Source organism: Agrobacterium sp. GW821-FHT02D03, from assembly GCF_059421725.1.
The window spans coordinates 170,604-227,250 of record NZ_JBWKVN010000003.1 but is presented as its reverse complement, the minus strand read 5'-3'; the positions used below and the strand labels follow the sequence as shown (position 1 = coordinate 227,250).

Here is a 56,647-nt window from a genome sequence, read left to right as displayed (position 1 = left end):
CCGGAAGAGCAGGACCGTAATCGTCGCAGGGGGCACGTCAGGGATCGGACTCTCGATCGTCCAACGACTTCTTGGTCTTGGCTACAGGGTAGCCGCATTCGGACATACGGAGAGCGCGTCGCGAGTGGCGCGCTCCACTTTGGCCGAAGCGCTTGCCTCAGGCAGGGCGCTGATCGAGAAAGTGGATGTCAAATCCCAACGGGAGATCAACCAGTTCTGCCAGAAGGTCAACACCGTCTGGGGAAGTGCCGATACGATGGTCTACTGTGTCGGCATCTCCCCCAAAGACGCGAATGGTAATGCAATGAGGTTCGGAGACGTACAAGTCGGCGAATGGGATGAGGTCATTGCCACGAACTTGACTGGAGCGTTCTTGTGCACGCGAGCGACGATTGGGCCGATGGCAATTAAAGGCTTCGGTCGGATCGTTCTGATCGGCTCGCTTGCAGCTCGCACCAGACCTCAAGTCGCTGGTGTCGCTTATACTGTTTCAAAAGCTGGACTGGGCGGACTTGCGAGGGCTTTAGTCAGCGAATTTGCGAGCAAAGGCGTTACCGTAAACGTGATTGCTCCTGGCCGAATTATAACTCCGATGTCCGGGTCGCCAGAAAGCCCTGTGAATATCGAGGCAATGAAACGCATCCCTGCAGGTCGATTGGGGGTGGCGGACGATGTTTCCGCCGCAGTTGCTTTTCTAGTTTCGGAAGAGGCAAACTTCATTAACGGGGCAATTTTGGACGTCAACGGCGGCGAGTTCGTACCAACCTGAGGCCTTTTGGGAGCAGCGATAGTGCGTCCTATCATCGTTCACACCACCGACCCTGAACTTTACCTCATACTCCGATACGTGCTTCAGCAGGCAGAGCATACGGTGGAAATTGCCTCAAGCATCGACGGGATAGTCTCCAAGGCTAAGACGATGGCAGGTAAGGGCGCAGCCATACTGGCACTTCCCGCATGTACTCTCATGGCTGCAGCAAATCGGCTTCAAGTTGACCGAACTCATTTGGACCTGGTCGCTTTCCCGTTTGCCGAAGAGCGATTGGCTCACAATGCAAATGAACTCTTCGACTTTGTCATCAACCGCCCTTTCGAACCGCAAGAACTTCTGGATTTTTTGCGCAGTGACCGAATTGAACGTGGCGGCTCACGCGGCTCAGACATAATTCGCTTTGCAGATGTCCAGATAGATGTTGCGGCAAGACGGGTGAAACGCGGCAATTATCAGATTGAGCTTACACCGCTTCATTTCAGGCTTCTACAGCATCTCGCCAAAAATACCGAGCGTGTCGTCAGCCGTGACGATCTTATTGATGCCTGCTGGCCCGCGGGGGCGAACGTCGAGCCGCGGACTGTAGATATTCATATTGGTCGGATAAGGCACAAGCTGTGCTCATGTGGGAGCGACTTGATCAGGACCATTCGTGGAGAGGGCTACGTCCTCAAATAATGCCATTGATCGCAAGTTGTTCAGTACGTTAGCCTTCATCAAATAAGTTTGCTACTGCCGCGCGTGTGCTCGACGCCGTCATCGAGTGGATAGTCATTTCACGCAGTTCGCCGACGCTCTTCACGTCTTGATGCGCAATTGGCGCTGCTGCGGTGACGCCAAACTCCACCAGTTTGAGTTTTGTAGCGAACCGCAGCGACAGGTCGCATCGTCATATCGACGTCGATCAAGAACCCAGGAATTTGCCACACCAACCTAGTTTAACGTCGTGAGCTTCTTAAACACGGCGGTCCAGAACCTGAATTCTTCTGCGTCACCGTCAAGTCGCGCATCCAGAGCGCAGAACGCAACAGCTGTGGCTGCCTGTTCACCGAATAGGCCGCGAACGAAGTCAGCCGCTGAATTGAGACGCGCGTCGTTGACTTGATTGTAGGCACGGCGCGAATGTCCCGCCGTGTAGCTCGAATATGTCATTGTGCCTCCTACGCCCAGACGCAGGAATTAGGATGAAGCCGGGCGTTTTGGCTCATAAATGAGATACAGGCATTCGCTGTATTTTCGCCCCTTGGCTTCCTTGCAGCGTGACTTCGAATATTAGCTGAGTAACACAACACACACGTCGCGTTTTTGATGTCACAAATTTTTGACGGTTTCAACCGAATATAAATTTTTCAGATGATTTCTGACAGTTATAATAGGTCATCGAATATCATAAGCGATATTTTCGAAGATTTTGTGACATCAAAATTGATGTGCAGGATAAAGCTTGCGAGGATATCAATGGCCGAGAACGCGACTGAGTGGTCGAGGATAGCAGTCTACACGAACAATCCAGACTATTTCACCATCCTGAAACATATTCTCAACGGCGCAGGCTTCAGCGCTCTTTTGTGCAATCGAGAAGATCTGGAAGAAAAATTGTCAGTCTGCGGAGTTGCGGGCATCGTCTTGGACGCAGAAGTCGACGATGCTGTCAGCGTTTGTCGGTTGATAAAGTCCAAGGAAGCCACCAGAGCTCTCCCGCTTCTCGCTGCAATCCCTAATGGGAATACGGAGCTCTACATGTCGCTGATGAGAGAGGGCGCGGACCAGTGCCTCGTCCGACCCTTCTGGCCGCCACATCTCATCGCCTTTCTAAGAAGCATAAATTTCGCTCCCGGAAGCAAACACGATCGACCGTCGGCCGTTGAAGCATCTCAACTTTGGCCAATCGAGGTTGATCATGGCCGTAAACAGGCAATTGTGAACGGCAAGTCACTGCATCTCGGTCCAATCGAATTCAAACTCCTGTCACGCCTATTGAGCGATCCAGGGAGAGTGTTCAGTAGAAAAGACCTGATAGAAAACGCTTGGCCACCCGAGGTGTATGTGCAGTTACGCACCGTAGATGTGCACGTCGGTCGTCTCAGACGACAACTTCATACTGCCCTAGGTAGAAATGTGATCCGGACCGCCAGGACCAACGGCTATGCCATCGAGTTCGACATGCCAGAAGGGGGGCGGACATCAACCGAAATATGAAATCGGGTGTCGCAAAGCTTTCATTTAACATTTCGATGCCGTTCGTTGAACGACATCGATTTTAGCTCAAGCTCCTCAGCATGTTGAAAATGCGGAGGAGCGAACCGATGACCACTGATAGACAGAAGTCTTATCACCCCACACGCAACACCCGAGATCTCATCGATCACGCGCAAAGCTATTTCTCAGCAGCGCATAATCAGGGCCTGATGGCAGTCTACGCCATCCCCGGTGAAGGGCGTACGGTGGACATCATCGACGACGGCCAGTCCGTGCGAAAGGTGACCGATTTCGTAAGGTGCTCGTACCTCGGCCTGGACAACCATCCAACGCTTATCGAAGGTGCTATCGAGGCCATGCGAAGATATGGCGCCCTTCACTGGTCTTGTGCGCGAACCCGACTTAATTTCGCGATTCTTGCTGACCTGGAAGAACGGCTCTCCAGTCTTTTTCAAGCGCGCGTTGTCACCTACACCACTGTGCTTGCGGCCAACATGGGAGCTTTACCAATCATCGCGTCGGGACATCTCACATCGGGGAAAAAGCCCCTCATGGTGTTCGACCGTCACGCCCACGCAACGCTGGCGTTTCACAAAGGAACTCTTGCGCTCGAAACACGAGTGGAGACCATTTCTCACAACGACATGAACGCTCTTGAAGACTTGTGTCGTGTAAACGAAACGGTGGCTTATATCTGTGACGGAGTTTATTCGATGGGCGGTAGCGCTCCGATTGCTGACCTGAGGACTCTCCAAGATCGATACGGCCTGTTCCTCTATATTGACGATGCTCACGGAGTTTCAATTTGGGGCAAAAGAGGTGAAGGTTTTGCACGATCGCAGTTGGCAGGACAACTGCACGAACGAACAATCATAGCGGCGTCTCTCGGCAAAGGTTTCGGCGCTTCAGGAGGGCTTCTGATGCTCTCGACAGCTCGGCAGGAAGAGCTGTTCCGACGATACTCAATAGCGCATGCTTTTTCAGCCTCGCTCAATGTCGCAGCGATTGGCGCTGCAAATGCCTCCGCTCTACTTCACCAAACGGATGAGTTGGCCCATCGACAAGCGGTCCTCCAAGCCAATCTCGCCATATTCGACGACTTGGTGCAAACGGAGCAAAGGGGTGCATTGCTCCCTATCAGGACGATCCATCTGGGGTCAGAAGATCGGGCCGTCTCCGTCGTGCGGCAAATGCTGGACAATGGATTTTACACCTCGGCAATATTCTTTCCGACAGTCGCCAAGGGAAGGGCAGGGGTTCGAGTGTGCCTTACCGCGTCCCATGACGAAATGGACGTTCGACGGCTCTGCGAAGCTATCTCTAAGTGCTGACCCACGGATCCAGCATGTATCATGAGAACAAGACTTCACCGTCTGCGCGGAGCCATGGCATGAATGCGTGGTTCACGAAGCTTCTCGATCTGACCGCGCTGCCAGGTAACGCAGACCAGATATGTGAAAGGCTGCATCAACTGACCCAGGAAGGGGGCTTTGCGTATTTCTGTTATCTCAAGCTTACGTGCGAAATAATCGACTACCAAACGAATTTGCCTCTTGAGTGGCAAGAGACATTCCTGAGGCAGCGACGAATACTCCAATCCCCGGAGATCATAAATGCAAGGCGGCGACGCGTGATCTATTCATGGTCGGAACAGGGGAAACAGAAAAATCCCACTGAGACGACAAAAACAATGCGGAGGCTTTCGAGAAAACTGGGTATCCGGAGTGGCGTGACCGTTCCGATTGCGACCGGTTTTGGCCACCAAGCGCTGTTTTCGCTTTATTCGCCATCCGAGGTGCCAGCAGACATCTCTGGTACCGACCCGGTTCTAGCAGCGACAGCAGTAGCGCAACTTCATGTCCGCCTGAAACACACGCGGACGCAAACAACGACTGCAAGCCTAAATCCAAAAGAAACAAGGTGCCTGCGTTGGATCGCCGAAGGCAAGAGTATTTCTGTCGTAGCTGATCTGGAAGGCCTTTCCTATGGAGGCGTGCGGTTCGTCATTCAAAACGCGAAAGAGGCACTGGGAGCCGTATCCCTCGCTCAAGCAACAGCGGCAGCAAAAGAGCGACAACTGATTTGAAGGATTGGCAGTAAGTGTGGCAGACGCGTTATGGTCGAACAAAACTGCAAATTCCAGCACCTCCCCGGTAGTATGTACGCCGGCAGGACACGGCGCTACCGTATCGCCGATCCAGCACCATCAAAATCCTACGTCCTTGGGGAAGGATAGCGGACACCATTTCGTACCTGACGGCGAAGTCGTCGCCTTCTCCGTTTCGCTATCAACCACGCCATGGCTTTCGTCAGCTACCGGGTGATGGCGGCAATGGTTTGCAGACGTGTGCTTAGATTTACCTACCCGTTACCGAGTTGATCTACTGTGACTCCGAGGGCATCTGCCAACGCCAGCTTGCCGTGGTCCGGCATTAACCTAAGGCCCGACCGGATAGCCTCCTGCCACGCTTCTCCACGCCCCCACGCCTCGTGGTACGCGTCAGCTAGCAAATAGCTTTGCCGCGTCTCGGCAAGCGCCTCGGACAGTAAAGAAGCCTGTACGAGGTCCTTGTCCCTCTTGGCACGCCCAAGGACGTCTGTGCGCCTCCTAGACGCCACGATCAACTTGTGCACGGCATACCGCTCGGGAGAAGGGATATTTACGCTCACGCCCTCCCGGTGGAGCAAGACGGTCCGCACGGGCTCGTAAATCAGGAAGTCCAAGAACCGCAAGTTTTCGGCAGAGGCGCCTCCAAGTGCAGGCATAGGGGATGGCTTGCCCGTGTAGTCATCCGATCCACGGTTCGTCGTCAGGAACTCGACCCGGTAGTTTACCGAATTCGAAAACGAAACGATTTTTGCCTTGTCGGCCTGGTGGGGGACTGCCCGGAACGTGCTGTCTATCGATCTCAAGAGGTCGAGGATCGGAGGCAGACTGTCCTTGACTTCGGCCGAGATGGCGAAGTCCTGCGCGAAGTCAGCGTCACCTGTTTGCATAGAGGTACTAGGGAGTCGAACACCAAGAAGGCCGGCATAGCAGCTGAAAGCCACGGAACCGACGACGAGCGCTCTTAAACGGAATAACCCCGCATCGGCAAGGACTTTGGTCACCTCACCTGCGAACCGATCCGGCGCTGACAACCCGCCGCTGCGCAGGAGCATAGTGACGAGCTTGCGCCGCTCCCGGATATCGTCTTTCACTTCCTTGTGGGCTTGCACCCGTTTAGTGATGTCTGCATCATCCTGTGGGCCGACATATGTCCGCTTGTCCTTGCCTTCAGGGGTAGGAAGATCAAAATACCAGTAATTGCGGCCCTTGACCGGAACGGAGACAAACCGACCTTCAAGGGGGAAGTCTGCCCTAAACTGAGCATCGAAGGTTCGCTGCGCGAGTTCAGCGAATGCCGTTCTGTAAACGAGGTCAATCTGTTTCATTATCGATCCAGTTATAATGAATTTGCAAAAACATTATAACTAGGTGCGGGGTTGTCAATGCTTCGCTCTTTATCCTCTTCTCGTACATGAAAAGCCACTCTGAGGTCCTGTGAAAATCCATCTTGCCGTACCCGCACCACGACGAGGGTGAAATCAGCGATACTGTCCATGCTCATCGCAGGGATACGCACGTCTATTCTTTTCCTCTTCGGCTGAACATTCTAACAATGTTGTCGATGCGGTTATCTTCCGTGTTGGTAGCTCTCGAGCCGTACTGTCGATCCCGATAGATGAGCAAGAAGCTTGCTACTAGGAAAGCTCTGAGACGGAGTTCCTGCTAACCCATTGAATCAGTTCCATAATAAATGTTATGCGATATAACTTTGTAGCGCCCATTTAGTAATGCGACAGTTGGGCCGGATAGAAATGCGACACTATCCTCGCAAAGCGGAATGGGCGCCGCGCGGAATAGTTCCTCGCCAGTGTCATGTTTCGCGATTTCCGCGCAACAATGCCCATATCGCAACATATTCGAGAGTTGGATACGGTTGGGAACTCACTCACCCCTTAAACCGCCTGGCGTAGCGCCGCCGTCGCGGGCTCTCGCCGAGCAGATATGGAATTAGCTCCAAAAACCAAAATCGATCTCTGTGGCTAACGTCACCGTAAAGTTTTTGAATCAGGACGAAGTCTCCGGACTAATCACGGCGAACGTCGGCGGCCAAGAAAGCCTTCGGCTATTTCGGCAGTGTCACACCGGCGACCTTCTCAGCGAGAGCTCCTCCGCCTTACTAGAAACGCCGTTAAGCATGTCATACGCTCCGGGGCAAATTGCCCTCTAGGTTGCCCAAATGGCACACGATTGGCGGCTAGGGCTGTATCTGACCTCACTTGACGTTCCCGCCGGCCTTTTGAAGCCCAAAACGCCGCCGTTATGCGGCAATCCACAAACTTCATGCTTCACAACGCCAAAACTAATGATATTAGGAAATACACAAACAGTATTAGTTTTAGAGGTTATGGTGGCGAGAGCCGGTTTGAACAAAGACAAGATCATCGCCGCGGCGGGTCGGCTTGCAGATGACGAGGGCTTCGAAAGCCTCACACTAGCGGCCGTTGCCCGAATCTTCGACGTCCGGCTACCTAGTCTCTACGGACATGTGGCAAATCTACACGAGCTCAAAAAGGGTGTTGGCCTTTTAGCGCTCGACTCTCTGGCCGAGAGGACAGAAGAGGCGGTAGCGGGCCGCGCGGGCAAGGATGCCCTGGTTGCTCTCGTCAACACACATCGCGACTTTGCGCGACAGCACCCAGGGCTGTTCCAGGCCTCGCGCTATCCACTCGATGCGCAAAGCGCGGCCCTCAGCGGCGGGGCGCGCCTGGCCCGGGTCAATCACGCGATGCTGCGCGGATACTCGTTGAGGGATGAGGATCGCGTGCACGCCACCCGGTTGATCGGTTCGTTCGTCCTGGGCTTTTCCCTTCTAGAGTTGGCCGGAAGCTTCAGTCACAGCGACCCTGAGCCCGAACTCTCATGGAAGCGCGACGTCGAAGGCCTCGATGGCCTGCTCCAAAGCTGGGCGGGCCAAAGAAACATAGCTGAAAGCATTTGAAAGATGACAAACTCGCAACTCACCACGTCGGTGCCAATAGAACCTTCCCTTCTGCGCGGCTTCGTTCAGCTTGAACACACCGAGTTCGGACTGCTCCCTCACCGGCTTCCCGCCCGGGCCCGTGCGCAATGCTCAGACTCCACGCTGGCGATGGTAGAAGCCGAGCCGTCGGGCGTCCGGCTGGTTTTTGACACCGCAGCGACCGCCATCGAGCTCGACGTCATGACCTTGCGGCGACAGATTGTGGGCGTGCCGCCTCGCCCGGTGGGCATCTATGACCTGTGTGTTGATGGTCACCTTTACTGCCAGCAATCCGTCAGGGACGCGGCCATCCTGCGCTTTGATATGGCTTCTGGAACCACGGTTCGGGAACCGGCGGGTGCTCAGACCCTACGGTTCGACGATTTGCCAAGCACAGAAAAACGCGTCGAAATCTGGCTGCCCTATAACGAAGTCACCGAGCTCGGGGCGCTTAGAGCAAATGCTCCTATCGTCCCGTCAACAAGCCCGGAAAAGCCCGTCTGGGTTCACCACGGCAGCTCGATCAGCCATGGATCGAACGCTGCTTCGCCCACCGGGATATGGCCGGCGATCGCCGCGTCCGCCGCAGGCTTCGATCTGATGAATATGGGGTTTGGCGGCAATGCCCTTCTCGATCCCTTCACGGCCCGAGCCATACGAGACCGACCGGCGGACATCATCAGCCTCAAGATTGGCATCAACCTTGTCAACGCTGACCTGATGCGTGTTCGTGCCTTCGTCCCTGCAGTGCACGGCTTTCTCGATACCATCAGGGACGGACACCCCGAAACGCCGCTCCTGGTTGTGTCTCCGATTTATTGTCCTATTCATGAGATGACGCCAGGGCCAGGAACGTTTGACCTCGACGCCCTGGCCAAGGGCGAGACGACGTTTGTCGCCCTCGGCAAGCCGGAGGAAACGCGCGCCGGCAAGCTCAATCTGAGCATTGTGCGCGAACATCTCAAAGCGATCGTCGAGCAACGGGTTCGCGATGACGCCAATATGTACTATTTCGATGGGCTGCAGCTATACGGGGCGTTGGACCATGAGCGTCTGCCGCTGCCGGATCGACTGCACCCCGACGCTGAGACGCACCGCCTTATCGCGGCCCGATTTGCGCCGGTCCTCCAACAAATAACGCCACGAGCGAAAAAACAGGCCTGAGCACCATGTGATCGCCAAACTGGCCGGAAGTCTGTTCATCCAGGTTACCAATCGATTCGCCGCGACGAACAAGAAAGATGCTCATCAGCCATTCCGCAGTGAAGGCTTGAACGGCACTGTTACCATGATGTTAAGCTCAACGCCCATCAAAAGAAGCCCGGATTTACGCGGTGACTGTCCAGCCGACACTGTCTGGAAGAGGACGCGCTTATGCGGCCTTGGGGAGGGAGAGATCGAACGAGTGGACAGCAGATGGACCATCTCTTCGACAGTGAAAGCGAGACCGTATGCCTGTTCCTCAATGTCCTTCGCAGACGCCGCTGGCGGATAAAAATCGGAACGAGTTGTGGACAGCCACCTGATGTAAGCGATGCCGCCCTCGTCCCTGATGACAGGCAGGCCAGAAACTGACACGGATTTGGTATCGTTTCACTTTCGAGGATATTTCCATGACTACCACCAATGAAATTGCCGACAAGATCGCCGCCGACAACGGCCTGACAAAGGTTCAGGGCAAGGCAATCGTCGAAGCCGTTTTTCACGCTATTGCCGACGCAGCAAGCGCCGGCGCGGAAACCTCGATCCCTGGCTTTGGAAAGTTCAAAGTGAAAGCATCGCCTGAGCGCGAAGGGCGCAATCCTGCAACTGGCGAAGCCATGAAGATCGCGGCTTCCAACAAGCTGACCTTCGCGCCTGCCAAGGCGCTCAAGGATGCACTGAACAAGTGACCCCTGACCTGGAGAGCCGCGCAATGGCGGGCGGGGCATTCCAGATCAGTCTAGGTTTGATCAGGACGAGATGAGGGAGAGGCTTACCTCCCCCTCGACCTCGATCGGCGTTGGGTAGATCGGGACCGGGAGGCTCGGGTTGTCGAGTGCATTGAGCGCCAGCACGTGGCGCCCGGTTTCTCATCATTGGCGCGGCTTCAACCGAGCCAACTGCCACGGCGACTAGAGCTGCTTCTCTCTAACCGTCGCAAGCGTTGCGGCCTCACCCTTAAGTGCGAGGCAAGCTCTCGGCCAAGCGCCCTTGTCCGTGCCAAGCGCTGTCTGAAGCCAGGCGAGCGTAAGACGTCGTGTCAATTCCAGCACGTCTGGTGCTTCAGTCTCTGTTTCCTTTGCGTCGAGAGCTGCAATGCCGCCAAGACCATGCCCGACCCCGTGCATCATCAGCATTGCCTTAGCGCCGGGTGCATCGTGGAATGCATCTGCATGCCACTCAGGACCGCGGATGGTAAAATGCGGATTGTCCATATCACCGCAAACGACGAGGCTAAGTGTCGTCAGGGTCGAGAAATTGACGTCGAAGAACGGAAACCGGGCAGCACTCTCAGGCGTCATGTCCTTGCCGCCGCGTCCTGGCGTCGTGAGGAGAACGCCAGCCGAGATGCGTGGATCGGAAAAATCCTCCCCATCCACCTGTACGCCGAGCAGGAGCCCAACAGTGTGGCCGCCAAAGGAATGACCCACCGCGCCAATGCGTGCATGATCCATCCGCCCAGCTACTGCCGGCGCCTGTCTCTCGATTTCCGGCAGTTGGTCCAGGATCGCCTTCATCTCCTCGACACGCTCGCGCCAGAAGAACGGCGCGCCCGGTTCATCTGACGGCAGGCCGCCGACCCGCGAACTCGCATGCGTCGGCTGGATGACGACGAACCCTCTTTCCGCCCAGAACTGGACTAGGGGAGCATAGCCGTCCTTTGACGGGATATAGTTGGAAGGGCCGTAACCATGCGACAGCAGCACGATCGGCAGCTTGTCGCCGCTTGCGGGCGCGGTCAGACGCAGTTCCAACGGCTGGCGGCCCGACATCGAAAGACGGATCGGCGTGTAGGCCACGGTGAGAGTGGCATCAGGCGTCGGAATATGCTTTGCGAGATTGATCAGATTGTTCATGGGTCCAGACCTTCAAAGGTAGATTTCGATTGGCGATGATCAGGCGAGCAAATGACCCGCTTCGCGAAATGAGGTTTCCGCGTCGGCCCCGGCGGGGATCTTCATCGGCGCGTCGATCTCTGTGACAGACCGCCAGACGGCCTCTGCAACCGCCTCCGCAGTGGTGACTTGCGCGCCCGAACGCAGCTTCGTCATGTAGTCGTCGACGAAGGCGGTATATGGCTCGGGAATTTCCATGCCCATGCGCGAGACTGCATTCTTGCCAAAGCCGGTTGTCGGCGCCGAACCAGGCAAAACAAGTTTGGCGCGGATTCCGAACAGAGCCGCTTCGAGCGCGAGGCTCTCCGTAAATGCGTTGAGGGCCGCCTTGCTGGCGCTGTAGACCGAAAGTGCTGGCAGCGGCCTGATCGTGACGGCAGAGCTGACGTTGACGATGATGCCTGAGCGACGGGACCGCATCTGCGGAAGGACAGCTTTTGTCATCGCCATTGCGCCGAAGACGTTTGTCTCGAACAGTTCGCGAACCTTAGACATCTCCGAGCCTTCGAGCACATTGAGCATGCCGACGCCTGCATTATTGACAAGAGCATCGATTATGCCTGCGGCTTCCACCGCCTCGGCAATGCTGTCTGCGCTGGTAACATCCAGCGGCAGGATTTCGAGCCTGCCGTCCGAAGGAAGAAGGTTGTTTCGCGGCGTGCGCATAGTGGCGACGACGTCCCACCCGGCGTTCAAGAATTTCTGTGCGATGGCGAGGCCGAAACCGGACGAGCAACCGGTGATGAGGATCTTTGGCATGTTCCGTCTCCTGACATTTAACTGGCCTGAAGATGGACCCGATAATCCGGACTTGCTATATGCGTATATCCGATATTGTTTAGCAGAAATCCGAAAAGATGACCGATCCAGTCTCCGAAGTCGTTTCCCTACTGAAAGCAAGACCCTCCATCTCAAAGCTTGTGACGGGTGGCGGTCAGTGGCTTGTTGAGCGCACCGAGCTTGGAAGCCCGTTCTACTGCGCCGTGGTCGAAGGACGTTGCCTGATGACGATTGCCGGTCGTGAGCCGATGGTGCTCACTGCGGGCGACTTCGTCCTGGTCCCAAAGATCTTCTCGTTTACGATGAGCAGCACGGAGCCGCCGCCACGCGGCGCGCTTCCCCAGCGAATGGAAACCAGCCCCGGTGTTTTTCGCCTCGGCGACCCGGAAGCGCCGGCGGAAATCAAGGCACTGGTCGGGCATTGCACGTTCGGCTCGGATGACAAGGCTCTTCTCGTATCGCTGCTGCCGGAAGTCATCCATGTTCATGGGGAAGAACGACTGATGGCCCTGGTCCGCATGATCAATGACGAGACGAGGGCCGACCGTGCTGCGCGCGAAATGGTGCTTCATCGGCTGCTGGATGTTCTGTTCATTGACGCATTGCGGTCAGTTGCAAGCGCCAAAGCACCGCCGGGTCTCCTGCGCGGCATGGCCGACCCACTGCTGGCGCCGACCTTGCGCCGAATCCACGCAGATCCGGGTCGCAGCATGACGGTGGAGACGCTTGCCCAGGAGGCTGCGATGTCTCGTTCAACCTTCTTCGATCGTTTCCGCAAGGAGGTAGGCGTCGCGCCGATGGAGTATGCGACCGGATGGCGTATGGCGCTCGCGAAAGAATATCTCCGCGAAGATGTTGCCATCGCCGACATCGCCCAGCGCGTCGGCTATGGATCGACAAGCGCCTTCAGCGTTGCCTTCAATCGGCATGTGGGAATGCCGCCTGGGGCGTATTCACGCGCAGTTGCTGCTGCGGCCTAACGCGTCCGACCCTTACCCACCGATATAGGCGGCCAGCTCTTCAGGTGTTCCCTTGGGAAAAGCCTGCATCAGGAAATCGAGGAAGGCAGAGACCCGCGCGCTCAAGAGAAGCCGCGACGGATAAAGCGCCCAGAGCGCGACCTCGGATCCTTTGATGTCGCCCCGGCGAGAAGCGTCACGCCTTCAAAGTTATTCCTCGACATAGGCTGCTAGCTCATCGGCCGTCCCCAGAGGAAAGGCTTGCTTGAGATAGTCAAGGAATGCAGACACTCTCGCGCTGAGGAGACGACGTGATGGGTAGAGCGCCCACAGCACCGTTTCCGGCCCTTCGACATCTCCCCAACGAACCAACCGCCCCTCAGCGAGATCGTGGCTTACCAAAGACAGGGGAAGGCGCGCCGCGCCGACGCCCATGCGCACCGCATCGCGGACCATGGTCATAGAGGAAAGGCTGAGCACGGGATCGATTTGAAGACTGAGCTGCCCTGTCGGTGTGTTCATTGTCCATGACCTCGTTTGACCCGGCGTGCCGCGTATGACGACTGGCACAGTGGCTCTGCTGTCGTATGCGAGCTGTGGTGCCGCCACGACCACCAACCCGTCACGCAGGAAGGCGCGGCCCAACAGGCTCTCGTCTGGATCGGGGTTCACCCTGATAACGAGGTCGTATCCCTCCTCCACCATATCGACAGGGCGATCTTCGGTCGTCACCTCCATGCGCACCTCTGGATACTTGAGGGAGAAGCCGGCAGCCAGCTTGCCCATGGCAGTTTGGGAGAACAGCAATGGCGCGCTGATCCGCAACCTGCCACGCGGCCTGTCTCCGCCAGACGCTATAGCGGCAGCAGTCTCGTCCAGTTCGATCAGCAGAGCACCCGCCCGCTCTTGAAGCGCCCGCCCCTCCTCCGTCAGCTTGAGCATCCGTGAGCCGCGTTCGAACAGCCGTAGGCCAAGGCTCGCTTCCAGTTCAGCGACCCGGCGCGAAAGCGTTGCCTTCGGCCGACCGGAAGCGCGGGCAGCGCGGCCGAAGCCGCCATGGCGGGCAACGGTGACAAAATCAACAAGGGCAGCCAAATCCATGAGTGTTCCACCAGTGAGACGATGTGTCTATTTTTAGCGTCTATTGGGTTGAATGTGAACCAGCCATAGTCGAGGTGTCTTCGAAACCGAAGTCGTTCACAGTAAACTAAGGAGAACCCCAATGACCATTCTTGTAACCGGTGCCACTGGCCGTGTCGGCCGCCATGTCGTTGACCAGCTCATCGCACGCAATGCGGATGTCCGTGTCCTCGTGCGTGATCCCGCCAAGGCCAATTTTGCCTCGAACGTCGATGTTGTGCAGGGAGACATGCTCGATATCGACGCGCTCCGCCGCGCCTTCAATGGAGTCCGCACGCTGTTCCTGCTGAACGCGGTCGCTGGCGATGAATTCACCCAGGCCATCATCGCTTTGAACGTTGCGCGCGAAGCCGGCGTCGAACGTGTCGTCTACCTCTCGGTGTTCGATGCCGACCGAGCAGTGAATGTGCCGCACTTCGCCGTCAAGTTTGGCGCCGAACGCATGCTGGAGGCGATGGGCTTTAGCGCCACGATCCTGAGGCCGGCATACTTCATCGACAACGAAGTCATGATCAAAGACGTCATCTTCAATTACGCTGTCTACCCGATGCCGATCGGGAGCAAGGGTGTTGCCATGGTCGACACCAGAGATATTGCAGAAGTTGCTGCGTCCGAGCTCCTTCGTCGCGACCGCGCCGCGGAAAAACTGCCGAGCGAGACGATCAATCTGGTCGGCCCGGAGACGCTGACTGGCTTGGAACTCGCAGCCATCTGGTCTGATGTTCTGGACCGCCCTGTCGTCTATGGCGGCGATGATCCATCCGGCTTCGAACAAAACCTCGCTAGTATCATGCCTAAGTGGATGGCCTATGAAATGCGCCTGATGGCTGAGCATTACGTCAGCCACGGCATGGTTCCGAACGCTGGCGATGTCGAGCGGCTGACGCAAATCCTGGGCCGCCCGCTGCACAGCTATCGCGAGTTTGCCTCGCAGCTTGCCGCATCTGCCTGAACCGCGCGCCCCTCGATAACAACCGCGACCGCTTCAGTAGAGCCCCAGTGGGAACTGATCTTGTCCCGCGCGTACATATGGGCGGGTCTCGAAATCAAGGCGCGTGATGCGCGCCTTTTCTGCCGGCGGGCCTATGAGCGGTCTGGCTGGCAGGACATGTCTCCTCGTACATGCAGCACGCGTTAGCACGAACGCCTGTGGTCATCACGACGATGCACTTGTAAGAACGGACGCTTCGGATATTCTCGAAGACGCTGGATTTCGAGTGCTGGAGGCGGCTACGCTCGATCAAGCTATATCGATCCTGGAGCAGCGTGCGCCAGCGTAAAACTCCTTTTACCGACGTGCAGATGCCGCCGAGCAAGCTCGACGGCTTATCTCGCCCAAAAATGTGCAGGGTCCTGTCCGGAATTTGGGATCGTAGTCGCATCGGGACAGATCGTGCCCAAGGTGGATATCTCCCGGAAGATGCAACCTTCGGGAGAAAGCCATTCAGTGCAGACGTCGTTCACGATCACCTGCACCGACTGCTACCGGACGGAAAGACGCCCGGACCGCCGACCCAGTGGACATCTTCACTAGGCTGACCATTAAACGGCTAGATCACCCTACTGGAAATTTCGGCTCTTGACCTTAAGAGTGTCGATGTGAAGGTCTGGGATATAGATGTCACGAACCTTGTTCGGCTTCGGCCTATCGCGGACATCGCCGCCGCCATGAGAGCCATGCGCGAACTCATCGCCACGACCACTCGGATTCCGAAACTCGGTGTCGCGGTCCGACAGAGATGACAGATCGGCAGAGAGGTCGTAAAGCTGCCGCGCGATCAAGTGAACGACGTCCCCTTCCCGCTGGATTTTCCCGTGGATCGCCATCATGCTTGAGCTCAACACGATCCGACGCTGTTTCTCGAAAAGCGACGGCCACACGACGATGTTCGCTGGTCCGGTCTCATCCTCGATGGTGATGAACATGACGCCCTTCGCGGATCCGGGTTTCTGCCTCACGAGCACTAGCCCAGCAACGCAGAGCCAGCTCTTATCACGGGCATTCATCGCATCTGCACATGTGACGATCCGGCGAGCGGTGAGATCCTGTCGCAGGAATGACAAAGGATGCGCACGAAGAGTCAGGCCGACGTGTTGATAGTCCTCGACCACGTTGTGGCCCTCGGTCATCTGCCTGAGTTCAACTTGCGGCTCCTGCTGCTCGGCGACCGTTTTCATCTCACGCTCTGCCGCCGCCACGAACAGTGGAAGCGGCTCGTCTCGTAATGCTTTGATCGCCCAGAGTGCATCACGCCGCTCGATGTTGAATGCCGGTCTGAAGGCGTCGGCCTCGGCGAGCTGGACAAGCGCTTCCGATGGGACTTCCGATCGACGCCATACGTCGTCGACGCTCTCGAACGGCCGTTCGATCCTTGCTGCGACAATTCTGGCGGCGTCCCGAGCTGCCAGCCCAGCAACCTGGCGCATACCCAGCCGGATGGCGTGTCGGTTGCTGCCGGGGATTTCCTCTAGTGTGCAGTCCCAGCGCGAATGTTGCACGGATATGGGTCGAACCTCGACACCATGCTTCTGGGCGTCGCCGATGATTTGCGCCGGAGCATAGAAGCCCATCGGCTGTGAATTGATGAGCGCCGCGGCGAAGGCATCCGGGTAGTGGCATTTGATGAAACAGCTCGCATAAGCGATGAGCGCGAACGATGCAGCATGGCTTTCCGGGAAGCCATAGCTGCCGAACCCTTCGAGCTGGGAGAAGGTCTTCTCCGCGAATTCGCGACTGTAGCCGTTGTTGACCATTCCATTGATCAGCTTGGTCTGAAACCGCGATACGCCTCCAGTGAACTTGAAAGTCGCCATGCTTTTTCGGAGCTGGTCAGCCTCGCCGGCGGTGAAACCTGCGCAAACCATTGCGACGCGCATCGCGCTCTCCTGAAACAAGGGCACGCCCAACGTTTTGCCAAGTACGGCCTCGAGCTCCGGTGTCGGATACTCCACAGCCTCCTTCCCCTCCCGGCGGCGGAGATACGGATGGACCATGTCGCCCTGTATGGGGCCTGGCCGAACAATGGCGACCTGGACGACGAGATCGTAAAACGTTCTCGGCTTGAGCCTCGGCAGCATCGCCATCTGCGCTCGGCTTTCGACTTGGAATGTGCCGAGCGTATCGGCCTTACGGATCATCGCATATGTCGCCCCGTCCTCCTGCCGAACCTTGGCAAGATCGAGATCTTCGTGCTTGTGCTCCCGGATCAAGTCGAAGGCCTTCTGCATGCACGTCAGCATGCCGAGCGCCAGAACGTCAACCTTCATCATTCGCAAGGCTTCGACGTCGTCCTTGTCCCACTCTATAACCTGGCGATCTTCCATCGCCGCCGGCTCGATTGGAACGAGATCGTCCAGGCGTGAGCGCGTCAGGACGAAGCCGCCGACGTGTTGGCCGAGGTGTCGAGGAGCACCCATGAGATCTCGAGCAAGACGAAGCGTCATCACAAGACGGTAGTCATTGGGATTGAGGTTCAGCTCGCGAACGTTGCGCTCTGTCACCTCCTCCGACCACGACCACAGCCCCGACGAGAGGGCTTTGGTCACGTCCTCCGGCAGTCCCATAGCTTTGCCTACGTCGCGGATCGCTCCCTTGGCGCGGTAGCGCGTAACCGTACAGACAAGCGCCGCGCGATTGCGGCCGTAGGTCTTGTAGATCCACTGGATAATCTCCTCCCGACGTTCGTGTTCGAAATCGACGTCGATGTCTGGCGGTTCGTTGCGCTCCTTGCTGACGAACCGCTCGAACAACAGATCGTTGGTTTCGGGGTCGATGCTCGTGACGCCGAGGATGTAGCAGATCGCAGAGTTTGCGGCGGATCCCCTCCCCTGGCAAAGGATTCCTCGTGAACGAGCAAAGCGAACGATGCTGTAAACAGTGAGGAAATAGGGCGCGTACCCCATCTCCTTGATCAGATCCAACTCGTGTCTAACCGCTCGTAGGACACTCTGTGGCAGTCCCTCCGGGTATCGGTCGGGGATGCACTCGCGGACGCAATGCTCCAGCGACTGCTGCGCGTCCATGCCGTCAATCAGCGCTTCCTCGGGATATTCATACGTCAGTTCCTCCAAGCTGAAAGTGCACTGGCTCACGATCTCCATCGTGCGCTCGAGCGCCTCCGGGTAGCGCGGGAACAGACGCTGCATCTCTTCCGGAGGCTTTATGAAACGGTCGGCATGACGCTCACGGTCGAAGCCGACGTCATCGATCGTGGTGCTCGTGCGGATGCAGGTGACAATATCCTGAAGCTGCCTTCTGGACGGCTTATGGAAGAGAACATCGTTGGTGACGACCGTCTTCACTTTGAACTTTGCCGCCAAAATCGAAAGCTCGTGGAGCCGCATTTGGTCGTTGGGTCGTCGCCGAAGACTGAGCGCCACGTGAGCTCGCCGGCCGAAAATCTCGTTCATCTTCCTGAGTTGGACGGCACAGACATCGTCGGCGAGGTCCGGCACGAGGATGCCGACCATCCCTTCTGCGTAAACGGCAAGGTCATCCAGATGAAGGATGCAGTTGTCCTTCCCGCCTCTGCCCTTCCCCAAAGTGATCAGGCGGGTAAGCCGCGAATATGCCGCTTTGTCCGTTGGATAGACGAGGATCGACATCCCGTCCTGCAGATCGAGCCGACAGCCGACGACCAGCCGCACTCCAGTTTCGCGGGAAGCCTCTAGCGCGCGCACGATTCCGGCGAGACTGTTGCGATCGACGACACCAAGGGCTTCGATGCCGAGCTCCTTTGCCGTCGCGAACAATTCATGCGCCGACGACGCTCCACGAAGGAAGCTGAAATGCGTCGTGACCTGAAGCTCCGCGTACTTCATGCGAAAATCCCGTGCATGAACCACTTATGCGAGCCCGTTTCCGGGTCGATCCCATCTCCGGAGCGAAAAATCCAGAAGCGCTCGCCGTCATCATTCTCTATGACGAAGTAGTCCCGCACGGCTTCCAGTTCCGTGGGCCGCATCCACCATTCGCCGAAAATGCGTTCGGGACCGTCGGCTCGCTTTACGCGGTGACGCTTTCCGCGCCATGTAATGCTGGCGGGCGGATAGTCGGGCATGAGAGCGATCGCCTGGATCTGCTCCGGTTTGTCGAACAACCGCACGGGTCTCCGCCAATGGCTTACCCACCCAACCTCCATGGCGTCCGCAATAGCCGGGACCCGCTGGACACTCCTCTCAGGAACATCGGATGCAACGGGCGCCAAGCGATATACCCGTTGTCCACGGTTCGCGAAGATGTCGATCAGCGGAGTGATGTCGCCGTGCTCCTCCTCGACAAGCGACGATTCCTTCTGCTCCTCCACTAATGGTTCGGCCGCGACGGCGACAAGAACAAGTCTTTCGATACCAAATCCCGGCTCTATCTTCTCGGTCCGGTCCTTGAAGAGTTTCGTCAACCAGCCGACGTCGCGCGCGGGCTTTGCAGTTCCGGCGCGTATTGCCTGAATGGTGTTGTCTACCTTGTGGACGATGAGGTCGGTTCTTCGCGCGCCAAGTCCGCGCTTCTCAAGTTCTGCCACAAGTTGGACCACCAACCTGCCGACGTATTTGTCGATCGTTTCCGCCGCTCCGATCGGCTCCTGGAAAGAACGGGAGACCTCGACAAGATCCGCTGTCCTTATGGGATCGATCGGCTCCGACATCCGACCAAACATCTGGTCCAGTCTCCTACCGACTTCCGGTCCGAAACGAAGCGCCAGCGGCGCCCGCGGCGTGTTCACGAGTTCGCCGATCGAATGGAAGCCAAGAACACGGAGATCCTGGACGATCTTGTCGGAGAGCCTCAAAAGAGAGATCGGGAGTTTCTCGACTGCGCGCACTATTTCACCGCGAGGTACGATCACCGTATCGCGGTTGATGGCCCGAACACACGCGTGGGCCGCTCCCCAGGTATCTGCCACGGCAACCTTCGCCGTCAGTTTTCGGGACAGGAAGGTGTTCACGATGCCAGTCGTCATCGGCACCTCTCCGCCTTGGAGATGATCCGCGCCCTCGGTATCCATGACGAGACCTTCAACGCCGTCGACTGCAACGATCGGCGAATAGTGCGCGAGTGCCCAGAAACCGATACGATTGAGTGCGACAGCATCCGCGACAGGGTCAGCATCAACCAATGTGAGACCCTGGAAGATTGCCTGCGCCTTCGCGGCAGGCATCCCTACACGGACCCCGATCTTCCTTGCGGCGCCATCGGCCGCGGACACCCATCGCTTGGATCCACTCCTGGAAATCACGGCGATCGGCTGCTCATCCGGTATCGAGGGATTGTCCCTCCTGATCCTGTCCGTGGCCAAATCCGGAAAATAGATCGATACGACCCTGCTCATCACACGCTCCGACGCAAAACTCTCTACACTCGCCCGCACGCGACCTGAGCAATTCCAAATACCACCTAGGCCGCCCGATGCCTGGGACCGGGAGCGATTCTGAAGGAAGTACACCCACGCGCCACCGTGTCGTGGCAGCGGTCGGTTGACCGAAATCACTAGCCTCGGTCTGCCTTCGCCACCTCCGGACCACAAGCGCCATGGTGCCTGTACGTTCTGCGACGAGTTGCAGGCGCCTGCTGACGACCATCGGCAGTCTGACCATTTCCCCGACAACTGCGCCAAGACCTCCGAATGAAAGGGCTTCCTCCATGCTGGCCGCGACGTCCTCTTCCTTGTCGCTTTCGACGAAGATTACTCTGCGAGGATGCAGCCCCGCCTGAGCGAGCGCGGGGAAGAAAAGGTCCGGCCTCGTCAGGCACCAGACGATCGGACCCTTCGTGCGTGCGGCAATGCCGGCTGCGAACAGCGCGGCGGCCGCTCCGTCAACAGTTCCTGAACCTCCGCCCGCGAATTCATGCAGCGCGCCATACGCCAGGCCGCCTCCCGGAAGGATTTCGTCGATCTCATCGACGCCGAAAGGTAGGCACCCCGCCTTCTTCACGCCCTCTCCTTGAATAGAAGAGATGCGCTCTCGCAGATCAGTAATCACTTGATCGCGGGCAGCCGACATCGGTTACGAATCCTTCCGAAATCGCGGTGGAACAGGGACGACATCATGTCGCTAGAACTTGATTGTTCCCCTTCTGTTCCGTATCTTGTTCGGCGTCAAGACGCTTGAAAATAAGGAATCTTGGCTCAAGATTAGCAACACTGCAGATTCGTGAAGTCGAATCAAAACCGTAACTAGATTCTACATGGCACCTTTCGTAGAAAATATTTTTTTCGTCATGGAGGGATGTGGATATCCAAAGTCCTCAGAGGTACCGAAGGGAGTTGGTATAGTGGCCAAGACGCCTAAATTCACGCCGACGCCCGACAGCAAGCGCGGCTACACGCTGAAGGACATCCGGCTGCCCAATATCGAAATCGAGTGCATTCGGTGTGAACGCGTTGATAGCTTAGAACGAAAGGCGGTTGTTGCGAAGTTCGGCACGAGCGTGAGCTTCTCCAAGCTCCGCCGGCGCCTGGCCATGGGTTGTGACCGTCTATGCCATCCCGACGGCGACCTTTGCGAGATGAGGTTTCGATGTCTCCAGTCGCTGGATGCAGATGACTAGACGCGCGATCTGTTCCCCGACCATGTACCATCTGCTCGGTTGAAGTTGTATTGAACATGCTCCTCATCGGAGACATCCAGAAGCTCGACTTTGACAAGCGTGACCTTCACCAGGGCGAAAGCCGCCGGTGGGACCGACAGTTGAATTTGTGGGCCGGCGCCCTCCTCACACGCTTGATCGTCTACCCTAAAGCCTGCATCGCGGGGTAAGAACGAGCGTCGGGTACGAGTGCTCAACATATTCCATTGCGCAAGTCGCTCGTTCTCGTCGTGCGAAACACTGGCCAAGCCAGACAACCTGATCTGAGTCCATGTTGCAGGATCGTAGCCCACCAGCGACACATGGTTGTTGGACCGAAGCTGGCTCATCTTGGCAGAACCGGCGTCCGTCACGAAGAACAACTCTCCAGGTCTTCTTGTAAATTGCCGCAGTACGATCGTTCTGACGGACGGCTTTCCATCGTGGGCTACTGTTGCGAATTGGAGCAGGTTGAACGGGGCATGGGATTTTGTACCGCCTTCAAGAGCAGACCAAATATGAAGAAGGACCTGCTCCGGGTCATCGGGGAGACGCTTGTCGTTGGTCAATTTCCGGCTCCAGTAATATGTGCCTGCGCCACGAGATTGTGGCGCACGGATTTGGTTGAGTGTTTTTGAATCTCACCACTGCCATGCTTCAGACAAATCGGCGCGATTTAACGGCTGGATGGACATCATCGAAAGCTATATTCCAAACGACGTCTATTCTCTGCTCCTGACGGCGGCAGCCGCCATACTTGCCGCCTGGTTCGCATTCTTCATACTTCGCAAGCTCATAGGCGCAGCGGTGCTTGCTGCTGTTTTGGTTGGCGGTCTACTGGTGTGGTACGATCCCAGCACGCTTCGGTCTGCTCAACATTTCGCAACCTCCGCTTATGATCAGTGGAGATATAGCGATTCCAACGAGGACGGGTTCCGTCCCTATCGGTAACGAAGGACGCAACACGCGCGTATCTAAGAATGAAAAAATGCGCGCTTGTAATTCGAGGCAGCGCAGATCGATCGAGACCATTTACGACCAGACGAGGCTCATCGCTAAGCTTCTACAGTCTCCGGTCAATCGCATCTAGCACCGCGAGCGATGCACGGCATTTCAAACTTCCCACCCCAAATACCGAGACGTGCGGACTGTGCCTCTGCCTGATCCTTGGCATAACGAGCATTCGAGTACTTCGGCCAATCGATCGCGTGTCCGTTGCGAACCATCCAAGCGCTGATATCTTCACCGTCAGAACGAACGCAGTGCCCCACGATCCTGTCGTAGCTCTTGCCTGTCGCGGTACACGTTGTTGGACGCGATTGCGAAAGGAAGGTGTCGAGAGCCTTGGCACTGACTTGCCCGCAGCGGTAACGTTTGCCGCCGGCATTCTCGCATAGCTGCCGGCTCTCAGGTGCGTCGATGCCCTCGAAGCGGATGCGCACGCCGTTGATCTCAATCGTGTCGCCGTCCACAACGGACGCCCGCCCAGTAATGTTGTCCGCCGACGCAATCGCTGGGATGAGCGTTAGGGTAAGGGCAGAAACTATTGCTTTGATCATCTGTGTACTCGGATGGCGCAAGGGGCGACGAAGTTGCTGGTTGTTCTTGCGCAAGAGCCACAACTGATAATGCTGATTCCACGCATAACCACTTTATAGATTGTCACGCAGGGATACAGGAACGACAAAAGGCAGTTTGTTAGACCAAGAGCAACCGCGCAATCACTTAATGTTGAGGTAAGCATGTGCAATCTCTATCAAGTCCGAACAAACCAGGAAGCCATGCGAGACATTGCCGGCGCGATGAGCGAGAGGCTGAACCTTGAGCCAGAGGTGGAAGTCTACCCGGATCGCCCTGCCCCGGTCATCCGAAACCGTGACGGAGCGCGCGAGCTTGTCGGCCTCACCTGGGGCATGCCCACCCCGCCAAACATTCTCGGCGATCGACCAGACACAGGCGTCACCAACATTCGCAACGTCGCCTCGCCGCACTGGCGCCGATGGTTAAAACCGGAGAGCCGTTGCATCGTGCCGTGGACGCGGTTCTGCGAGTGGGAAGACACCAAGCCTCGAAAGACGAAGCGATGGTTCGCGATCAATAACAGCGAGCCGCTTGCATTCTTCGCCGGCATCTGGACCGATTGGCCTGGCGTGCGCGGGTCGATGAAAAACCCGCGGGACGGCAATCATGAGCTATTCGGCTTTCTAACCTGCGAGCCGAACGACGTCGTCAAACCGATCCATCCCAAGGCAATGCCCGTAGTGTTGACGACGCGAGAGGAAGTGGATGTGTGGATGAATGCGCCATGGGATGAGGCAAAAGCACTTCAACGACCTTTGCCTGATGAACGCTTGGTGCTGCTGCCTCTCGAAGATGTTTCCATTCAGGCCACACTTTTGTAAGGAGGAACATGCAGTCAGCATCCTGTGAGGAAGTGGTGGCATGTCCGCACCAAGGCTTAGCCGCTACGAGAGAGTCTAAATAGAACGGAATGGCATGCTCCCAAAGCAGAAGCTTATCGACCTCGACCAGCCATCGTTGTTTCGCGGGAACGTTCTCAGGCTTCCGGCGAAACATCCGTATGAGGAACGCGTCGACTTCATGCTCTTCGAGACCGGTTTTGACGAAAGACGGTACGGCTTGATGGTCTCGTCTGGGTACAAGGCGGGAATTCCCCTGGTGTACTTGCCGGCTGAAAGCGAAAGCAAGGATAGTGGTGTCAGCCGTGATTGGATTATCTCCAACTGGAAAGCCTGGATATATCCCGACTGTGACGTTTCGCAGGTCGAGTTCATAGAGGCTTACGGAGCGACGTGAGACTTCGCGCGCTCACGCCACAAAACCATCACTATTCATTCAGCCGCCGTTCACGGGACCGAGAGCTAAATCACTCCATCAACGAGGAGTGATTGAAATGCGCAATGTAGTTCTAGGCGCGGCGCTGTTGATAAGCGGACTGATGGGAGCAAGCGCGAATGCAATGCCCCTGGCGCAACCTCTGGCGCCGGACACCACAGACATCCAGACAGTCGATTACGCTTGCGGTCGTGGATATCATCTGTCGCCACGCGGCTTCTGCCGGCCGAACGGCCCGCCGCGCTACGAACGCGAGTGGGGTCGTCGCGGAGATTGGGAAGCGCGCCGCGAGTGGCGGGAACGCCAGGCAAGGCGGGAGTGGCAAGAGCGTCGAGCGTGGGAACGCGAACGTGAGTGGCGACGAGGATATGACTACCGTGATCGCTGGTAACAGGAAGTGGCCGCTAGGATAACGAGCCCTAACCGGCGCCGATCAGGGCCAGCATGCCAAACGCTTCCCTTTTATAATCGACCCCCAACGATGGCTGTGCTCTGAGAAAATAATTGTGGCACAATGCCCTACCTGCCGGTCTTTGATCGGAACGAATATGCAGAGGAGCCGAACTCTAGTGGTTAATGGCGACCGCAAGAAGGCCGCCATTCTATAACAAGGCTCAGTTCACAGGCATGGCGCCGGCAGTGCCGCACTTGGCGAACTTGCCCTTAGCATCCTTGCACTGAACCTTCTTCTTCGTCGTCTCGCATTTAACGAATTTGCCCTTGGCGTCGCGGCACTGCTCTGCGCTCGCTGGCGCGACGGCAAAAGACGTCAGTGCGGCTACAATCAAAACCGACTTCCACATGCTGAAAAACTCCTGGCCTTGATTGGCCAAGAGCTATCGTTACAACAAGTTTTGAAAAGCTCAAGCCGCAAGCTCGCATCCAATAAAGGGCAGCGTTCGACACTTTGCCCGCTTTTCCGAGCGTTGAATTCTATCGCACTTCGGCAAAACATTACGCATAAAGTTGCGAGATCTCTGAGCCTCCGGCAGTGTTTCCTTGAGGTGCGGAGATTGGGGGGTCCTGAATGGCTCTTCTTCCGACTACCTGTAACTGTGTGAAACGGTCGGGACGAAAAATGCCGGCGTCGCTAGCCCCCTCCTACAAAATCGTGCGACCGACGGCAGACGCCTTCGTTCGGCTTCATTCAACCTAACTGCACACTGCACTTCACCATTTGCGCACCTTATGCTCTGCCGCAGTCTTCGAAAACTCCCTCTGTCGAGGCTGATTTTCGAGGGGCATCTTCTGTCCAGCGGCGCAGCAACGGTCGAGAGGAAGAAATTCTCTGATACATATCCAAGCCGGACATATTTCGTTCCCTTTATGTTCGTATTTTTAAACTTGTTACAAATTGGGCAAACGTGCGTAGGCTTCCTCATGATTGATCAGCAAACTTTACAGTTTTTATCAGAAGCATCTGCGGAGGGTGAAGCGGAGTGGCTCGCCGACAACCGTATTCGTCTTAAACTGGCGCGCCAAAACTTAAGTGAATTTGCATCTGCGCTTTTCCTAGGCGCGGTACGGTTAGATCCCCGCATTGCCGAAGCAAACCGCGACGCGCGCAAGTGTCTGGCAACTGCGCAGATTTCAAAGGGCGTCGCTCCGATCACAATCCGGGTGTCCCTATCTAGAAATTCGGCTGCGACCTATTTCATGAGTATTTCTCACGCGTATTCATACGTTGGCGGGGGTGCATTATCGCCGCAGCCCCGCCTTGCTCGCATCCTACGGCAGACCATTTCGAGTCAAACAGGTAAGTGGCGAGGAATCGTTGAAGGCGCTTTATTCCGAACTTATTTTCCGAACGGTCTGAGTGACGGGCGCCATGCAAGTGGCAAACCTTATATGAAAGATCATGACGCGCTCGACTTTTTCAATCTCAAAAACTTCGGGGCGTGCCGTGATGTTTCACCCCAGATGCTCATGTCTCCGGATCTTTTAGAAGAAGCAGTTAAATCCTTTGCTGCAGCCCGCGGCCTTGTCGACTACATAAATCGCGCGACCACAAAGCTTCCAGAGCTGGCATGATGAGACACTCGTCCTAAGCGATTGCGCACCTATCAGATTTATTTTGGACTTCACTAACGGCGCCGACAAAAAGCTGACTTAGGCCGCCTTCAGACCATCCCTCCTGTGCTGAAGGCTCTTGAAGAACGACTACACTCGACTAATAAGGCGCTACCAACGACCGTCAACGCGCTACCAGCAGCGTGTGGGCGCCTAAGGTCTGCTCCGGGGCGTTTCTATCGCGTTGTAACTCCATAGACTTCGGCACTTGAAGCGAGGATCGTTGGCAATCGGATTAAGTTGAATCAATGAGAGTGGAACGAGAAAAGGCTTTCAGGCCCACAGCTTTAAGCGCACACTCCTAAGTGGAATAAAGCAACCGGGTTTCGCGAAGGATGATATAACGATCCGGCTCCGAGCTCTCGAGATCAGAACAGTCTCGGATCCAAACGTCAGGCGGAGCGGCACGATAGAAGTCAGCCATCACCGCTTCCAACTACCCCTATCGCATCGGTAGTGAGGCGGTACTCGGACATTTCGGCTGGCGAAAGATAATAGAGCTGGTTAGGTGGGGTCTCCAGCGCATGGATCCACAAACCGGCGCCGATGCCCATTTCGTCGAGGTGTCGCGCAACTCTTGCAGTGATGGCCTGAGCACTAGACATTGCTTGCTCCGGCGATCCCTGGTCAATGCCGCCATTGAAAACCTGATGAACGCCCACAACGGCATTATTGGCTGCCGATCTCGTAATGCCCCCAGCAAAAACGAGTGGGCAGGACGAGGCACAGAGTGCCTTTTCGCCGACATTGGTCGCAATTGCTTTTTCCCGAATTAATTTGGACATAGCTAGAGCATCATCGACCGACCCTCCCGGTGAGTCCAACGACACGATTTTGATATACTCACCACGAGCCTCGATTTCGCGGGAAAAGCGTTCGGCTGCGCCGGGATCGATTGTTCCTTCAGCATGCAGCACTCCGCCTTTAACAAGACTAAATGTCATTGGCTTGCGGAGCACCTCCTCAGGGGTCAAGGGTTGGACTGGAGGAGCGCCGCGGACCCCTGGCTCACCCTTCGGGGGGAGAAAAATTGGCAGCTCCGGCACCGGTTCAAGACTGGGTCGAGCAGCTTCGGCTTCGGTCATGTCCTTTACGTCAAGCACCACAAATGTTGCCGCCGCCGCAAGAAGCGAGTAGAAGGCGCCGCGCATCAGCATGCCGTCGTCCAAGCTAATCATGGCCTTAAAAGCGGCAACTGGTCTCACGTGGTCGGACCTTTGCGCGGTGACTTGTTAACACCGATACTTGTGATCTTATTGGTGTCTTCACCCTCCTCGCAGTCCCGAGTTTCAGCAGAGGCATCTTCCGTGATCTGCAGCTCTCTTACTGACATTTCTTCGGCCGCAATCGCCTTTTGCATCGCGAGCGCCTGCATTAGTTCTGCTACAGTGACCCTTTCGGCGAACGGCATGGCCGCCTCTTCCCTTCGGATCGCACCATTCACCACAGCGAGGATGAAAACCATGACGCCTGGTAGCAGATCGATGGAAATCGCCCCCGCCCATGCTGGAATGAAGTCGGAAGCGTAACGCAGAACAGCCTCTGCCGACGAGAGCGGCACGAAACGTCTCTCGGCTACTGGTGCGCGCGACAAAATTTCGTCTGCGGCATCGGAAAGCACTTTCGATTGAGCTGCAACCGAAGCGCGGATTGTTTCCATAACCCGGTCTTGACGGTTGATGAGATCCTGTTCGCCACCGTCTGCGATAGGCGCAATGAAACCTAGCGAGAGGTCGTCGGCAGCGCGCCGAATTGAGGGAGCAATCGAGGTTTGCTGTAACGATGTGATGACCCCAGTGAGGGCTACGGCTTCGGACGAAAACTTATCTGCCCGTGGCTCTACGAGACCGGGTGCCGACACAAGCGCGCGCATGGTCTCGAGGCGCTTTTGTCCCTCGTCAAACAGGCTGGTAACCTGTTCCCTCGATGCATTGATGCCGTTTTCCAGTTCATTCAATTGCGAAGACATCTGCGACAGAAGCGAGACGACGCTGCCCGAACCAGTTGTGCCCGTCAGCGCTCCAGACTGTCGTTCAGACGCCGCAAGCTGGGCAAAACGCTCTTTGGCGCGTTGAATGTCCGGCAAGAGACTCTGTGCTGCAAGAGCATTCTGGTGTGCCTGATCAAGATCTCCGGTGTAGTCTTGAACAGTTTCCGCGAGATGCTGTTCGAGAGCAGCTGAGCCTGCAAGTGCTGCAGCATTGAGCCAGCTCGACATAGCCAGAATCATCGCGCAGCCAACCGCCATTACAGCTAACATCGCGGAGCGGCTAGAACGGCTGGTCACGTGCGGGTAAAATCGCGCCATATAGGACCAAAAGGCGTAGATTCCGACCGAGACTGAGGCGGAGTAGATGATCGCTGCAAAAAAGACTGCTGTGGGCGAGCCATCCAAAATACTTCGCACGCCCAGATAGGTATATACGCCGGACGCGAGAGCAAGAACAGCAAGCGCGAAACGAGTCATCGTTTCGACCGCTGCCAGGCTTTCCTGCAAGCGATGCGATGCGCCTAGCGCCATAAATCTGTCTCCGGAGAATCGATTTAGTTCTTAATTCGAACTGCAATGTCGGCGAATTCAAGGCCTGAAACACAATGCTTATATTGCACGATGGCTAGGCGACCTTTTGATACTTGATCTGCAAGTTGCAGAGTAAACATAACGACGCTTCGTACCACCGGATCCATCAGGGATGGAATTACCGATAATCACTATCCTCGATGTTCGCCAGGATGAATTGAGCCTCTGGTCGAAGTCAGGAGTCCGAGCAGCGCTGAGCAGGCTCGGCGATCATAATTGGTAGATGTCATTAACGGCTTCCACGACATTCATTCCGACGTGGTAGTTTTCTTAAAAACAGTAGAGCTCACGAGTTAGTAGGTCGCACCGTGAACACGATTGGCTGCGACGTTGATGCGTAGAACGTAATAATATGCCTATTATTTGCATTTCACACACGAGAGATTTTTCAGTTAAGTCCAAGGCAGAGGAGTGCTGTCGGCAATTACAATAGCTGACGGCTTGGAGGAAATAATGACATCTGTATCCGCGAGCCAGGAAGACTCAAGGATCGCATCATTGAGCTTTCGGACGTAATCGGTGCGACGAGGACAGACTGGTCTGCCTTCAGCGAACGGGGCGGCAAGATCATCTGGCTTCAGGGTAATGACGACCCAAGTGTAAGCCCGTTGGGTAATGCCAAGTTGTTTGAATCCGTCGTTGCCAGGATGGGCGCTGACAAGGTCAAAAATTTCATGCGCTTCTATCTTGTACCCGGTCTGGCTCATGGCGGCGGTCGTTTCTCGCCGACCTGGGATAACCTCGCTGCGCTCGACAATTGGGTTGAACACGGTTTGCCCCCGTCCAATCCAGTCGTTGTTGACGCAACAAAATCTTCGACCAAAGGCCGTAGCAGACCACTGTGCGAATATCCAAGCTGGCCAAAATATAAAGGCGATGGCGACGTCGCGAGCGCTTCAAGCTTCAACTGCGCCAATGACTGACGGTAGCGGCAATCAACACAGCAGAAAATTCTTGGGAGAATTATAATGACAGCAGGTCCCACTCTATCAAGACGTGCCGTTCTCGCAGCATCGACATTCGCCTCTGTCAGCCTTGTGGGAAAGACCGTGTCGGCTGCGGACGCGACACCTTGCATCGCTGACCGGGAACCATGGACGACCGTAGGCGATGTCGCTGCCGCAGGCTGGTTGTCGGCAAAACTCGCGGAGATGGAAGCAAGGCTTTACCCAATGGCCACTACGTCTATGATGGTGGCACAGGGCGGAGAGATCGTTTATCGCTACGGCAATCTGTCCGATGTCAGTTACCTTGCTTCAGCTCGAAAAAGCATATTGTCCATGCTGTTCGGTCGCTATGTCGCGGAAGGAAAAATCGATCTCGATATGACGATTGGCGAAATCGGCGTTGAAGAAGAAGAGGGACTTCTGCCGCTGGAAAAGACCGCCAAGGTTAAAGACCTACTGACATCGAGTTCCGGCGTCTATCATGCAGCAGGTAGCCCGGGCGGGAACGAAAACACACCAGAACGCGGCAAGACGAAACCTGGCTCGGTCTTCCTCTACAACAACTGGGACTTTAATGTCCTTGGTGCCATCTTCGAGGAACGTACGGGAAAAACCATTTTCCAGGCGCTGAAAGAGGATTTAGCGGACCCACTGGGCTTTGAAGATTTCGACATCAACCGTCAGCGGATGATGGGTTACGGAAATCAGTCGCGCTATCTCGCCTACCATCTCTTCTTATCAGCGCGTGACATGGCCCGCCTTGGGCAGCTGATGCTGCAAGGGGGAAAGTGGGGAGGTAGAACTATCGTGCCTGAAAGCTGGATTGCCGAGAGCACCGAAATGCGGTTTACGCCAGAGCAGACCAAGAGCAAGGAAGGTCTAGGATATGGCTACCTGTGGTGGCTACCCACATCCAACGATCCTTTGTTCAAAGGAGCCTTCTTGATGAACGGTAATTTCGGACAATTTGTTCTGTGCCTTCCGGCGATCGACACCGTCGTGGTTCATCGCCGTGCGGTAACCGATGAGTTTGCTATCGCCAGAAATCAGGGAGAGACAACCTATGAGCCGACCAAGGTTTCAGCCGGCGATTTCCTAAGCATTGCAGAAGCAGTCGTTGCTGCGAGAACCTAACAAGTATCCGGCACTGGGAGTGTTCCTGCAAGCGCCCGTTCGACATGCCACATTGATCAGCGGTAAGTGTCGAGAAAGCGGACGGTGCTCCTATGCGGCGTTTACAATTGGGGTCAGTGGACCCGCGCGACAACTCGCGAGCAGAGCCCGTATCAACGTACGTAAGACGCATCGCGGGAAGGGAATATAGAGCGCCTATTGGCATTGCTGTCGGAAGATATCAGCCTCCATTCAAATGGCGGTGGACAAAGCCCAATGATCGGACAATCGTTTCATAGCCGCGACACGACACTGGATATTCTGAGAGATTCGTAACAGCCTTTCAATCTGGTGGTTCGACGTTGCTGCGAGTCATTCGTGTCAATGGGCTCCAGGCTTTATCACGCGCGAGGCTGATGTCGAGAATCCGACGACAGCGCTGGAATTCGAAAAAGATGCAATCCGAGCGTTTCACGTCGTCCGAAATCCGGCCGAACTCCGTCATCTGTCGACGCTATTTGTTCAACTCCCCCACTGAGCCAGCGTATTGAACGATCTCGTTCATATCCTTAACGAAGTCGTCGTTCGAGATATCTTTCGAAATTTCTTTGAGGAACCGATCGGCAATTGCCAAACGCCTGCCAAGGTCGGGATTAAACACCCTGGTGGTCCACCGCCCGCGGCGCACATCTCCCGTCAGCAATTCAACGTGTCGATACTCGTTGGACATAAGCCTGCGCTTGAGCCTTTCTGCTTATGCCGACGTTCCGGTGGAGATGGAGGCAGTTCAGCTATCCTATGGGAAAAGCCATGCGCTCACCCGATGGCCAGCGCAGAAAAATGATTCCTTAAGTATCAATCAAGATCGTCCAAATGGTGCAATCTAACTGGGCCACCGTGTTTACTTGTAGGGACTATTCTGCGCGCCAGGAGCCCTCGAAATGAAAAACATACTCACATGTCTGCGCGATGCCCACGACCATAGCTTGCTTTGGGTTGCCGGGGCAGTCTGCATTATCGGCGTCTACGCGTCCCTGTCTCTCGCGAGGCACGCGAGCCGGCTTGAAGGAAAAGGGCGTAAACTCTGGGCAGTGGTAGCGATCATCGCTGCCGGATGTACGGCTTGGGCCACTCATATGATTGGACTTCTTGCATTCCAGCCCGGGATGCCCTCCGGGTTTGATCCTATTCTAACGTTTACCTCCCTATTATTTACGATCTTCGGTATCGGGTTGGCCATCAGCCTTTCGATAGGGAGCCGCGACCGACGACGTCGTGCGTTTGCAGACGTCATTCTCGGTCTGAGTATCGCGCTCTTACACTATCTTGGACAGGCCGCATATCTGGTTACTGGACACGTCAATTGGGATTACGAGCTAATTGCCTTATCGCTCATTTTCTCCATTCCGATGTTTTCGTTTGCGATCATCGTTTCTGGTGAGAAACGACCTGCACTCCGGCAGGCTGCGGCCCCGCTTTTGCTAGGAGCCATTGCATTGCTCCACTTCTACGGTATGGCTGCGCTGGGGTTGACGTTTGATCCTCGCATTGGACTGCCCCCATCAACGCTCTCTCCTGGCGTAATCGCTCCCATTGTTGCGGCCGTAAGCGTTACCTTGCTGGTTCTCGCGCTTTTAGGACTACGATTTTCTACAGCGGCACGAGCGCAATTGGCTAGGGACAGGACGCGAATGAAGCAGCTAACCGACCTGGCAATGGAGGGATTGGCGATTTGCCAGGGGGGCATGATCTGCTCTGCGAATGCTAGTCTTGCCAAACTTGTTGGATGCACGCAGGAGGCTTTGTCGGGACAGTCGATCGGAGTGATACTTCCCGAAATATCGCTAGAATCGCTATCAGAGCACCAGGAGCAGGATGGCGGTCTGCTCAACCAGCAAGGCATCAAAATTCCTGTCCGTCTTCTATGCAAAACCGTGATGATCGGTAGCTCGAAGCATACCGTGGTCGCCATACGAGACCAAAGGGACCGGCTTCGCACCGAACAGAAGATGAGGACACTCGCCTTCACCGACACGCTAACGGGGCTAGCGAACCGGCTTCAGTTTAATCAGTGGCTGTCGTCTCAATGCGATAGAACCTGTGAAGCTAGCGAACACTTCGCTCTAATCCTGCTGGACCTCGACCGCTTCAAGTTCGTCAATGACACATTCGGCCATGCAATGGGCGACGAATTGCTCAAGCGTGTTGGCAAGCGATTATCAGCCTGCGCCGCGAACGGCGCGATGATCGCCCGCCTCGGAGGTGACGAATTTGCCGTCATTGTTGACGTTGCCGATGCGGAGAATGTGGCCGAGAAGATCGTCGACCTTCTCGAAAGACCGTTCTTGATTAACGGCTCTGTGATCGATATCGCCGCCAGCGTTGGCATAGCCGTCAGCCCGATTGATGGAAATAACCCATCCTTGATCAGTAGAAGTGCTGATCTGGCTCTTTATTCCGCCAAAGGATCGGGGGGCAACACGTACCGTTACTTCGAGCGCGAGATGAGCGATAAAGCTCATGCGCGACAGCAGCTGGAACTCGATCTACGGCGCGCTTTAATAAGAGAGGAATTCGAAGTCTACTATCAGCCACAGGTCGATCCATTAGACGGTCGCTATCAGGGAGCAGAGGCCTTGGTTCGTTGGCATCACCCAGACCGAGGCATGGTGGCCCCGATGGACTTCATACCCCTGGCGGAAGAGATCGGTCTCATCTGTCCGCTAGGTGAATGGGTGCTCCGCGTTGCATGCGAAGAAGCGGTAGGCTGGGCGCCACATTTAACGGTTGCGGTTAACCTCTCCTCGGTGCAGCTTCGCGACAGCGCTCTTTCGGAACGGGTCATGCAGATACTGGAAGAGACGGGGCTGCCAGCCTCAAGGCTGGAACTTGAGATTACTGAGACGGCCTTCATTCAGGACGAAGCGCTCACCTATGAAACACTTCACGCTCTACGTGCGCTCGGCGTGCGTATCTCCATGGATGACTTCGGGACTGGCTATTCTTCGTTGAGCTACCTGCGACGTTTTCCATTCAACAAGATCAAGATCGACAAGTCATTCGTCAGGCAAGTTCCAGAAGACCGGGATTCAGTTGCCATCATCCAGGCAGTTACCTCGCTGGCGGTAAAGCTGGGGATGACCGTCACCGTCGAAGGGGTCGAAACGCCCGAGCAACAAGCGTTTACTGTCACCGAAGGCTGCAATCAAATCCAAGGTTACCTCATCAGCCGCCCCATCGACAGCAACGCGCTTCGTGCCCTCTTCAAAGAGGCCATGCAATCTGCAGCATAGGAATTACCATGCCACTCTACAGGCTACTTTACCGAAGCGAAGCTTCGCTTCAGGTCTCTGAGCAAGATTGTGGTCGCAAGATCGACCAGATAGTTGCGATCTCTGCCAAGCTAAATGAGAATGTTGGGCTATCGGGCGCGCTGGTCACATCCAAAGGTTTGTTTGTCCAGGTGCTCGAAGGTCCCCTCGGACCACTCGAAGCGACCTTCGAGAGGATTTGCCGGGATCTTAGGCACAGACGTGTCATCTTGATGGAGCTGGCGGCTGCAGAGGAGCGCATCTTTCAGGATTGGAGTATGGTGCGCATTCGCGATGTCGAGTCGACTGCTGACGTTTCGTCGCTGTTTGAGCTCGACAAGTCGAACAGACTTTACGCCTCCACCACAAGCGCGCTGGTCTCCTTGATGCGGAACCTATTGGTGTCTCGCCGCATCCCGCCAACCGCAAGAGGAACTGGCGCAAAACTTGCTACACCTTCAAAAGCGTTTGGTTCATCTGATTAACGTCGTTGACAGGGAGCGAAAAGTAAAAGGAGCAATGTCTGGACACAACACCATAGTGCCCACCGGAGCGCAGGGATCTCAAGTGCTAGCGGTCGTTTCCGTAAGCTCGGCACCTTGTAGGGAAAATCAACTCATCCGCGCACGGTTTGATATTGCCTGGTCCAAAACAAGTCCGACAGGGAATTTTATTCTCTAATATTCATCCTTGTTCGCGCATGTGAAATCAGACTGTTGTCCTTCTCTCGATTGTCGTTATGTCCGCTGACCTATTCGAGCCGCTGGCCGCCATCCGCATCGAATAGATGGACGGCGCGTCTGGAGCCTAGAGAGAATTACTAGGCGCTAATGCCACAACGCATTATTGACCAATTGAAAGTCAATATGTGTCCATTTGAAATTCATTTGGCGGCTGATTGAAAATAAAGATCCGAACCTAGTAGCACGAGGTAGCGAGAGTTACGCAGGCGCGTCGGGATAAGGATTGACGGGACATGGGTTCTGAAAGGAGACCGCCTTTTGCGCCGTCGAGCATTCCTACTTAGCTATTCCTCTAAGTTATGACCATAGGAACTACGAGTGATCGGCAGGCGCGTGTCGAAGCGGTTGCAACCCAAGTGCGATCGAATCCTTCGCTTTGACCTGTCATTTGCTCAAAACGAAACGTGGTTTTGTCGATCAGATGTTCTGCCCAGCAACGATTGATCCCGCAAAATCAGCAAAGGCGCGGGCTTTCGCACTTGCTAGCCTGCCAGTCGGGAAGACGGACCAAAGATGGATCGCCGGAAGTTCCCAGTCCTCCAGGACGCGCCGCACGGTGCCGTGCGCCAGTTCAGGCGCAAACATCCAGTCGGAAGCAACGGCTAGGCCCATGTGCGACAAGACGGCGGCTCGAATGCCTTCCGCCGCGCTGAATCGCGCCCTCCCGCCCCCACGTTAGGCGACGACATCGAAAAAGCCGTACGCAGCGTCGCCCAACAACTCGGCTACAGCCGTAAAAAAATGCTGCGGGTTATCGTCAGAGAATGGTTGGAGCAAAACGCCTACCTACCGGTCTTGTATCTAAACGACGAAGGTGAGGATGGCGGCAATCCCTAGAGGCTGATGGCAGCCCGAATGAAGGCCGCCATCCCCCATTTCGGCTCAGTTCACAGGCGTGGCACCGGCGGTGCCGCACTTGGCGAACTTGCCTTTGGCATCCTTGCACTGAACCTTCTTCTTCGTCGTCTCGCATTTGACGAACTTGCCTTTCGCATCGCGGCACTGCTCAGGGTCTGCAGGCGCAGCGGCGAAAGTCGCGAGGGCAGCGACAATCAAAACTGACTTCCACATTCCCGAATCCTCATTGCCGAAATTGGCCGAAGCCATGGTTACAACATGATCAGGAAAGCTCAAACGGTGAGCATGGTGCGATGAAGGATGCGTCTCATAGATACTGCGCTTTTCGGTAGCGCACTTCCAATATGGATCCTGGACGCCTCCCCTTTTTGTCAGCGCCTATTTGAAATGGTCGCGAAGAAAGATCGCGGCATCTCGGGCTTCTTCCGAAGAGATCGTGTGACCGACGCCAGGATAGATTTTTGACGTCACAGGAAACCCCGCCGCTTTGAGTTGGTTCGCCGCAGTGGTCGTCGCAGCGGATGGTATGGTCCTGTCCGCAGAACCGTGCATCATAAAGATTTCCGTTTCGACAGAAGACGAAGTCGGCAGTAACGGCAACAGTCCGGCGAAGGTGACGAGAGATCCTACCTTCCAACGACCCGAAGCAACCGCATCCAGCGCCATGATGGCGCCTTGCGAGACCCCGACGAAGGCCACCCGGTCGAGCGCGTTTTCGAACCCTTCCCGTTTGATGATCTCGGAGACCACGCCGTCGAACGCTCGACGCGCTGCGTCGATCCGCTCAGGGCGCATTATCTGGTCATCGACGGCGAACCACTGACGACCGCCCGACCTATGCGGAAACGGCGCGTCAGGCGCGACGAATGCCGTGTCCGGAAGCGTCGCCTGCCAGGAAATTCCCACCGCTTGCATAACGGCCCCTCGTCCCCGGATCCCGTGGAACAGGATCACCAGATGATCGGCGCGAACCACTCCTTTTTGAGAGGCGGTTTGTTTCTGGGTGCGTTCCGCCTGCACAATTTGCAAAGGCTTCCCAGCAGGGTCGACCGCCTGGGACACGAGTTTGATTCCTCTGTCCGCGGCCAACACTCGATCCGGATTCGCGACGAGGTAGGTCGCGCCGACAAGGATGATGAAAAGAGAGACTAGGGTCGCGAGATGTGACGACGTCATGGGGCTTTCCTGTTGCATTCAATCAACCTGCATTCCGAATGTTCGTTCCGCTTCGCTGCCAGACCGGCACTGACATTCTCGTTATGGTCACGGTGTCCCTCGAAACGGCCGAGCCCCTGGATCGGGAACAACCCAGCATATCTCCCGTTCGAGCGGATGCACCACTGCGCACTCAAGGAGATTTCAATGCAGCGATTTGCAGACAAGTTCGTCGTCGTGACTGGCGCAGGCTCAGGAATAGGTAAGGCGACAGCCGAGCGTTTTCTCGACGAAGGCGCTGTCGTGACACTAGTCGGCCGCACGAGATCGAAGCTCGAAGAGGTCGCCAAGCCTTTCCGTGATGATCAATTTATGATCGCCGAGGCGGACGTGTCGAATGAGGACGAGGTAAAGGAGCTGATTTCTCGCACCGTCGAGAAGTTCGGACGCTTGGACGTTCTCGTCAACAATGCGGGTGTCGTCGCCGAAGGCGACGTCGGCACCCTCACGACAGACGACTGGCGTAGAGTGATGGCAACGGATGTGGATGGCGTCTTCTACGCCAGCCGTGCAGCGATCCCGCATCTGAAGACGTCGCGCGGCTCGATTGTCAACGTCAGCTCGGTGTCCGGCATAGGCGGCGACTGGGGCATGGCCGCCTACAACGCCGCCAAGGGTGCAGTGAACAATCTTACGCGGGCTATGGCTATGGACCACGGGAAAGACGGCGTCAGGGTAAATGCGGTGTGCCCAAGCCTGACACGAACAGGCATGACCGAAGACATGATGGACGACGACAAGCTGATTGCGAAGTTTAACGAACGGTTCGCACTTGAGGGACCCGGCGAGCCCGAAGACGTTGCGGCCGTAATCGCATTCCTCGCAAGCGACGATGCGCGCTTCGTGACGGGGGTCAACCTGCCTGTGGATGGCGGCATGTCTGCGTCGAACGGTCAGCCGCCCCAGTAAGCATCAAGCGGCCCCTCAAGGAGATTGGTGAGGGGTCGCGTCACGTTCTATTCGGTAGATCGTCTTTCTTCCGCCGCCGGCCAGTCATTGGCCGGCTCATCAACGGCTTCATCGTCAGCGGGATCCGGATCGTGCTCATGGGCCACCATGAGTGCGTTGACCTCCACGACGATCATACTGCAGGCGTCCTCGTAACTGACGCCGTTCACCACGAGGCCATCAACCAATTCCTCCAGCCTGGCGCGGACCTCGCGCTTCCAATCGTCGATCATTTCTCTCTCCTTTGTTTTGCTGTCTTCTCAATCAGTTCTATCCAAACCGGCGCGTGATCGCTGGCGTGGTCCCAGCCCCGAACATGCTTATCGACCTGGGCTCTCACGAGTTTGTCGGCGAGATCCGGGCTGAGCAAAAAGTGGTCGATCCGGAGGCCGGCGTCGCGTGCGAATGCATTTCGGAAGTATGCCCAGAACGTATAGATGCGGTCGTCTGGATGGAGGTGCCGCAGTGCATCCGTCCAGCCTTGGTCCACCAGGTCGGCGTAGGCTTTCTTCACCTCCGGCCGAAACAGTGCGTCGTCGATCCAGCGCTCCGGTTTGTAGACGTCGAGGTCGGTTGGCATGACGTTGAAATTGCCCACGAGCGCGACTGGGACACCGAGCTCCAAAAGTTCGGCCGAGTAGGAATGCAGCCGCCGAAACCAATCCAACTTGTACTGAAACTTCGGCCCAGGAACGGGGTTGCCGTTTGGCAAGTAGAGGCAGCAGAAGATAATCCCGTCGATGACGGCCTCAAGGTAGCGGCTTTGGCTGTCATCCTGATCGCCGGGAAGTCCTCGTCTTGTCTCAAGCGGCTCCTGACCTCGCGCGAGAATGGCAACGCCGTTCCACGATTTCTGTCCTTGCCATACCGCGCCGTAGCCAGCGCGCTCCAACTCCTTGCGAGGAAACTTGTTGGAGGGAGCTTTAAGCTCTTGAAGGCAGACGACGTCCGGTCTCGCCTCGTCGAGCCATCGCAGGAGGACGTCAAGGCGGCCGTTGACGCCGTTGACGTTGAACGTGGCGATCTTCATCCAAGTGGTCAGCGTTTGCGGTCGCCCTTGTCGCCCTCGCCCGATTTCGTATCGTGCTTTGCATCATGGCGTGCGTCGGCCGAGAGCGAGCGGGAGACGTCGACGCTCTCCTTGAACTTCCCGTCTTCGTCGCGGCGGACATAACGCTTGTCGGTGCCGGTATCGATCAGTTCGCGCTTGGTCATCACAGACCTCCTTTTTCAACAGGTTGCAGAGGCAAACGCGCTGCGAGCCTGAAAGATGCATTCGAATCAGCACCATAGGAGAGACTCGCATAACGGGCGGGCGCGCCCTGCTAAGTCATTGAAAAACGATTCATTTTGCCCGGAACGATTCGCGTGGCGATTCGGTTTGAATCGCGACGGTTGTGTCAGGAGTACGCGTGCCATGGGTTCCCCGAGAGCAAACTGGAAGGGCTTCATCAAATTCGGAGAGGTGTCGTGCCCCGTTGCGCTTCACACCGCGGCGTCAGCCTCCGAGCGCATCGCTTTCAATACCCTCAACAGGGCGACGGGGAACCGGGTCAGGCGAGAGTTCATCGATGGCGAGACGGGAGAGCCCGTCGAGAAGGACGATCAGGTGAAGGGCTACGAGACGAAGAATGGTCACTACATCGTCCTCGAACCTGAGGAAGTCGCAGCCGCCGTCCCGGATAGCGACAAGACCCTGGCGATCGAATCCTTCATTCCATGCTCCGAGATCGACACCGTTTACTTCGACAAGCCCTACTATCTGACGCCGGACAAGATGGGCACGGAAGCCTACGTCCTGCTTCGCGAGGGCATGAAGAAGGCCAAGGTCGCAGCGATTGCACGTACGGTGCTGTTCCGCCGCCTGCGCACCGTGCTCATTCGTCCTCATGGCAAGGGCCTCATCGCCTCCACTCTCAACTTCGACTATGAGGTCCGGTCGTCGCAGGAAGCGTTCGAGGATCAACCGGACGTTAAAAGCGATCCTGAACTGCTCGAGATCGCCGAACTGATCATCGAGAAGAAGAAGGGCAGCTTCGACGCCAGCACATTTGACGACCGGTACGAGGAAGCTGTGACGGAACTCGTCAAAGCCAAGATCGAAGGACGTTCGCTTCCGAAGAAGAAGGCTGCTCCTGCGGCGAAGGCCGTCGATCTGTTGCAGGCGTTGCGCGAGAGCGCGGGCCTAGGTTCCAAGAGGACCAAATCCAGCCGGACCGCCGCAAACGCCAATGCTGGCACAAACACTGCAAGAACAAAGAAGGCTGCCGGCAAGGCAAAGGCTACTACGGCACCCACCCGCCGCGCAGGTTAAGAGGAGATTGCCATGGCTGTTCGCCCCTATTGGAAAGGCCACCTGAAGCTCTCTCTCGTCAACTGCGCGGTCCAGATGATGCCGGCGACGTCAGAGAGTGAGAAGGTTCGCTTCCACACCCTGAACCGCGCCACCCAGAACCGTGTCGTCAGTCACTACGTGGATTCCGTCACCGGCAAGGACGTAAAGGAGGAGAACGAGGTCAAGGGTTATGCCCGCGGCGAGAACGACTACGTCGTCCTTGAAGAAGACGAACTGGAGAATGTCGCGCTCGACAGCACACGTACGATCGACATCTCGACGTTCACAGAGCGCGACACGATCGAGTGGATTTGGCTCGACACCCCCTACTACCTGTCACCAAGTGAAAAGGTCGCGCAGGAAGCTTTCGCCGTAATCCGAGACGCCATGGCGTCGCAGGACATGGTTGGAATTTCCCGATTGGTGATTTCGCGCCGAGAACGCGCCGTCATGCTGGAGCCTCGTGGCAAGGGTATTGTCCTGTGGACTCTGCGCTATGGGGACGAGGTCCGCGACGAAGATAGCTACTTCGACAGCATCGCGGACGAAAAACCGGACGCCGACATGATGCCTCTCATTCAAAAGCTGATCAAAAAGCAGACGAAGCCATGGGATGCGAAGATGGTCGTCGATCCCGTGCAGGACCGTCTGCTCGACATCATCAAGGCGAAAAAGAAACAGCAGAAGAAGCCCACCAAAAACAAAACGAGGGCGCCCGCTTCACCTTCGAAGCCGAGCAATGTCATCAACATTATGGACGCTCTGAAGAAGTCCGTCGCCGCAGAAACAAGGGCACGATAGAGAGCCGTCAGGCGGACGCCTTGCGAGCTTTGTTCAGCCGCTTGATAGCTTGCTCCAGCGAGCGGTGGCCCTCATTGTAGTCCTCCCATGCCGTGCTTGCCCTGAGCAGGCCCGGCGCTGTCCTGACGGTGAAACGCGTTGGATCGAGGTCAGCCCTCACCTGCGTCCAGTTCAAAGGCATCGACACCGTCGCTCCGGGACGTGCTCGGGGAGACAGCGGCGCGACCGCCGTCGCCATGCGGTCATTGCGCAAGTAGTCGAGGAATATCCGCCCTTCCCGCTGGTTCTTCGCCATCTTGATGAGGTAGAGATCCGGATTATCCCGCGCCATATCCTGGCAGACGTCATGCGCGAAGCCTTTAGCCTCGTCCCAGCTCAGCTTCTTCCCTCGACCTGCGGCGAGTGGCGTCACAACGTGCAGTCCCTTGCCGCCTGTCGTCTTGCAGAAACTGACAAGACCCAGTTCTTCCAGCCGGTCGCGTATCTCACGCGCGGCCTCGACGACTGCTGAAAACGCGACATTCGGACCGGGATCGAGATCGAAGACCAACCTGCCCGGAACTTCGGGCTGATCAGGCAGGCAGTTCCACGGGTGCAGTTCGATCCCCCCGATCTGGGCGATGGCGGCAAGTCCTTCGACGCGATCGATCTGCAGATAGGGTTTCTTGTCTCCGAAGACAGTCACGAGTTCCAGAAGATTGGATGTTCCCGGCATGGCATGGCGCTGGAAGAACTGTTCGCCACCAATGCCATCAGGACAACGAAGGATCGAGCATGGCCGACCTTTGATATGATCGATCATCCAGGCTCCGACAGCTTCATGGTACTGCGCGAGATCAACCTTGGTCACAGGCTGTTTGTCGCCTGCGTCGGGCCAGAGCGCCTTGTCGGGGCTCGAGATCATGACACCCATGACCTCCGCCTTTGCGCCTTTTCGCGAGCGTTTGGCCGGCGGCGTTTCCGTCTCAGGATCAGGAACATCGGCATCCGAGGGTGCTGCGGGCTCTTCGGCTTCGACCTCTGCGGCGGGCTTATCCTCGCGCAAGCCTTTGAACGCACCCTGACGGACCTGACCGTCCGCTGTCCATCCGGCAAACTCTATCTCGGCGACAAGTTCGGGCTTCAGCCAGACGATATCCTCTGTCTTTTCCGGCGCTCCAATTCCTGTGAACGGAGATTTGGAGGTTTCCACCTCCTGAAGTTTCGGCAGAAGTTGCTGGACCGTCTTGGCGCCGTAGCCTGTCCCGACACGACCAACGTAGACGAAGTGCTTGCCGCTGAAGACGCCAACAAGCAGCGAGCGGAATTTCCCATTGGTCTTGGCGTAGCCGCCGATAACAACTTCATGGCCGGCGCGACATTTGGATTTCGCCCAGGTCTTCGTCCGGCCGGAGACGTAATGAGCATCTGCCTGTTTGGAGACGATGCCCTCGAGCGACAGCTTGCAGGCCGACTTCAGGACGGCGTCGCCACCTGTCTCGAAATGCTCGACGAACCGCAAGCGGGGATCGTCGCCTGCATCGGCTATCAGGGTTTCCAAACGGGACTTGCGCTCGGTCAACGGAAGCTCTCTCAAATCCTCGTCGCCCTCGAACAGCAGGTCGAAGGCAAAATAGACGAGGTCGTCCGTCGTCCCTTCTGACAGTGCCGCTTGCAGGGCCGCAAAGTCCGGGGCGCCCTGCTCATCGAGCGCACAGATCTCGCCATCGATAATGCAATCCGGAAGCGCCGACGCCGCCTCTGCAATCGCCGGCCACTTTGAGGTCCAATCGAGTCCCTTGCGGGTCTTCAGCGTGACCTCGCCGCCGACGACGCGCATCTGGACGCGATAGCCGTCAAACTTGATCTCGTGGATCCAGCCTTTGCCAGCAGGAGGACGGGTCAAGCTCTCGCAAAGCTGTGGTGCGACGAAGCTTGGTATCGTTGTTTTACCACTTGAGGGCCTTGCTGCTTTTGGTCGAGCCGCCTTCGCCTTGACCGAAGTTTTCGTGCCAGCCTCGCGCTCCTCGGCGGCGAGACCCTCGGTGCTGTCCCACACCGCGTCTGCCTTGACCGTCTCGCCCTGCGTCATGAAAGGCTTGGGCTTCTTGCCCTTGCCGGCGGCGATTGCCTCCATGGTTCGGCCTGAAGCGACGGAGGTCTGGTTGTCTTCCAGTATGGCTGCGCCATTCTCGTCGACAGCGTAATCGTCGCGGTGCTTGATCAGCAGCCAGTTCGTCCGCTTGCCGCCGTCGCGGTCGTTGCGCATCCGAACCAGCACGAAGCTTCCATGGAGGCGTTCACCTTCCAGCGTAAACTTGAAGTCGCCTTTCGCCAGCGCCTGCTCGGGCGTCTTGTTGCCCTCTGGTTCCCAGTAGCCCCGATCCCACAGCATGACCGTTCCGCCGCCGTACTGACCTTTCGGTATCGTCCCTTCGAAGTCACCGTAATCCAGAGGGTGATCCTCGACCTCGACGGCAAGCCGCTTGTCTCCCGGATCGAGAGATGGGCCTTTTGTCACCGCCCAGGACTTGAAGACGCCATCGAGCTCGATGCGGAGATCGTAGTGCAGGCGGGTAGCATCATGCTTCTGGATGACGAAGCGGCGACGGTTGGATGCCTTGACCTCGATCTCTCCGCTTGGCTCGCGCGTCTGCTCAAAATCACGTTTGGATCGGTACTTGCTCAGATTGTCTGTCAAGGCAACAACTCCATACTCAGCAACGATATCATGGCCTCACCCAGCGCCAGAGTCGTAATCTCTCCCACGCTTCACTTTGGCTGAGCGTAGAACCCTCTGGTGCGGCGTTAGTTTCCAGAAAAATGCCTTCGCACGGTTCGCCAAAACCACCGAAGGCAAAAAACCACAGAGATCCAAACGCAGACGCGGCTAAAACGGCCTACTGCTTGGCAACAACCATCTTCACATGCGACAGATGCGTCTCCAGGCTTGGCAATGTTTCCTTCGCAAAGCCAACGACGGTCTGGTCGTCGCCGGAGCCCGCATAGGTCCGAAACAGTGCGATCGCCTCGAGATGCGCTTGTACCTGCATATCAAGGTAGAGCGTATCGAAATCCTTGCCCTTCGCGGCCTGCAACTGATCAAGCATCTTCTGGTGCTTGGGCGAAAGGACGATTGGGGACGGCAGTGGCGCTTCCTTTTTATCGAGTATGCCCTTCAGCTTCTCGCCGGCTTTCTGATGATCGGCGATGATCATCTTCGCCGCTTCCTTGAGGTCCCCCGATGACGCATTCTGCAAAGCCAGTTCGCTGGATTTGATCTCGAATTCGTTCGCGCTCGAGACGACGCTGGCGAAGGTTGATCGATCCACAACCATCATGGGCGCGGCATCTCCAGCAGGCTTGGGCGTCAGCTCCTCAGCCAAAAGAGGCTGTGCCAGCAGAGCGAGGGATAGCGCGACGTAGGATAGGTTTGAGAGATTCATCTTCATAGCCCTTTCTGAGGCGGTCACTTTGCTTTGGAGAACGCTTTGACGAGATCGGCATTGGCCGCATCGACCGCGTCTTTGGCCTTGTCCACCACCTTGGCCATTCCAAAGAATTCGTGGGTCACGCCGTCGTAGTTCAGTGCATTCACCTTCACGCCAGCAGCCTTTAGTTTTTCAGCATAGGCTTGGCCTTCGGAGCGCAGCGGATCGATCTGTGCGGTAATGACAGTCGCAGGCGGCAGCCCTTCAAGGTCGTTGCGACCAACAAGATTGATCCGTGGATCCGCGGTTTCATCTTTTGACTTGAAGACGTGCGAAACGAACCACTCCATATCCGCCTTGCCGAGCGGCGCGGCGTTGGCGTTTTCTTGGTAGGACGGGGTGTTCATGTCGTTGCCAGCAATGGGGTAAACCAGCAACTGGTGAACGGGCATCGTCGTTTTCTTTGCCTTTGCCATCAGCGCGACATTCGCCGCCAGATTTGCGCCGGCGCTCTCGCCTGCAACCGCGATCCGCTTGGCATCTCCATTCAGCGCGTGGACGTTTTCGACAGTCCAGGTATAGGCGGCCCAAGCGTCATCATGCTGAGCCGGAAATTTGCTTTCCGGCGCGTGATGGTAGTCGGCGGATACGACGATGGCTTTTGAACCCAGGGCAAGAGCTCTGGGCGTTGCATCATATGTGTTAATATCGGCGACAACCCATCCACCGCCATGGAAATACAGGATGACCGGGAACGGTCCCTTCCCTTCCGGAGTGTAGACGCGAGCTGGCAACGCTCCCGCTGCAGTTGGTATGGCAATGTCTTTCGTTGCGACGCCCGCTTCCGGCATCGGCGAGATCTTCTTGTCCCTCTGCACCGTGCGTGCGGCGTCGGCAGCGCTTGCCTGCGTCCGGGCCTGTGGCACAGTCAGGCCCGAAAAGGGTTTGGCATCAAGCCCTTTCAAAGCATCGAGAACGGCCTGCATTTGTGCATCAGGTTTTGCTTGTTCAGCCTGCTGTAGCTGTTGAGCAGTTTCGGCGGGTGCTGGGGCGGGCTGTTGGGCCCAGACCATTGCAGGAGACGACAATAGTATGACCGTCAGACCAGCGGTGCCAATTGCAGATTGTAAAACGCGCATGTTATTTCCTTTAAAGCTGGGATTCGGTCGTTATTGCTTGGGTGGCTCGATCTTCTGCTGATACGTACCGACGATTTCACCCTTCGCGATCACGTGGCCGGATATCGCAGACAAGAGCGCGTCGCGGTCAGATGTCGGGGGCAGATCGATCATGGAGTCGAGTGCGACGACCTGAATGTGATAGTGGTGCGGCTTGTCGCCAGGAGGCGGCTTTGGCCCGAAATAGCCGTGCGTTCCCGATGTGTTGCGACCCTGCAAAACACCCTCGGGTTCGACAAGGCGAAGCTGTTCCTGCAGACCCTCTGGAAGCGTCGTGACTGTAGCCGGGATGTTCCAAGCCAACCAATGAACAAACGGCTTGAGAGGCGAAGAGTCCGGGTCTTCCATGACAATAGCGTAGGACGCGGCCTTCGGCACCGCGCTCCATTTCAGGGCGGGCGAAACGCCATCGGCATATTCGCTGTACTTTGCTGGGATCGCCTGGTTGTTCGAGAACGCCTCGGTAGAGACGGTGATTTTTCCTTGCGTCTCTGTCTCGGGTCGATCCAAGGCCAACGGCACATCTGCGCCTTTTTTCGCCTGGGCTACCATCACATCTGCGGGAGTTGTGGCCGCTGACTTGGCTTTTTTGGCATCGCCGTTATAGGCAACTCGATAGATCACGCCATTGGCGTCATCCGCCATCAGCAGCGAACCGTCCTTGGCGACGGCAAGACCCACCGGACGGGCGAAATGCGTCTTTCCGCCGTCCGTCAAGAAGCCTGTCAGGAAGGGTTCAATGCTTTTGGGCTGGCCGTTTTCGAAGTGAATCCGGACGATTTCATAACCCGAAGCAGGGTTGCGGTTCCACGATCCGCGCATGGTCGCAAACGCATCGCCTGCAAACTCCGCCGGAAACGAAGAACCGTGATAGAATTTCATCTGCATCGGAGCGGCATGTGCCGTGTATCCGATCACCATTGGCTGGCTCTGGTCGCGCCATTGTTCCTTGGTCACACCGCCAACAGGCGTCGACTGCGGATAGATGTCACCTGCACCGTAAACATGCGGCCAACCGTACTGTTTGCCCTGTTCGATCTTATTGAGTTCCTCAGCCTGAACCTCGTCGCCCATCAGGTCGATACCATGATCGAGGCCCCAGAGTTCCCCGGTCGTCGGCTGCCAATCGTAGCCGATCGTGTTGCGCAATCCCGACGCAAAGATGCTGCGGCTCTTCCCGTCGGGCGTCGCACGAATGATCGTCGCGTTTTCGGGATTGCTCTCGTTGCACGCATTGCAGGTTGAGCCAACGCTGAGGTAGAGCATGCCGTCGGGCCCGAAAGCGAGGACGCGGTTTGGATGCTGGCCGGAATCCGGCAGATCGCCGATAATCATCTCAAGCTCGTCGAGGGTGCCGTCAGCTTTGATGTCGGCGACAAAAACCTCTTTAACTGTTGCGAGATAGAGCTTGTCACCCCTGATCGCCAGTCCGTGCGCTTGGGCGCGCGAAACGACCTGGAGCGGTGCCCGGTCCGCCTTGCCGTCCCCGTCTTCATCCTTCAGGAGAAGCACGTCGCCCTCTTCCCGACGGCTGACGTAGATGAAGCCCTTGTCGGAGACGGCGATGATACGACTGTTTCCTAGACCCTGCGCAAAGCGCTGCACCGTGAAACCATCAGGGAGTTTCAGTTGTCCAATGCGATCACTGGTTGGAGCGACTTTGTTGGGCTTGAATACGTTAGTAGTGATTTGAACTTCAGTACCGTCACCTTGCTGGGCGTAGGCAGCGGTACAGTTAAGAAGTGCCACTGCAACTGATGCAGCCAAAATAACGGGACGTCTCATTCGATACTCCTCCATCATGTTCACGAGCCGAACAAGCGTGAGTGGTCAAAGTTCCCTCTGCAGACCGTGCAATCAGCCGATGTCTTCCAGCCGCTAGCAAACCGACACAGTTCGTAGAAAAGCGCTGAAGAATCAAGCGACTTGAGAAGAGATCACCAACGAAGGTGCGGCCGCACGCCGCAGGCCCTTTCCAACGATGATCGCCCCTGGCATGTTCGCATTTTGTTCCGCGTAAGCTTCCTTTAGCGGCATCAGGTCTATGAGCACGCCTGAGGCATCATGAACTATTCAAGGGCGATGACATGGCCGCGTATCTGGAGAAATTGAACGAGTAACAGCGCAAAGCGGTCGAACACGGCGTTGGTTTGGCTCAACGGGTTCCCGCAGGCCCCCTCCTGATTATCGCTGGTGCAGGGTCAGGCAAGACGAACACCCTGCGCATCGCCCATCTTATTGTCAAAGGCGGCGACCCTCGCCGTATTCTCCTCATGACGTTTTCCAAACGAGCCGCTTCTGAGATGGCCCGTCGCGTCGAGCGTATCTGCCGCAACGTCTTGGGCACCAATACTGGAGTTCTGACAGATGCTCTCGCGTGGTCCGGGACATTCCACGGGACTGGGGAGCGCCTGCTCGGGATGTATGCCGAGCAAATCGGTCTAAACCCTGACTTCGCAATTCATGATCGGGAAGGCAGCGCCGACCTCGCGAACCTCGTCCGGCACGAGTTAGGCTTCTCCAAGACAGACAGCCGTTTTCCGACCAAGGGCACCTTGCCTGTCGATCTATTCGCGAGCCGTCAACTCGGAGACACCACTTAATGAAATTCTTCGCCATCACTACCCATGGGTCGCGACCCGGGGAGAGCGATCAAAGGAATTGTTCAACGCGTACATGGAGGCCAAGCAAGCGCAGAGCGTGCTCGATTACGATGATATCCTTCTCCACAGGGCGGAGATGACCGCGTCAAGCGCGGTATGGTCGGCTGCAGGGCATAGAAGCAGTCTTCCAACGGCAACAGGGTATAGCGCCGGAAGGCAACGATGACAGCCTCCTCTTCCACGGATAGGACCGTCGACTTGGCCTCTCTTGGACCGGTCGGAAGATCGGACGTCGACGCGCGTTTGCGCCACTTGGCCACGGTCTTCTGATTAATCCCGCAGCGCTTGGGAAGTGCCCTCAGGCTCTCTTGACTATTTTGTATTGCTCGACGGATTGCCTCTGTCGTCGTGGCGCTGTCGTGTAGAACCTGTCCCATAGTGAATCCCTCCAATCCTGCAAGGACAATGCACCACTAAATCCTGGGATCAAACAGGTAGGGCTGAGGTGCGCCGCGACGGCGAGCGTCTGGATCAGCGTCGCCATCGGATCGAGGCCGCCCGATAGATGCCGAAGGTGATTGGCATGAGAATGCACTACCTACCGCTCTTCTACTCATGGCGCCTCTTGCCGGTGGAGGGGCAGGTGAAGCGTGGCACCCCAAAGTAGTAAGGCGGTCGCACTGAATGCTCCGCCGAGCATTGACACACCAGACCATCCGGCATGGGCATATGCCATCGTCGAAGTACTGGCTCCGAGGGCACTCCCGATCGAATAGAACACCATATAACCGCCGATGAGACGGCTGCGGGCTTCGGGATGGCGTTCAAATATAATGGATTGATTGGTGACATGAACGGCCTGCACAGCAAGGTCGAGTACCACGACGCCGGCGAGCAGTAATGGCAGCGACACCGGCAAGAAGACGATCAATCCCCATGAGACCAGCAGTAGCGCGAGCGAAACCCCGCTGGTCCATTGACCGAAGCCGCGATCAGCAAGCCGACCCGCACCGTTCGCGGCGAGCGCCCCCGCCATGCCAGCCAGGCCGAACAAGCCGATCTGGCTGTGGGAATAGGAAAAGGGAGGTTTGCTCAGCGGCAGAACCAGTGTTGTCCAGAAGGTGCTGAACGTGGCAAAGATCAACAGCGCCAGAAGGCCGCGAACCAGCATTATCCTGTCACGCAGAAACAGAACCGGGATTGAGCGCAGGTTGGCGATGTAGCTTTCGGTGCTTTCCGGCGTAACTTGTCGTGGCAGGACGCGGATGAGCAGGCCGACCATTGCAGCCGTAAGAATAGCTGAGGTCAGATAGACCGCGCGCCATCCGCCTAGATCGGCAAGGATGCCGGCGATGAAGCGTGCGGCAAGGATGCCGATCACGATGCCGCTCGTGACCATGCCGACCGCCTTACCCCGCTCGGAGGGCGTTGCCAGCGTGGCGGCGAACGCGACCAGCACTTGCACGACCACAGCGAGAAACCCCATCGTCGCAAGGCTGACGAACAGAACGACCTCGGTTCTGGCCGTCGCAACGAAGACCAGCGCAATCACAGACAAGATAAATTGCCCGACAATGAGGCGACGGCGATCGAAGAGGTCGCCAAGTGGCACGATGAAAATCAGGCCCAGCCCGTAGCCGACCTGGGTAACCGTCACGACAAGACCGATGGCAGCAGATTTGATACCTAAATCCTGCGCCATCGAATCGAGCAATGGCTGGGCGAAGTAGATGTTCGCAACGCTGAGACCCGCGGCTACGGCGAAAATCAGAGTTGTGATCCGCGATAGGCCTAGGCACGTCTTGTTGTGCGTCATGTTGCTGTCTCCATGCTCCATAGCGATCTTGTTGGTGAACACAATCTGGTTTCATTTTAAGACCACTCGTGCTACCGAGAATCCAGTTCTGTTTTAGAACCAGAATCGGCAATTGGAGAGTCAGATCCATGGTCAAGCGGGTAAGCCTATGGGACGCAGCGTGTCCGGTAGCGCGTGCACTCGATGTCATCGGCGATTGGTGGTCGCTGCTGATCATCCGCGACGCCTTCGACGGCGTGCGACGTTTCAGCGAATTCCAGGCCGGCCTTGGCATTTCCAAGGGGGTGCTTGCAACGCGGCTGCGAGACCTGACCGAGCGTCGAATTCTCGAAACGGCACCCGCCTCGGACGGATCGGCCTATCAGGAATACGTGCTGACCGAGAAAGGGCGAGGCCTATTCCTCGTCATCGTCGCGCTGCGCCAATGGGGCGAAGATCATCTTTATCGCCCGGGCGAGCCGAGATCCTCGCTGCTGGAAAGCGAAACAGGCGCTCCCGTCGCTCGACTGGAACTGCGTGCAGAGGGCGGCAAACCACTGGATTGGACCGATACCACAGTGAAGAAAATCGCTGATCGCTAAACCGAAATCAGCCCGAACAAGGAAGCAGACATGCAGGAACTGGAATTGATTGCGGAGGCCGATGAGCGCGGCCGGAATTACTTGGGCGGGATAGAGCAGCGTCCGCCGTTCCCCGACCAGGCGGCGCGTGATGGGCTTGTAATCTTCACGGAGGCCTTCCCGGACCAGGGGCAAGGGGCGGCTGAGACCTTGCGGATGCTGGATATCTATGGCTCACCCGCAACCACGGCGTCGAACGGCCCGCGCTATTTTGGCTTTGTGATCGGGGCGGCACTGCCAGCGGCAGCCGCGGCGGAACGCTTGATGCTGGCATGGGATCAGTGCGGCTCATCCTATGACAATTCGCCTGTCGCGGCGACGATCGAGAAGGTCGCCGCTCGCTGGCTCCTCGATATTCTCGATCTGCCGCGCGAAAGCGCTGTTGGCTTCGGTACCAGCGCAACCGCGTGCACTTTAACCTGCCTGTCGGCGGCGCGGCGGTCGTTGCTTGCGCGCCTGGGATGGGATTTCGATAGAGACGGCTTGATCGGCGCACCGGAAATCAAGGTTGTCGTCTCCGAGACAGTTCACATCACGGTGCGAAAGGCGCTTCGGCTGCTCGGATTTGGAACCGCGCGCCTGATCCTCGCACCAACCGATGGTCATGGTCGGATCGACCCTGATCGACTGCCCAACTTGGATGGGCGAACCATACTTTTCCTTCAGGCCGGCGAAGTGAATACCGGCGAGTTCGATCCCTTCGTGCCGCTTATCGAAGCCGCACGTCGAGCCAATGCGTGGGTGCATGTGGACGGTGCGTTCGGTCTGTGGGCGCGAGCATCGTCCCGCCGCGCGGTGACCGATGGGATCGAAGGTGCTGATAGCTGGACGACGGATGGCCACAAATGGCTGAACACACCCTATGACGGCGCAGTAGCGATCTGCCGTGATGCCGAGGCGCTTGCCCAGACCATGAACGCCGATGCGATTTACGCAACCGCTTCCGCCGATGCCCAAAAGAATCTGACGCTGGAATTTTCGCGTCGGGCGCGCGGAATACCGATTTGGGCCGCCTTGAGAACGCTCGGCCGTGAGGGTGTGGCTGCATTGGTGGATCGCCATTGCGATGAAGCCGGCTGGCTGGCGGACCGGCTCCGCGAAGGCGGTCTCGACGTTCTCAATCGCGTGGTGCTCAATCAGGTGCTGGTCCGCTGTGGCGATGACGAGCGCACCGCACGAATTCGGTCGAGAGTCCTCGATACCGGCGCGGGCTGGTTCGGCAATACGGTCTGGCAAGGCCGAGCAGCCTTCCGCATCAGCCTGTCGTCTTGGCGCACAGAACATGAGGACGTGGCGCGAATGGCCAATGCGTTGGTGGCAGCAGCGCGCGGTTAAGCCACAATTACCATTCTTCTAGTGTTCGGGCAGGGATGAGCCATGTGAACATACCTTGAGCAAGGCCTCAGTTGACGTCGAAGGAGCGGAGCTTTCAGCCAAACGCCGAGAGACTCGATCACAGTACTCGAAGTAAAAGTCTGACACCTTGGGACGGTATCCCTTTATTCTGATTTAGGCGAAGTTGTAGTATCCGGCGACATGTCTGCCTCGCCCCCCAGCTGTCGTTCGCCATCTTGGCGGCACATGTCTGCTTTTCTACTCAGCGGAAACGAGGGAAGTCCTCGCGGTCTCAATCGGGGGCTACCTCCTCACCTTCGCCGTTGATAAGTATTTAGAGGCTATCGATGCCCCCGCGCGCCCACCGGGGAGAGGATTTTCCGAAAGGTGTTCGACTATGTCTGGAGCGGATTTGAGCCACAGCATATCGATGGCTCGAAATAGCGGGAAACAGCCGAGCATTATCAACTGGCCTAAACTCGTCGTACCGCAGATAAAGGATTTCCCGCCACTAAAGCGGGCCGCAACGACGCTACAACCGGTATCGGGTTGAGCCTGGGGCTCTGAGTGGTGTCGGCTCGAAAATGCGATAGCATTGGTCGCCAATTGCGCTCCCGTCTGATGTGTAGATTCTGGCCACTGTTTGCCAACCAAAACGGCAACGTCCAGATGACAATGCAGTCAGTTGTAGGCTTCGATCATCGATCTCGTCACGTCGCCAGCAAAGCAGATAGGCGCATACCCTCCCGGCTTCGAATAAGCGCTCCTGCTACCGCATTTGTGGCCGCGCCTGTCCGTGCTGTACGGGCACGCACACGTCCCAGGATAGCCCGCGATAGACTCCGCAATGATCCTTTGGATGATGATCGACGGCGAAATCTTCGGCTTGACCTCGACGGTCTCCTTGACCTCCGGTGCTTCGCGTTTCGCAACGGGCTCATCATCACTCAGAAACCTGCTCGCAACCCAGCCTACGCGCTGGGTAAGGTCGTCTTTCACGCGAGACCATTGGCCTTCATGGGCCAACACCATCACGCGTTTGCCCATATTGAGCCGGTCAAGGATATTGGCTTTCGCGTTCGGCGCCTGTCTCAAGGCAACGCTGTTTCCCCGCACGAACTTGGGCTCAGCGCGCTCAGTGTTCTGCGCAGGAGGCACGGGTGTCGAGCGTATTATCGCTGTCGACGGTGGCGGGAGCTTTGACGGTTGATCCGTCGCCAGTTTCGCGGGAGCTGACTGTGAAGACACTGTCGATGATGGAGGTGCCACACCTCGGCCACCCTCTGGCGTCTCGCCGAGTTTCATGATCCCGAACAAGATCAAGCCGCACAGCAGCAAGTACCGTTTTTGCATAAGCGCCCCCTAAAGCACTATTGCAGAGGCCACGCGCTTTGATCAAGTAGTACGAGAACACGCTTTAACTATACCGCGTGCATCCTGCAGGTGGAGGGAGCGAGAGGCTCCTGACGACTTAGTGGCACTTGCTGAAAATCGAGCCGCACTAGCTTGACCCGAGAACGTCGAATGCAAAGCTAATCACCTCGTCTGCGGCAAACGCTTAGTGCGTCGATTGAATCCTCGGCCGCGGATTTCAAAGCCCTACCTCCCCGTCGACTGGATGGCTCTGGCAGGCTGCGGGGCGCCCGAGATCGCGGCGGTCACCGTGGTCCCGCAGTGTCTTAGCGTCCTCGCGGATTTGACGCTAAGCGCGTTGCAGAAGACGATGAGAGCGACATGACCTCCTGCCCTGATGCGTGATGGTGCGCTCTAGCGCGAAGGAGCGGGATCCTGGGCGGCGCGAGCTGGCGGTGTTTGTGACGGCTGCCTAAAAAAGGAAATGTCTGGTCTTTTTTTAGGCGGAACGATGTCCTCACAAAAGTGTTTAGGTGTGGTTAAACGCAGTCGACCAGGCTGCGCCGCTCTTTGCGTGCAGGAAGCTATAACGAGCTTCAGATCAGCTGCTCGCGAGAACTGATTTCTTTAGAGGAGACCCTCATGAACTCGATCATTTACTTGGTGGGACTAGTCGTAGTTGTCCTGTTTGTTCTCTCTCTGTTGGGGTTACGTTGATGGTAGGATCTGAATTGATTGAGAACCCAAATCGCAGCTACGTTGACTGGCCAGCGATTTTTGCTGGAACCGCTATCGCATCAGGTACCATGGCCGTGTTTACCGCATTCGCCGGTGGGCTGGGATTAAATGCAATTTCCGCCGACAACGGCGGCGAAATCAGCATGACATGGCTCATCATCACCGGCCTGTTCGTTGTTGTCTCGATGGTCGCCTCCTACATGCTCGGCGGTTACATTGCGGGCCGCATGCGACGGCCGATTTCGGATGGTACAGCACGTGATGAACGGACGACGCGAGACGGTGTAAATGGTCTTGTTGTATGGGGCATAGGCACAGTCGTTTCAGCGTTTCTAGCGCTCGGTGTCGTTTCGGGTGGCGCAAAGGCAGTCGGGAGTGTTGCGCAGACAGCGGTTGAAGCAGCCGGCTCTGCAGTTGGTGGCGCAGCACAAGGTGCAGGTCAGTTGGCAGGCGGCGTCGTGTCTGGCGCTGGTAACGCGCTGGGTGGTGTTGCTCAAGGCGCAGGTCAGGCTGCCGCTCCAAGCATCGAGCAGTCGCTGCCACAGGGCCTAAAGACGAACCCGATCGACTATTTCACCGATACTATGCTGCGGACGGACACGCCTGCTCCTGGGACCGATCCGAACGCTGCTGACTTCCAGCGTCAGGCTGGCGGCATCCTGAGCAATCTGCTTTCCACGGGCGAAATTTCAGAGGGCGATAAGGCGTGGCTGGCCAACCAGATCGTTGCTCGCACGGGTATCCCGCAGGCTGACGCACAAACGCGGGTGAACCAGACCGTCGAGCGTGTGCAGGCTGTGCGGACGGCAGCGCAGCAAAAGGTTGATGAGGCGCAGAAGAAGCTCGAAGAACTTAGAGCGCAGGCTGAGAAGGCGGTCGAGGACGCTAAGACAGCAGCGGCAGACGCCGCAGAAAAGGCGCGCATCACAGGCATTCTCACAGCATTCCTGTTGGCAGCTTCGTCACTCGTGGCCGCAGTTGCAGCCTATATTGGCGGCGTGCACGGCGGACGTCATCGCGACGAAGGTCGCGTGTGGGGTGGCCTTGCGTATCGTAAGTAACTAGACGCAGTGAGGCTCATCGTAGAGGGCCTCACTGCTACAAGCGGCAGAAGGGTCGGTGCGGTTCGCCCGGCCTTTTTGTTTTTGGATTGTCGGTATTCATTCCTTGATGACAGCGCGTGCCATTGTATGGAACCCCGTTTCCGCCAGATGCATTTGTGGGCCGTAAGGAGAATGCACATGGACGAATTGAGAAACCAGCCGTACACCGTCGAGCAGCTTCAGCAAGAGTATGCTCTGAGCCTGCCCAAGGCTGTTGAGGTGTTAGATCGTTTTGGCGGAGACCGGTCATTGATCGATAAGATGATGAAGCGATGTCCGCAACGCGAAAGCAACCGTCACTGAACGGGTTCAAAATCGCTCAGAAAATGCACGCAACCCACCCTCCGCGCTGGATAAGGTCATATTGCCCACGGGGCCACCGGCCCCTTGTGCCAATATCCCCACCTGTTTGCCCGGATTTAGCTGGTTAAGGATGCTGGCTTTCGCGTTCGGCGCCTGACTTAAGGTAGCGCTTTTTCCCGCACGAACATTGGTTGAGCGCGCTGAATATCTTTGCGCAGGCGGCAAGGGTGTCGAGCAATTAGAGGGTGACGATGGCGGCAGAGACCTTGACGGCTGATCCGGCGCCAGTTTCGCGGGAGCGGATGGCACAGTGGCTGTCGGCGATGAAGATGCCGCGCATAACCGCAATAGCTCGATCCGAAAAGGCCAATGCAAGATTGATGATCTCGCCGCTGGGCTCTATTAGCTTCGAGTGCAGACTCGTCCGTGAACCTTTAAGCCCTACCTCCGCGCCGACTTGCGTGTATCAAGTTTTCGATGTCTTTACCTATCCCGCCTCCCGTCATAGCAGCTTCAACGGACCCAGATGACAGTCGTCGCATCCTATCTCTACCGCAACGGTAAGCGCGCCGACGCGGTCGCACTCTTTTCGCAACCTTTCGAAACCACCGCGGGCGACTTTGTCTGGATCGGACTGACCGATCCAACGGTCGAAGAAATGGCCTGCCTAAAAGCGATGTTCGGGCTTCATTCCCTTGCGGTCGAAGATGCCCTCAACGGAAGGCAGGTGCCCAAAGTAGACATCTACGGCGATCAGCTGTTCGTCGTCGCCAAGACCGCACACCTGGAGAACGACAAGATCATCTACGGTGAGACCTGTATCTTC

The 56,647-nt window shown here is 56.8% G+C and carries 52 protein-coding genes and 4 pseudogenes (2 of these 56 only partly in view); 29 read left to right on the top strand and 27 right to left on the bottom strand.

Annotation, left to right across the window (positions count from 1 at the left end; all coding sequences use genetic code 11):
- On the top strand, positions 1-769 hold the 3' portion of the coding sequence (gene fabG, locus AC07U5_RS22750; RefSeq protein ID WP_494724334.1) for a 3-oxoacyl-ACP reductase FabG. The gene continues 11 nt to the left of window position 1, outside the view; only the last 769 of its 780 coding nucleotides appear in the window; its start codon lies beyond the left edge, outside the window; the stop codon is at positions 767-769.
- A gap of 21 nt (positions 770-790) precedes the next feature.
- Positions 791-1,450 (top strand): winged helix-turn-helix domain-containing protein, encoded by a 660-nt coding sequence (locus AC07U5_RS22745; protein WP_312931167.1) that lies wholly within the window; start codon positions 791-793, stop codon positions 1,448-1,450.
- A gap of 255 nt (positions 1,451-1,705) precedes the next feature.
- On the opposite strand, the gene AC07U5_RS22740 is transcribed toward AC07U5_RS22745, so the two are convergent.
- A complete protein-coding gene (locus AC07U5_RS22740; RefSeq protein ID WP_062597716.1) occupies positions 1,706-1,924 on the bottom strand; it encodes a Y4oE-related protein in 219 nt (72 codons plus the stop codon).
- A 201-nt stretch (positions 1,925-2,125) separates the two neighbouring features.
- Between AC07U5_RS22740 and AC07U5_RS22735 the strand changes: the two genes are divergently transcribed.
- From AC07U5_RS22735 to AC07U5_RS22725, 3 genes are all read left to right on the top strand, one after another.
- The gene (locus tag AC07U5_RS22735; RefSeq protein WP_312931171.1) at positions 2,126-2,971 is read left to right on the top strand and encodes a winged helix-turn-helix transcriptional regulator; all 846 of its coding nucleotides are present in this window, start codon (positions 2,126-2,128) and stop codon (positions 2,969-2,971) included.
- Between the two features lie 107 nt (positions 2,972-3,078).
- Positions 3,079-4,302, top strand: a complete 1,224-nt coding sequence (locus AC07U5_RS22730; RefSeq protein ID WP_113262107.1) for an 8-amino-7-oxononanoate synthase family protein — start codon at positions 3,079-3,081, stop codon at positions 4,300-4,302.
- 59 nt (positions 4,303-4,361) lie between these two features.
- Positions 4,362-5,057: an autoinducer binding domain-containing protein gene (locus tag AC07U5_RS22725; protein WP_162741945.1), complete on the top strand. Its 696-nt coding sequence runs from the start codon at positions 4,362-4,364 to the stop codon at positions 5,055-5,057.
- 275 nt (positions 5,058-5,332) lie between these two features.
- On the opposite strand, the gene AC07U5_RS22720 is transcribed toward AC07U5_RS22725, so the two are convergent.
- Complete coding sequence (locus tag AC07U5_RS22720) at positions 5,333-6,406, bottom strand: nucleotidyltransferase family protein (RefSeq protein ID WP_113262105.1); 1,074 nt, start codon at positions 6,404-6,406, stop codon at positions 5,333-5,335.
- A gap of 851 nt (positions 6,407-7,257) precedes the next feature.
- Here AC07U5_RS22720 and AC07U5_RS22715 point away from each other — a divergent pair.
- From AC07U5_RS22715 to AC07U5_RS22705, 3 genes are all read left to right on the top strand, one after another.
- Complete coding sequence (locus tag AC07U5_RS22715; protein WP_200944047.1) at positions 7,258-8,019, top strand: TetR/AcrR family transcriptional regulator; 762 nt, start codon at positions 7,258-7,260, stop codon at positions 8,017-8,019.
- 3 nt (positions 8,020-8,022) lie between these two features.
- Positions 8,023-9,204, top strand: a complete 1,182-nt coding sequence (locus AC07U5_RS22710) for an SGNH/GDSL hydrolase family protein (protein WP_113262104.1) — start codon at positions 8,023-8,025, stop codon at positions 9,202-9,204.
- Positions 9,205-9,653: 449 nt separating this feature from the next.
- Positions 9,654-9,932, top strand: a complete 279-nt coding sequence (locus AC07U5_RS22705) for an HU family DNA-binding protein (protein ID WP_494724333.1) — start codon at positions 9,654-9,656, stop codon at positions 9,930-9,932.
- Positions 9,933-10,154: 222 nt separating this feature from the next.
- Here AC07U5_RS22705 and AC07U5_RS22700 read toward each other — a convergent pair whose 3' ends face one another.
- Both AC07U5_RS22700 and AC07U5_RS22695 read right to left on the bottom strand, forming a co-directional pair.
- On the bottom strand, positions 10,155-11,099 hold the full coding sequence (locus AC07U5_RS22700) for an alpha/beta hydrolase family protein (protein WP_062597723.1): 945 nt from the start codon (positions 11,097-11,099) through the stop codon (positions 10,155-10,157).
- Between the two features lie 39 nt (positions 11,100-11,138).
- Complete coding sequence (locus tag AC07U5_RS22695) at positions 11,139-11,897, bottom strand: SDR family oxidoreductase (RefSeq protein WP_113262103.1); 759 nt, start codon at positions 11,895-11,897, stop codon at positions 11,139-11,141.
- 98 nt (positions 11,898-11,995) lie between these two features.
- On the opposite strand from AC07U5_RS22695, the gene AC07U5_RS22690 reads away from it, so the two are divergent.
- Positions 11,996-12,898, top strand: coding sequence for an AraC family transcriptional regulator (locus AC07U5_RS22690; protein WP_113262102.1), 903 nt, complete (start codon positions 11,996-11,998; stop codon positions 12,896-12,898).
- 12 nt (positions 12,899-12,910) lie between these two features.
- On the opposite strand, the pseudogene AC07U5_RS22685 reads toward AC07U5_RS22690, so the two are convergent.
- Both AC07U5_RS22685 and AC07U5_RS22680 read right to left on the bottom strand, forming a co-directional pair.
- Positions 12,911-13,060, bottom strand: a pseudogene (locus AC07U5_RS22685) (LysR family transcriptional regulator); the annotation flags it as partial.
- Between the two features lie 27 nt (positions 13,061-13,087).
- Entirely contained in the window at positions 13,088-13,978 is an 891-nt protein-coding gene (locus tag AC07U5_RS22680; protein WP_062597726.1) for a LysR family transcriptional regulator, read from the bottom strand.
- A 121-nt stretch (positions 13,979-14,099) separates the two neighbouring features.
- On the opposite strand from AC07U5_RS22680, the gene AC07U5_RS22675 reads away from it, so the two are divergent.
- The gene (locus AC07U5_RS22675) at positions 14,100-14,969 is read left to right on the top strand and encodes an SDR family oxidoreductase (RefSeq protein ID WP_062597727.1); all 870 of its coding nucleotides are present in this window, start codon (positions 14,100-14,102) and stop codon (positions 14,967-14,969) included.
- A gap of 608 nt (positions 14,970-15,577) precedes the next feature.
- Here AC07U5_RS22675 and AC07U5_RS22670 read toward each other — a convergent pair.
- The 3 genes from AC07U5_RS22670 to AC07U5_RS22660 are packed head-to-tail and all read right to left on the bottom strand — an operon-like array spanning position 15,578 to position 21,019.
- Positions 15,578-18,838, bottom strand: a complete 3,261-nt coding sequence (locus AC07U5_RS22670; protein ID WP_312931181.1) for an error-prone DNA polymerase — start codon at positions 18,836-18,838, stop codon at positions 15,578-15,580.
- Positions 18,835-20,346 (bottom strand): Y-family DNA polymerase, encoded by a 1,512-nt coding sequence (locus tag AC07U5_RS22665; RefSeq protein ID WP_312931184.1) that lies wholly within the window; start codon positions 20,344-20,346, stop codon positions 18,835-18,837. The genes AC07U5_RS22670 and AC07U5_RS22665 overlap by 4 nt, the downstream gene beginning before the upstream one ends.
- Entirely contained in the window at positions 20,267-21,019 is a 753-nt protein-coding gene (locus tag AC07U5_RS22660) for an ImuA family protein (RefSeq protein WP_062597731.1), read from the bottom strand. The genes AC07U5_RS22665 and AC07U5_RS22660 overlap by 80 nt, the downstream gene beginning before the upstream one ends.
- Before the next feature lie 271 nt (positions 21,020-21,290).
- Here AC07U5_RS22660 and AC07U5_RS22655 point away from each other — a divergent pair, with 271 nt between their 5' ends.
- Complete coding sequence (locus AC07U5_RS22655) at positions 21,291-21,566, top strand: hypothetical protein (RefSeq protein WP_312931189.1); 276 nt, start codon at positions 21,291-21,293, stop codon at positions 21,564-21,566.
- On the opposite strand, the gene AC07U5_RS22650 is transcribed toward AC07U5_RS22655, so the two are convergent.
- A complete protein-coding gene (locus AC07U5_RS22650; protein WP_062597732.1) occupies positions 21,563-22,153 on the bottom strand; it encodes a pyridoxamine 5'-phosphate oxidase family protein in 591 nt (196 codons plus the stop codon). The genes AC07U5_RS22655 and AC07U5_RS22650 overlap by 4 nt on opposite strands.
- Before the next feature lie 118 nt (positions 22,154-22,271).
- On the opposite strand from AC07U5_RS22650, the gene AC07U5_RS22645 reads away from it, so the two are divergent.
- Entirely contained in the window at positions 22,272-22,535 is a 264-nt protein-coding gene (locus tag AC07U5_RS22645) for a hypothetical protein (RefSeq protein ID WP_113262263.1), read from the top strand.
- Positions 22,536-22,660: 125 nt separating this feature from the next.
- On the opposite strand, the gene AC07U5_RS22640 is transcribed toward AC07U5_RS22645, so the two are convergent.
- The gene (locus AC07U5_RS22640; protein ID WP_062597734.1) at positions 22,661-23,143 is read right to left on the bottom strand and encodes a thermonuclease family protein; all 483 of its coding nucleotides are present in this window, start codon (positions 23,141-23,143) and stop codon (positions 22,661-22,663) included.
- Positions 23,144-23,326: 183 nt separating this feature from the next.
- On the opposite strand from AC07U5_RS22640, the gene AC07U5_RS22635 reads away from it, so the two are divergent.
- The 3 genes from AC07U5_RS22635 to AC07U5_RS22625 all read left to right on the top strand — a co-directional run bounded on the left by AC07U5_RS22635 (position 23,327) and on the right by AC07U5_RS22625 (position 24,831).
- On the top strand, positions 23,327-23,986 hold the full coding sequence (locus AC07U5_RS22635; protein WP_062597735.1) for an SOS response-associated peptidase: 660 nt from the start codon (positions 23,327-23,329) through the stop codon (positions 23,984-23,986).
- 94 nt (positions 23,987-24,080) lie between these two features.
- A complete protein-coding gene (gene imm45 / locus AC07U5_RS22630) occupies positions 24,081-24,401 on the top strand; it encodes an Imm45 family immunity protein (RefSeq protein WP_062597736.1) in 321 nt (106 codons plus the stop codon).
- A gap of 97 nt (positions 24,402-24,498) precedes the next feature.
- On the top strand, positions 24,499-24,831 hold the full coding sequence (locus tag AC07U5_RS22625; protein ID WP_082478938.1) for a GCG_CRPN prefix-to-repeats domain-containing protein: 333 nt from the start codon (positions 24,499-24,501) through the stop codon (positions 24,829-24,831).
- Between the two features lie 223 nt (positions 24,832-25,054).
- On the opposite strand, the gene AC07U5_RS22620 is transcribed toward AC07U5_RS22625, so the two are convergent.
- Positions 25,055-25,243, bottom strand: coding sequence for a hypothetical protein (locus AC07U5_RS22620; RefSeq protein ID WP_062597795.1), 189 nt, complete (start codon positions 25,241-25,243; stop codon positions 25,055-25,057).
- A 577-nt stretch (positions 25,244-25,820) separates the two neighbouring features.
- Between AC07U5_RS22620 and AC07U5_RS22615 the strand changes: the two genes are divergently transcribed.
- The gene (locus tag AC07U5_RS22615) at positions 25,821-26,471 is read left to right on the top strand and encodes a DUF2461 family protein (protein ID WP_162241607.1); all 651 of its coding nucleotides are present in this window, start codon (positions 25,821-25,823) and stop codon (positions 26,469-26,471) included.
- Between the two features lie 455 nt (positions 26,472-26,926).
- Here AC07U5_RS22615 and AC07U5_RS22610 read toward each other — a convergent pair whose 3' ends face one another.
- Together AC07U5_RS22610 and AC07U5_RS22605 are read right to left on the bottom strand one after the other, a co-directional pair.
- Positions 26,927-27,715 carry a COG3904 family protein gene (locus AC07U5_RS22610; protein ID WP_062597739.1) on the bottom strand — a complete coding sequence of 263 codons (789 nt, stop codon included), beginning with the start codon at positions 27,713-27,715 and terminating at the stop codon, positions 26,927-26,929.
- Positions 27,712-29,031, bottom strand: a complete 1,320-nt coding sequence (locus AC07U5_RS22605; RefSeq protein ID WP_113262261.1) for a hypothetical protein — start codon at positions 29,029-29,031, stop codon at positions 27,712-27,714. Before AC07U5_RS22605 ends, AC07U5_RS22610 begins: the two co-directional genes overlap by 4 nt.
- Positions 29,032-29,549: 518 nt before the next feature.
- On the opposite strand from AC07U5_RS22605, the gene AC07U5_RS22600 reads away from it, so the two are divergent.
- The 4 genes from AC07U5_RS22600 (at position 29,550) to AC07U5_RS22585 (ending at position 34,947) form a co-directional block, all read left to right on the top strand.
- Positions 29,550-30,014, top strand: coding sequence for a tannase/feruloyl esterase family alpha/beta hydrolase (locus AC07U5_RS22600; protein WP_313557570.1), 465 nt, complete (start codon positions 29,550-29,552; stop codon positions 30,012-30,014).
- Positions 30,015-30,140: 126 nt separating this feature from the next.
- The gene (locus AC07U5_RS22595) at positions 30,141-31,172 is read left to right on the top strand and encodes a serine hydrolase domain-containing protein (RefSeq protein WP_312931205.1); all 1,032 of its coding nucleotides are present in this window, start codon (positions 30,141-30,143) and stop codon (positions 31,170-31,172) included.
- A 920-nt stretch (positions 31,173-32,092) separates the two neighbouring features.
- Positions 32,093-34,444 carry a bifunctional diguanylate cyclase/phosphodiesterase gene (locus AC07U5_RS22590; protein ID WP_494724332.1) on the top strand — a complete coding sequence of 784 codons (2,352 nt, stop codon included), beginning with the start codon at positions 32,093-32,095 and terminating at the stop codon, positions 34,442-34,444.
- A gap of 8 nt (positions 34,445-34,452) precedes the next feature.
- Positions 34,453-34,947: a BLUF domain-containing protein gene (locus tag AC07U5_RS22585; protein ID WP_494724331.1), complete on the top strand. Its 495-nt coding sequence runs from the start codon at positions 34,453-34,455 to the stop codon at positions 34,945-34,947.
- Between the two features lie 675 nt (positions 34,948-35,622).
- Here AC07U5_RS22585 and AC07U5_RS22580 read toward each other — a convergent pair.
- The 3 genes and pseudogenes from AC07U5_RS22580 to AC07U5_RS22570 form a co-directional block, all read right to left on the bottom strand.
- A pseudogene (locus tag AC07U5_RS22580) lies at positions 35,623-35,871 on the bottom strand (LysR substrate-binding domain-containing protein); the annotation flags it as partial.
- A gap of 216 nt (positions 35,872-36,087) precedes the next feature.
- Complete coding sequence (locus AC07U5_RS22575; RefSeq protein ID WP_082478953.1) at positions 36,088-36,276, bottom strand: hypothetical protein; 189 nt, start codon at positions 36,274-36,276, stop codon at positions 36,088-36,090.
- Positions 36,277-36,441: 165 nt separating this feature from the next.
- Positions 36,442-37,239 (bottom strand): alpha/beta hydrolase, encoded by a 798-nt coding sequence (locus tag AC07U5_RS22570; RefSeq protein ID WP_312931211.1) that lies wholly within the window; start codon positions 37,237-37,239, stop codon positions 36,442-36,444.
- 186 nt (positions 37,240-37,425) lie between these two features.
- Between AC07U5_RS22570 and budC the strand changes: the two genes are divergently transcribed.
- Complete coding sequence (gene budC, locus AC07U5_RS22565) at positions 37,426-38,187, top strand: meso-2,3-butanediol dehydrogenase (RefSeq protein ID WP_312931213.1); 762 nt, start codon at positions 37,426-37,428, stop codon at positions 38,185-38,187.
- A gap of 47 nt (positions 38,188-38,234) precedes the next feature.
- On the opposite strand, the gene AC07U5_RS22560 is transcribed toward budC, so the two are convergent.
- The 3 genes from AC07U5_RS22560 to AC07U5_RS22550 are packed head-to-tail and all read right to left on the bottom strand — an operon-like array spanning position 38,235 to position 39,441.
- Entirely contained in the window at positions 38,235-38,459 is a 225-nt protein-coding gene (locus tag AC07U5_RS22560; RefSeq protein WP_062597749.1) for a hypothetical protein, read from the bottom strand.
- Positions 38,456-39,256, bottom strand: a complete 801-nt coding sequence (gene xth / locus AC07U5_RS22555; protein ID WP_312931218.1) for an exodeoxyribonuclease III — start codon at positions 39,254-39,256, stop codon at positions 38,456-38,458. The genes AC07U5_RS22560 and xth overlap by 4 nt, the downstream gene beginning before the upstream one ends.
- Before the next feature lie 8 nt (positions 39,257-39,264).
- Complete coding sequence (locus tag AC07U5_RS22550; protein WP_111851005.1) at positions 39,265-39,441, bottom strand: hypothetical protein; 177 nt, start codon at positions 39,439-39,441, stop codon at positions 39,265-39,267.
- 202 nt (positions 39,442-39,643) lie between these two features.
- Between AC07U5_RS22550 and ku (AC07U5_RS22545) the strand changes: the two genes are divergently transcribed.
- Both ku (AC07U5_RS22545) and ku (AC07U5_RS22540) read left to right on the top strand, forming a co-directional pair.
- Positions 39,644-40,540, top strand: a complete 897-nt coding sequence (ku, locus tag AC07U5_RS22545; protein WP_494724330.1) for a non-homologous end joining protein Ku — start codon at positions 39,644-39,646, stop codon at positions 40,538-40,540.
- Positions 40,541-40,552: 12 nt separating this feature from the next.
- Entirely contained in the window at positions 40,553-41,362 is an 810-nt protein-coding gene (gene ku / locus AC07U5_RS22540) for a non-homologous end joining protein Ku (RefSeq protein ID WP_113260178.1), read from the top strand.
- A 7-nt stretch (positions 41,363-41,369) separates the two neighbouring features.
- On the opposite strand, the gene ligD is transcribed toward ku (AC07U5_RS22540), so the two are convergent.
- The 4 genes from ligD to AC07U5_RS22520 form a co-directional block, all read right to left on the bottom strand.
- Positions 41,370-44,042, bottom strand: coding sequence for a DNA ligase D (gene ligD, locus AC07U5_RS22535; RefSeq protein WP_113260179.1), 2,673 nt, complete (start codon positions 44,040-44,042; stop codon positions 41,370-41,372).
- A gap of 199 nt (positions 44,043-44,241) precedes the next feature.
- Complete coding sequence (locus tag AC07U5_RS22530) at positions 44,242-44,793, bottom strand: DUF4142 domain-containing protein (protein ID WP_113260180.1); 552 nt, start codon at positions 44,791-44,793, stop codon at positions 44,242-44,244.
- Positions 44,794-44,810: 17 nt separating this feature from the next.
- Positions 44,811-45,911 carry an alpha/beta hydrolase gene (locus AC07U5_RS22525; protein WP_494724329.1) on the bottom strand — a complete coding sequence of 367 codons (1,101 nt, stop codon included), beginning with the start codon at positions 45,909-45,911 and terminating at the stop codon, positions 44,811-44,813.
- A 30-nt stretch (positions 45,912-45,941) separates the two neighbouring features.
- Complete coding sequence (locus AC07U5_RS22520) at positions 45,942-47,735, bottom strand: YbhB/YbcL family Raf kinase inhibitor-like protein (RefSeq protein ID WP_113260182.1); 1,794 nt, start codon at positions 47,733-47,735, stop codon at positions 45,942-45,944.
- A 365-nt stretch (positions 47,736-48,100) separates the two neighbouring features.
- Here AC07U5_RS22520 and AC07U5_RS22515 point away from each other — a divergent pair.
- A pseudogene (locus tag AC07U5_RS22515) lies at positions 48,101-48,731 on the top strand (UvrD-helicase domain-containing protein); the annotation flags it as partial.
- Here the strand turns inward: AC07U5_RS22515 and AC07U5_RS22510 are convergent.
- Both AC07U5_RS22510 and AC07U5_RS22505 read right to left on the bottom strand, forming a co-directional pair.
- Positions 48,688-48,990, bottom strand: a pseudogene (locus AC07U5_RS22510) (IS481 family transposase); the annotation flags it as partial. The pseudogenes AC07U5_RS22515 and AC07U5_RS22510 overlap by 44 nt on opposite strands.
- A 176-nt stretch (positions 48,991-49,166) precedes the next feature.
- Positions 49,167-50,369 carry an MFS transporter gene (locus AC07U5_RS22505; RefSeq protein WP_494724328.1) on the bottom strand — a complete coding sequence of 401 codons (1,203 nt, stop codon included), beginning with the start codon at positions 50,367-50,369 and terminating at the stop codon, positions 49,167-49,169.
- Between the two features lie 128 nt (positions 50,370-50,497).
- Between AC07U5_RS22505 and AC07U5_RS22500 the strand changes: the two genes are divergently transcribed.
- The gene (locus tag AC07U5_RS22500; protein WP_062597758.1) at positions 50,498-50,950 is read left to right on the top strand and encodes a winged helix-turn-helix transcriptional regulator; all 453 of its coding nucleotides are present in this window, start codon (positions 50,498-50,500) and stop codon (positions 50,948-50,950) included.
- A 30-nt stretch (positions 50,951-50,980) separates the two neighbouring features.
- Complete coding sequence (locus tag AC07U5_RS22495; protein ID WP_113260183.1) at positions 50,981-52,324, top strand: pyridoxal phosphate-dependent decarboxylase family protein; 1,344 nt, start codon at positions 50,981-50,983, stop codon at positions 52,322-52,324.
- Positions 52,325-53,005: 681 nt separating this feature from the next.
- Here AC07U5_RS22495 and AC07U5_RS22490 read toward each other — a convergent pair.
- Entirely contained in the window at positions 53,006-53,419 is a 414-nt protein-coding gene (locus AC07U5_RS22490) for an SH3 domain-containing protein (RefSeq protein WP_312931235.1), read from the bottom strand.
- Positions 53,420-54,393: 974 nt separating this feature from the next.
- Between AC07U5_RS22490 and AC07U5_RS22485 the strand changes: the two genes are divergently transcribed.
- The 3 genes from AC07U5_RS22485 to AC07U5_RS22475 all read left to right on the top strand — a co-directional run.
- A complete protein-coding gene (locus AC07U5_RS22485) occupies positions 54,394-55,476 on the top strand; it encodes a DNA-binding protein (RefSeq protein WP_062597761.1) in 1,083 nt (360 codons plus the stop codon).
- 180 nt (positions 55,477-55,656) lie between these two features.
- Positions 55,657-55,821 carry a hypothetical protein gene (locus AC07U5_RS22480; protein WP_200944049.1) on the top strand — a complete coding sequence of 55 codons (165 nt, stop codon included), beginning with the start codon at positions 55,657-55,659 and terminating at the stop codon, positions 55,819-55,821.
- Positions 55,822-56,347: 526 nt separating this feature from the next.
- Positions 56,348-56,647 carry the 5' end (the start) of a magnesium and cobalt transport protein CorA gene (locus tag AC07U5_RS22475; protein WP_113260185.1) on the top strand. Its footprint extends 666 nt past the window's final position, so 300 of the gene's 966 nt are visible here — the first part of the coding sequence; its start codon is at positions 56,348-56,350; its stop codon lies beyond the right edge, outside the window.

Excerpts from the sequence above, each read along its gene's own strand:
- AC07U5_RS22740 (WP_062597716.1), bottom strand. The coding sequence starts at position 1,924 with ATGACATATTCGAGCTACACGGCGGGACATTCGCGCCGTGCCTACAAT.
- AC07U5_RS22735 (WP_312931171.1), top strand. The coding sequence starts at position 2,126 with ATGATTTCTGACAGTTATAATAGGTCATCGAATATCATAAGCGATATT.
- AC07U5_RS22730 (WP_113262107.1), top strand. The coding sequence starts at position 3,079 with ATGACCACTGATAGACAGAAGTCTTATCACCCCACACGCAACACCCGA.
- AC07U5_RS22725 (WP_162741945.1), top strand. The coding sequence starts at position 4,362 with ATGAATGCGTGGTTCACGAAGCTTCTCGATCTGACCGCGCTGCCAGGT.
- AC07U5_RS22720 (WP_113262105.1), bottom strand. The coding sequence starts at position 6,406 with ATGAAACAGATTGACCTCGTTTACAGAACGGCATTCGCTGAACTCGCG.
- AC07U5_RS22715 (WP_200944047.1), top strand. The coding sequence starts at position 7,258 with ATGGCACACGATTGGCGGCTAGGGCTGTATCTGACCTCACTTGACGTT.
- AC07U5_RS22710 (WP_113262104.1), top strand. The coding sequence starts at position 8,023 with ATGACAAACTCGCAACTCACCACGTCGGTGCCAATAGAACCTTCCCTT.
- AC07U5_RS22705 (WP_494724333.1), top strand. The coding sequence starts at position 9,654 with ATGACTACCACCAATGAAATTGCCGACAAGATCGCCGCCGACAACGGC.
- AC07U5_RS22700 (WP_062597723.1), bottom strand. The coding sequence starts at position 11,099 with ATGAACAATCTGATCAATCTCGCAAAGCATATTCCGACGCCTGATGCC.
- AC07U5_RS22695 (WP_113262103.1), bottom strand. The coding sequence starts at position 11,897 with ATGCCAAAGATCCTCATCACCGGTTGCTCGTCCGGTTTCGGCCTCGCC.
- AC07U5_RS22690 (WP_113262102.1), top strand. The coding sequence starts at position 11,996 with ATGACCGATCCAGTCTCCGAAGTCGTTTCCCTACTGAAAGCAAGACCC.
- AC07U5_RS22680 (WP_062597726.1), bottom strand. The coding sequence starts at position 13,978 with ATGGATTTGGCTGCCCTTGTTGATTTTGTCACCGTTGCCCGCCATGGC.
- AC07U5_RS22675 (WP_062597727.1), top strand. The coding sequence starts at position 14,100 with ATGACCATTCTTGTAACCGGTGCCACTGGCCGTGTCGGCCGCCATGTC.
- AC07U5_RS22670 (WP_312931181.1), bottom strand. The coding sequence starts at position 18,838 with ATGAAGTACGCGGAGCTTCAGGTCACGACGCATTTCAGCTTCCTTCGT.
- AC07U5_RS22665 (WP_312931184.1), bottom strand. The coding sequence starts at position 20,346 with ATGAGCAGGGTCGTATCGATCTATTTTCCGGATTTGGCCACGGACAGG.
- AC07U5_RS22660 (WP_062597731.1), bottom strand. The coding sequence starts at position 21,019 with ATGTCGGCTGCCCGCGATCAAGTGATTACTGATCTGCGAGAGCGCATC.
- AC07U5_RS22645 (WP_113262263.1), top strand. The coding sequence starts at position 22,272 with ATGGACATCATCGAAAGCTATATTCCAAACGACGTCTATTCTCTGCTC.
- AC07U5_RS22640 (WP_062597734.1), bottom strand. The coding sequence starts at position 23,143 with ATGATCAAAGCAATAGTTTCTGCCCTTACCCTAACGCTCATCCCAGCG.
- AC07U5_RS22635 (WP_062597735.1), top strand. The coding sequence starts at position 23,327 with ATGTGCAATCTCTATCAAGTCCGAACAAACCAGGAAGCCATGCGAGAC.
- imm45 (WP_062597736.1), top strand. The coding sequence starts at position 24,081 with ATGCTCCCAAAGCAGAAGCTTATCGACCTCGACCAGCCATCGTTGTTT.
- AC07U5_RS22625 (WP_082478938.1), top strand. The coding sequence starts at position 24,499 with ATGCGCAATGTAGTTCTAGGCGCGGCGCTGTTGATAAGCGGACTGATG.
- AC07U5_RS22620 (WP_062597795.1), bottom strand. The coding sequence starts at position 25,243 with ATGTGGAAGTCGGTTTTGATTGTAGCCGCACTGACGTCTTTTGCCGTC.
- AC07U5_RS22615 (WP_162241607.1), top strand. The coding sequence starts at position 25,821 with ATGATTGATCAGCAAACTTTACAGTTTTTATCAGAAGCATCTGCGGAG.
- AC07U5_RS22605 (WP_113262261.1), bottom strand. The coding sequence starts at position 29,031 with ATGGCGCTAGGCGCATCGCATCGCTTGCAGGAAAGCCTGGCAGCGGTC.
- AC07U5_RS22590 (WP_494724332.1), top strand. The coding sequence starts at position 32,093 with ATGAAAAACATACTCACATGTCTGCGCGATGCCCACGACCATAGCTTG.
- AC07U5_RS22585 (WP_494724331.1), top strand. The coding sequence starts at position 34,453 with ATGCCACTCTACAGGCTACTTTACCGAAGCGAAGCTTCGCTTCAGGTC.
- AC07U5_RS22575 (WP_082478953.1), bottom strand. The coding sequence starts at position 36,276 with ATGTGGAAGTCAGTTTTGATTGTCGCTGCCCTCGCGACTTTCGCCGCT.
- AC07U5_RS22570 (WP_312931211.1), bottom strand. The coding sequence starts at position 37,239 with ATGACGTCGTCACATCTCGCGACCCTAGTCTCTCTTTTCATCATCCTT.
- budC (WP_312931213.1), top strand. The coding sequence starts at position 37,426 with ATGCAGCGATTTGCAGACAAGTTCGTCGTCGTGACTGGCGCAGGCTCA.
- AC07U5_RS22560 (WP_062597749.1), bottom strand. The coding sequence starts at position 38,459 with ATGATCGACGATTGGAAGCGCGAGGTCCGCGCCAGGCTGGAGGAATTG.
- xth (WP_312931218.1), bottom strand. The coding sequence starts at position 39,256 with ATGAAGATCGCCACGTTCAACGTCAACGGCGTCAACGGCCGCCTTGAC.
- AC07U5_RS22550 (WP_111851005.1), bottom strand. The coding sequence starts at position 39,441 with ATGACCAAGCGCGAACTGATCGATACCGGCACCGACAAGCGTTATGTC.
- ku (WP_494724330.1), top strand. The coding sequence starts at position 39,644 with ATGGGTTCCCCGAGAGCAAACTGGAAGGGCTTCATCAAATTCGGAGAG.
- ku (WP_113260178.1), top strand. The coding sequence starts at position 40,553 with ATGGCTGTTCGCCCCTATTGGAAAGGCCACCTGAAGCTCTCTCTCGTC.
- AC07U5_RS22530 (WP_113260180.1), bottom strand. The coding sequence starts at position 44,793 with ATGAAGATGAATCTCTCAAACCTATCCTACGTCGCGCTATCCCTCGCT.
- AC07U5_RS22525 (WP_494724329.1), bottom strand. The coding sequence starts at position 45,911 with ATGCGCGTTTTACAATCTGCAATTGGCACCGCTGGTCTGACGGTCATA.
- AC07U5_RS22520 (WP_113260182.1), bottom strand. The coding sequence starts at position 47,735 with ATGAGACGTCCCGTTATTTTGGCTGCATCAGTTGCAGTGGCACTTCTT.
- AC07U5_RS22505 (WP_494724328.1), bottom strand. The coding sequence starts at position 50,369 with ATGACGCACAACAAGACGTGCCTAGGCCTATCGCGGATCACAACTCTG.
- AC07U5_RS22500 (WP_062597758.1), top strand. The coding sequence starts at position 50,498 with ATGGTCAAGCGGGTAAGCCTATGGGACGCAGCGTGTCCGGTAGCGCGT.
- AC07U5_RS22495 (WP_113260183.1), top strand. The coding sequence starts at position 50,981 with ATGCAGGAACTGGAATTGATTGCGGAGGCCGATGAGCGCGGCCGGAAT.
- AC07U5_RS22485 (WP_062597761.1), top strand. The coding sequence starts at position 54,394 with ATGGTAGGATCTGAATTGATTGAGAACCCAAATCGCAGCTACGTTGAC.
- AC07U5_RS22480 (WP_200944049.1), top strand. The coding sequence starts at position 55,657 with ATGGACGAATTGAGAAACCAGCCGTACACCGTCGAGCAGCTTCAGCAA.